General features: G+C 65.3%; 52 protein-coding genes, 1 tRNA gene and 3 pseudogenes (1 of these 56 running past the window's edge). 28 read left to right on the top strand and 28 right to left on the bottom strand.

All coding sequences use genetic code 11. The features are described from left to right. The 3 genes from M2432_RS25055 to M2432_RS25045 form a co-directional block, all read left to right on the top strand. Positions 1 to 1763: the 3' portion of a sensor histidine kinase KdpD gene (locus tag M2432_RS25055; protein ID WP_280829543.1), read on the top strand. Its footprint begins 760 nt before the window's first position; 1763 of the gene's 2523 nt are visible here — the last part of the coding sequence; its start codon lies beyond the left edge, outside the window; it ends in the stop codon at positions 1761 to 1763. Then, positions 1760 to 2440, top strand: a complete 681-nt coding sequence (locus M2432_RS25050) for a response regulator (protein ID WP_280829542.1) — start codon at positions 1760 to 1762, stop codon at positions 2438 to 2440. Before M2432_RS25055 ends, M2432_RS25050 begins: the two co-directional genes overlap by 4 nt. Positions 2441 to 2628: 188 nt before the next feature. Next, positions 2629 to 5595 carry a beta-eliminating lyase-related protein gene (locus M2432_RS25045; protein WP_280829541.1) on the top strand — a complete coding sequence of 989 codons (2967 nt, stop codon included), beginning with the start codon at positions 2629 to 2631 and terminating at the stop codon, positions 5593 to 5595. 371 nt (positions 5596 to 5966) lie between these two features. Here the strand turns inward: M2432_RS25045 and M2432_RS25040 are convergent, their stop codons facing one another. The 5 genes from M2432_RS25040 to M2432_RS25020 all read right to left on the bottom strand — a co-directional run bounded on the left by M2432_RS25040 (position 5967) and on the right by M2432_RS25020 (position 10235). Beyond that, positions 5967 to 6929, bottom strand: coding sequence for a Ppx/GppA phosphatase family protein (locus M2432_RS25040; protein WP_280829540.1), 963 nt, complete (start codon positions 6927 to 6929; stop codon positions 5967 to 5969). Then, the gene (locus M2432_RS25035) at positions 6920 to 7411 is read right to left on the bottom strand and encodes a DUF501 domain-containing protein (RefSeq protein ID WP_280829539.1); all 492 of its coding nucleotides are present in this window, start codon (positions 7409 to 7411) and stop codon (positions 6920 to 6922) included. Before M2432_RS25035 ends, M2432_RS25040 begins: the two co-directional genes overlap by 10 nt. Then, entirely contained in the window at positions 7404 to 8102 is a 699-nt protein-coding gene (locus tag M2432_RS25030; protein WP_280829538.1) for a septum formation initiator family protein, read from the bottom strand. The genes M2432_RS25035 and M2432_RS25030 overlap by 8 nt, the downstream gene beginning before the upstream one ends. A 24-nt stretch (positions 8103 to 8126) precedes the next feature. Further along, positions 8127 to 9416 carry a phosphopyruvate hydratase gene (eno, locus tag M2432_RS25025; RefSeq protein ID WP_280829537.1) on the bottom strand — a complete coding sequence of 430 codons (1290 nt, stop codon included), beginning with the start codon at positions 9414 to 9416 and terminating at the stop codon, positions 8127 to 8129. A 93-nt stretch (positions 9417 to 9509) separates the two neighbouring features. After that, positions 9510 to 10235: a lytic murein transglycosylase gene (locus M2432_RS25020; RefSeq protein ID WP_280829569.1), complete on the bottom strand. Its 726-nt coding sequence runs from the start codon at positions 10233 to 10235 to the stop codon at positions 9510 to 9512. A gap of 196 nt (positions 10236 to 10431) precedes the next feature. On the opposite strand from M2432_RS25020, the gene efeU reads away from it, so the two are divergent. Genes efeU through efeB form a run of 3 tightly spaced genes read left to right on the top strand, consistent with a single transcriptional unit; the run spans position 10432 to position 13842 of the window. Further along, complete coding sequence (gene efeU, locus M2432_RS25015; RefSeq protein WP_280829536.1) at positions 10432 to 11379, top strand: iron uptake transporter permease EfeU; 948 nt, start codon at positions 10432 to 10434, stop codon at positions 11377 to 11379. Beyond that, the gene (efeO, locus tag M2432_RS25010; protein ID WP_280829535.1) at positions 11376 to 12545 is read left to right on the top strand and encodes an iron uptake system protein EfeO; all 1170 of its coding nucleotides are present in this window, start codon (positions 11376 to 11378) and stop codon (positions 12543 to 12545) included. Before efeU ends, efeO begins: the two co-directional genes overlap by 4 nt. Next, a complete protein-coding gene (efeB, locus tag M2432_RS25005) occupies positions 12526 to 13842 on the top strand; it encodes an iron uptake transporter deferrochelatase/peroxidase subunit (RefSeq protein ID WP_280829534.1) in 1317 nt (438 codons plus the stop codon). Before efeO ends, efeB begins: the two co-directional genes overlap by 20 nt. A 105-nt stretch (positions 13843 to 13947) precedes the next feature. Here the strand turns inward: efeB and M2432_RS25000 are convergent, their stop codons facing one another. Both M2432_RS25000 and mfd read right to left on the bottom strand, forming a co-directional pair. After that, positions 13948 to 14895: a nucleoside triphosphate pyrophosphohydrolase gene (locus M2432_RS25000; protein WP_280829533.1), complete on the bottom strand. Its 948-nt coding sequence runs from the start codon at positions 14893 to 14895 to the stop codon at positions 13948 to 13950. Beyond that, entirely contained in the window at positions 14892 to 18536 is a 3645-nt protein-coding gene (gene mfd, locus M2432_RS24995; RefSeq protein WP_280829532.1) for a transcription-repair coupling factor, read from the bottom strand. Before mfd ends, M2432_RS25000 begins: the two co-directional genes overlap by 4 nt. Positions 18537 to 18901: 365 nt before the next feature. Here mfd and M2432_RS24990 point away from each other — a divergent pair, with 365 nt between their 5' ends. After that, complete coding sequence (locus M2432_RS24990; RefSeq protein WP_280829531.1) at positions 18902 to 20140, top strand: diaminopimelate decarboxylase; 1239 nt, start codon at positions 18902 to 18904, stop codon at positions 20138 to 20140. A gap of 11 nt (positions 20141 to 20151) precedes the next feature. Here the strand turns inward: M2432_RS24990 and M2432_RS24985 are convergent, their stop codons facing one another. Next, a complete protein-coding gene (locus M2432_RS24985) occupies positions 20152 to 20745 on the bottom strand; it encodes a TetR/AcrR family transcriptional regulator (RefSeq protein WP_280829568.1) in 594 nt (197 codons plus the stop codon). Between the two features lie 85 nt (positions 20746 to 20830). On the opposite strand from M2432_RS24985, the gene M2432_RS24980 reads away from it, so the two are divergent. The 8 genes from M2432_RS24980 (at position 20831) to pth (ending at position 26899) form a co-directional block, all read left to right on the top strand. Further along, positions 20831 to 20902, top strand: a tRNA-Gln gene (locus M2432_RS24980). Positions 20903 to 20995: 93 nt separating this feature from the next. Next, positions 20996 to 22510 (top strand): bifunctional UDP-N-acetylglucosamine diphosphorylase/glucosamine-1-phosphate N-acetyltransferase GlmU, encoded by a 1515-nt coding sequence (gene glmU, locus M2432_RS24975; protein WP_280829530.1) that lies wholly within the window; start codon positions 20996 to 20998, stop codon positions 22508 to 22510. A gap of 89 nt (positions 22511 to 22599) precedes the next feature. Further along, positions 22600 to 23580 (top strand): ribose-phosphate diphosphokinase, encoded by a 981-nt coding sequence (locus M2432_RS24970; protein ID WP_280829529.1) that lies wholly within the window; start codon positions 22600 to 22602, stop codon positions 23578 to 23580. Further along, the gene (gene arsC / locus M2432_RS24965) at positions 23577 to 23945 is read left to right on the top strand and encodes an arsenate reductase (glutaredoxin) (protein WP_280829567.1); all 369 of its coding nucleotides are present in this window, start codon (positions 23577 to 23579) and stop codon (positions 23943 to 23945) included. Before M2432_RS24970 ends, arsC begins: the two co-directional genes overlap by 4 nt. Positions 23946 to 23965: 20 nt before the next feature. Further along, positions 23966 to 24601, top strand: coding sequence for an LpqN/LpqT family lipoprotein (locus tag M2432_RS24960; protein ID WP_280829528.1), 636 nt, complete (start codon positions 23966 to 23968; stop codon positions 24599 to 24601). A 32-nt stretch (positions 24602 to 24633) separates the two neighbouring features. After that, positions 24634 to 25503 (top strand): oxidoreductase, encoded by an 870-nt coding sequence (locus tag M2432_RS24955; protein ID WP_280829527.1) that lies wholly within the window; start codon positions 24634 to 24636, stop codon positions 25501 to 25503. A 139-nt stretch (positions 25504 to 25642) separates the two neighbouring features. Next, entirely contained in the window at positions 25643 to 26293 is a 651-nt protein-coding gene (locus M2432_RS24950; protein ID WP_280829526.1) for a 50S ribosomal protein L25/general stress protein Ctc, read from the top strand. Positions 26294 to 26299: 6 nt separating this feature from the next. Beyond that, positions 26300 to 26899 (top strand): aminoacyl-tRNA hydrolase, encoded by a 600-nt coding sequence (pth, locus tag M2432_RS24945; RefSeq protein WP_280829525.1) that lies wholly within the window; start codon positions 26300 to 26302, stop codon positions 26897 to 26899. Positions 26900 to 26940: 41 nt separating this feature from the next. Here the strand turns inward: pth and M2432_RS24940 are convergent, their stop codons facing one another. From M2432_RS24940 to M2432_RS24910, 7 genes are all read right to left on the bottom strand, one after another. Beyond that, entirely contained in the window at positions 26941 to 27213 is a 273-nt protein-coding gene (locus tag M2432_RS24940) for a hypothetical protein (RefSeq protein ID WP_280829524.1), read from the bottom strand. A 235-nt stretch (positions 27214 to 27448) separates the two neighbouring features. Beyond that, positions 27449 to 27889 carry a hypothetical protein gene (locus tag M2432_RS24935; RefSeq protein WP_280829523.1) on the bottom strand — a complete coding sequence of 147 codons (441 nt, stop codon included), beginning with the start codon at positions 27887 to 27889 and terminating at the stop codon, positions 27449 to 27451. A gap of 85 nt (positions 27890 to 27974) precedes the next feature. Beyond that, a complete protein-coding gene (locus tag M2432_RS24930; RefSeq protein WP_280829522.1) occupies positions 27975 to 29612 on the bottom strand; it encodes a fatty acyl-AMP ligase in 1638 nt (545 codons plus the stop codon). Between the two features lie 298 nt (positions 29613 to 29910). Continuing rightward, positions 29911 to 30879 (bottom strand): 4-(cytidine 5'-diphospho)-2-C-methyl-D-erythritol kinase, encoded by a 969-nt coding sequence (locus M2432_RS24925; RefSeq protein ID WP_280829521.1) that lies wholly within the window; start codon positions 30877 to 30879, stop codon positions 29911 to 29913. 176 nt (positions 30880 to 31055) lie between these two features. Then, positions 31056 to 32000 (bottom strand): 16S rRNA (adenine(1518)-N(6)/adenine(1519)-N(6))-dimethyltransferase RsmA, encoded by a 945-nt coding sequence (rsmA, locus tag M2432_RS24920; protein ID WP_280829520.1) that lies wholly within the window; start codon positions 31998 to 32000, stop codon positions 31056 to 31058. Beyond that, positions 31997 to 33124, bottom strand: coding sequence for a resuscitation-promoting factor (locus M2432_RS24915; protein WP_280829566.1), 1128 nt, complete (start codon positions 33122 to 33124; stop codon positions 31997 to 31999). Before M2432_RS24915 ends, rsmA begins: the two co-directional genes overlap by 4 nt. A gap of 128 nt (positions 33125 to 33252) precedes the next feature. Next, positions 33253 to 34086 carry a TatD family hydrolase gene (locus M2432_RS24910; RefSeq protein WP_280829519.1) on the bottom strand — a complete coding sequence of 278 codons (834 nt, stop codon included), beginning with the start codon at positions 34084 to 34086 and terminating at the stop codon, positions 33253 to 33255. Positions 34087 to 34111: 25 nt separating this feature from the next. On the opposite strand from M2432_RS24910, the gene metG reads away from it, so the two are divergent. From metG to M2432_RS24885, 5 genes are all read left to right on the top strand, one after another. Beyond that, positions 34112 to 35695 (top strand): methionine--tRNA ligase, encoded by a 1584-nt coding sequence (metG, locus tag M2432_RS24905; RefSeq protein WP_280829518.1) that lies wholly within the window; start codon positions 34112 to 34114, stop codon positions 35693 to 35695. A gap of 15 nt (positions 35696 to 35710) precedes the next feature. Beyond that, positions 35711 to 37060: an NADP-specific glutamate dehydrogenase gene (gdhA, locus tag M2432_RS24900; RefSeq protein ID WP_280829565.1), complete on the top strand. Its 1350-nt coding sequence runs from the start codon at positions 35711 to 35713 to the stop codon at positions 37058 to 37060. Positions 37061 to 37155: 95 nt separating this feature from the next. Next, positions 37156 to 38325, top strand: coding sequence for an FAD-dependent oxidoreductase (locus M2432_RS24895; RefSeq protein ID WP_280829517.1), 1170 nt, complete (start codon positions 37156 to 37158; stop codon positions 38323 to 38325). Next, complete coding sequence (locus tag M2432_RS24890) at positions 38322 to 39239, top strand: RNA polymerase sigma-70 factor (RefSeq protein WP_280829516.1); 918 nt, start codon at positions 38322 to 38324, stop codon at positions 39237 to 39239. The genes M2432_RS24895 and M2432_RS24890 overlap by 4 nt, the downstream gene beginning before the upstream one ends. 13 nt (positions 39240 to 39252) lie before the next feature. After that, a complete protein-coding gene (locus M2432_RS24885) occupies positions 39253 to 40443 on the top strand; it encodes an aminodeoxychorismate synthase component I (RefSeq protein ID WP_280829515.1) in 1191 nt (396 codons plus the stop codon). A 137-nt stretch (positions 40444 to 40580) separates the two neighbouring features. Here M2432_RS24885 and rsmI read toward each other — a convergent pair whose 3' ends face one another. Continuing rightward, a complete protein-coding gene (gene rsmI, locus M2432_RS24880) occupies positions 40581 to 41459 on the bottom strand; it encodes a 16S rRNA (cytidine(1402)-2'-O)-methyltransferase (RefSeq protein ID WP_280829514.1) in 879 nt (292 codons plus the stop codon). Between the two features lie 23 nt (positions 41460 to 41482). On the opposite strand from rsmI, the gene M2432_RS24875 reads away from it, so the two are divergent. Then, entirely contained in the window at positions 41483 to 43021 is a 1539-nt protein-coding gene (locus M2432_RS24875) for a phospholipid carrier-dependent glycosyltransferase (RefSeq protein WP_280829513.1), read from the top strand. A 109-nt stretch (positions 43022 to 43130) separates the two neighbouring features. Next, positions 43131 to 43748, top strand: coding sequence for an alpha-ketoglutarate-dependent dioxygenase AlkB (locus M2432_RS24870; protein WP_280829512.1), 618 nt, complete (start codon positions 43131 to 43133; stop codon positions 43746 to 43748). 14 nt (positions 43749 to 43762) lie between these two features. Here the strand turns inward: M2432_RS24870 and M2432_RS24865 are convergent, their stop codons facing one another. The 6 genes from M2432_RS24865 to galT all read right to left on the bottom strand — a co-directional run bounded on the left by M2432_RS24865 (position 43763) and on the right by galT (position 49234). Further along, a complete protein-coding gene (locus tag M2432_RS24865) occupies positions 43763 to 44419 on the bottom strand; it encodes a DUF5642 family protein (protein WP_280829511.1) in 657 nt (218 codons plus the stop codon). Positions 44420 to 44447: 28 nt separating this feature from the next. Next, complete coding sequence (locus M2432_RS24860; RefSeq protein WP_280829510.1) at positions 44448 to 45047, bottom strand: DUF5642 family protein; 600 nt, start codon at positions 45045 to 45047, stop codon at positions 44448 to 44450. Positions 45048 to 45148: 101 nt separating this feature from the next. Then, complete coding sequence (locus M2432_RS24855; protein ID WP_280829509.1) at positions 45149 to 45994, bottom strand: shikimate 5-dehydrogenase; 846 nt, start codon at positions 45992 to 45994, stop codon at positions 45149 to 45151. Beyond that, on the bottom strand, positions 45994 to 47010 hold the full coding sequence (locus M2432_RS24850) for a GNAT family N-acetyltransferase (RefSeq protein WP_280829508.1): 1017 nt from the start codon (positions 47008 to 47010) through the stop codon (positions 45994 to 45996). The genes M2432_RS24855 and M2432_RS24850 overlap by 1 nt, the downstream gene beginning before the upstream one ends. Positions 47011 to 47060: 50 nt before the next feature. Further along, complete coding sequence (locus M2432_RS24845; protein ID WP_280829507.1) at positions 47061 to 48140, bottom strand: galactokinase; 1080 nt, start codon at positions 48138 to 48140, stop codon at positions 47061 to 47063. Then, entirely contained in the window at positions 48137 to 49234 is a 1098-nt protein-coding gene (galT, locus tag M2432_RS24840; protein WP_280829564.1) for a galactose-1-phosphate uridylyltransferase, read from the bottom strand. The genes M2432_RS24845 and galT overlap by 4 nt, the downstream gene beginning before the upstream one ends. Positions 49235 to 49327: 93 nt before the next feature. On the opposite strand from galT, the gene M2432_RS24835 reads away from it, so the two are divergent. Both M2432_RS24835 and M2432_RS24830 read left to right on the top strand, forming a co-directional pair. Continuing rightward, positions 49328 to 51046 (top strand): sodium:solute symporter family protein, encoded by a 1719-nt coding sequence (locus M2432_RS24835; protein ID WP_280829506.1) that lies wholly within the window; start codon positions 49328 to 49330, stop codon positions 51044 to 51046. Positions 51047 to 51052: 6 nt separating this feature from the next. Further along, a complete protein-coding gene (locus tag M2432_RS24830) occupies positions 51053 to 51349 on the top strand; it encodes a hypothetical protein (protein ID WP_280829505.1) in 297 nt (98 codons plus the stop codon). On the opposite strand, the gene M2432_RS24825 is transcribed toward M2432_RS24830, so the two are convergent. Next, positions 51330 to 52715 (bottom strand): glycoside hydrolase family 27 protein, encoded by a 1386-nt coding sequence (locus tag M2432_RS24825; protein ID WP_280829504.1) that lies wholly within the window; start codon positions 52713 to 52715, stop codon positions 51330 to 51332. The two genes, M2432_RS24830 and M2432_RS24825, sit on opposite strands and share 20 nt — an antisense overlap. 225 nt (positions 52716 to 52940) lie before the next feature. Here M2432_RS24825 and M2432_RS24820 point away from each other — a divergent pair, with 225 nt between their 5' ends. Continuing rightward, positions 52941 to 53246: a WhiB family transcriptional regulator gene (locus M2432_RS24820; protein ID WP_280829503.1), complete on the top strand. Its 306-nt coding sequence runs from the start codon at positions 52941 to 52943 to the stop codon at positions 53244 to 53246. 6 nt (positions 53247 to 53252) lie between these two features. On the opposite strand, the gene M2432_RS24815 is transcribed toward M2432_RS24820, so the two are convergent. Genes M2432_RS24815 through M2432_RS24800 form a run of 4 tightly spaced genes read right to left on the bottom strand, consistent with a single transcriptional unit; the run spans position 53253 to position 55569 of the window. Beyond that, the gene (locus M2432_RS24815; RefSeq protein WP_280829502.1) at positions 53253 to 53540 is read right to left on the bottom strand and encodes a cytochrome C oxidase subunit IV family protein; all 288 of its coding nucleotides are present in this window, start codon (positions 53538 to 53540) and stop codon (positions 53253 to 53255) included. Positions 53541 to 53543: 3 nt separating this feature from the next. Then, entirely contained in the window at positions 53544 to 54104 is a 561-nt protein-coding gene (locus M2432_RS24810; RefSeq protein WP_280829501.1) for a cytochrome c oxidase subunit 3, read from the bottom strand. After that, complete coding sequence (locus M2432_RS24805; RefSeq protein WP_280829563.1) at positions 54101 to 54853, bottom strand: hypothetical protein; 753 nt, start codon at positions 54851 to 54853, stop codon at positions 54101 to 54103. Before M2432_RS24805 ends, M2432_RS24810 begins: the two co-directional genes overlap by 4 nt. Positions 54854 to 54864: 11 nt before the next feature. Then, a complete protein-coding gene (locus M2432_RS24800) occupies positions 54865 to 55569 on the bottom strand; it encodes a hypothetical protein (protein WP_280829562.1) in 705 nt (234 codons plus the stop codon). A 117-nt stretch (positions 55570 to 55686) separates the two neighbouring features. Here M2432_RS24800 and M2432_RS24795 point away from each other — a divergent pair, with 117 nt between their 5' ends. From M2432_RS24795 to M2432_RS24785, 3 genes and pseudogenes are all read left to right on the top strand, one after another. Further along, positions 55687 to 56262 carry a TetR family transcriptional regulator gene (locus tag M2432_RS24795; RefSeq protein ID WP_280829500.1) on the top strand — a complete coding sequence of 192 codons (576 nt, stop codon included), beginning with the start codon at positions 55687 to 55689 and terminating at the stop codon, positions 56260 to 56262. Between the two features lie 126 nt (positions 56263 to 56388). After that, positions 56389 to 57282 (top strand): annotated as a pseudogene (locus tag M2432_RS24790) (lysophospholipid acyltransferase family protein); the annotation flags it as partial. Positions 57283 to 57294: 12 nt separating this feature from the next. Beyond that, a pseudogene (locus M2432_RS24785) lies at positions 57295 to 57416 on the top strand (low molecular weight phosphatase family protein); the annotation flags it as partial. 44 nt (positions 57417 to 57460) lie between these two features. Here the strand turns inward: M2432_RS24785 and M2432_RS24780 are convergent. Continuing rightward, positions 57461 to 57671, bottom strand: a pseudogene (locus tag M2432_RS24780) (acyl-CoA synthetase); the annotation flags it as partial.

The raw sequence follows: 57671 nt of genomic DNA, 5'->3' as shown, positions 1-57671 counted from the left end.
TGGTGCGCCGGGCGTCGCGCATCGCATCCAAGTCCAGTGCCGAGCTGATGGTGGTACACGTCGTCCGCGGCGACGGGCTGACCGGGGTGTCCGCGCCCCAGATGGGCAAGGTCCGCGAACTGACGGCCAGCCTCGAGGCCACCCTGCACACCGTCGTCGGCGATGACGTGCCCACGGCGCTACTGGATTTCGCCCGCGAGATGAACGCCACCCAGCTGGTGTTGGGCACCTCGCGACGCTCCCGCTGGGCCCGGCTGTTCGACGAGGGCATCGGCGCCAAGACGGTGCAGCACTCCGGCAAGATCGACGTGCACATGGTGACCCATGAGCAGGCCAAGGCGGGCTGGTCCTGGTCCACCGCGACCCGCGGGCAACGGCACCTGGCTTCGTGGCTGGCCGCCATCATCGTGCCGTTCGCCATCACCGCCATCACCGCAGTCCTGCTAGACCCGTTCCTGCATGTGGGTGGCGAGAGCGCGGTGTTCTTCATCGGCGTGCTGATCGTCGCGCTGCTCGGCGGTGTGGCGCCCGCCGCGCTGTCCGCTGTGCTCTCCGGGCTGCTGCTGAACTACTTCTTCGTCGAGCCACGCTACAGCTTCACCATCGCCGACCCGGACAGCGCGCTGACCATCGTGGTGCTGCTGGCCGTCGCAGTGGCGGTCGCCGCGCTTGTCGACGGCGCCGCCAAACGCGCCCGCGAGGCCCGGCACGCCTCGCAGGAGGCCGAGTTGCTGGCGCTGTTCGCCGGCAGCGTGCTGCGCGGGGCCGACCTGACCACCCTGCTGGAACGCGTGCGGGAGACGTACGCGCAGCGTGCGGTCAGCCTGCTACACGAGGGCGAGGGCATCGTCGCGTGCGTAGGTAAAGACCCGTGCGTGACCGTCGATGCCGCCGACACCGCGATCGAGGTCACCGACGACGACTACTGGCTGCTGATGGCCGGCCGCAAGACCGAGGCCCGGGACCGACGAGTGCTGGGCGCCGTTGCACGACAAGCCGCCGGCCTTGTGCGCCAACGTGAATTGACCGAGGAGGCCGGGCGCGCCGAGGCCATCGCCAAGGCCGACGAGCTACGCCGCCAACTGCTGAGCGCGGTCAGCCACGACCTGCGCACCCCGCTGGCCGCAGCCAAGGCCGCGGTATCCAGTCTGCGCAGCGAAGACGTCGGCTTCTCCCCCGAGGACACCGCCGAACTGCTGGCCACCATTGAGGAATCGGTGGACCAGCTCACGGCACTGGTGGGCAACCTGCTGGACTCCTCGCGGCTGGCCGCCGGGGTGGTCAAGCCCGAGCTGCACACGGTGTACCTGGAAGAGGTGGTACAGCGTGCACTGCTCGGAATCAGCCGGGGCGCAACCGGTTACGAGCATCGCTGGCCGGACCGGGTCAAGTCCGAAGTAGACGACGCGGTGGCACTGGCCGACGCTGGGCTACTGGAACGGGTACTGGTGAACCTGATCGACAACGCGCTGCGCTACGCGCCCGACAGCGTGGTGCGCGTCAATGCCGGCAACGTCGGAGACCGGGTACTGATCACCATCGTCGACGAGGGCCCCGGCATCCCACGCGGCACGGAAGAGAAGCTGTTCGCGCCGTTCCAGCGACTCGGCGATCACGACAACACAACCGGTGTGGGACTTGGCCTTTCGGTCGCCCGCGGCTTCGTCGAAGCCATGGGCGGCACCATCTCGGCCACCGACACCCCCGGCGGCGGACTGACCATCGTGGTCGATTTGGCCGCCCCGGCGAAGGAGAGGCCATGACCCGGGTCCTGGTCATCGATGACGAACCCCAGATCCTGCGCGCTTTGCGCATCAACCTGTCGGTCCGCGGATACGACGTCGCGGTGGCGGCCACCGGAGCCGACGCGTTACGGATGGCCGCCGAGCACAAGCCCGACGTGGTGATCCTGGATCTGGGCCTGCCCGATATGTCCGGCATCGACGTGCTGGCCGGCCTGCGGGGCTGGCTGACCGCGCCGGTGATCGTGCTGTCCGCGCGTACCGATTCGATGGACAAGGTCGAGGCTCTGGATGCCGGGGCGGACGACTACGTCACCAAGCCGTTTGGCATGGACGAGTTCCTGGCCCGGTTGCGGGCGGCGGTGCGACGCGGTGCAGCCGCCTCCGAGACCGACGAGCCGGTGATCGAAACATCCTCATTCACAGTCGATTTGGCCGCCAAGAAGGTCACCCGCAGCGGCGAAGAGGTGCACCTGACGCCCACCGAGTGGGGCATGCTGGAAATGCTGGTGCGCAACCGCGGCAAGTTGGTGGGCCGCGAAGAACTGCTCAAAGAGGTATGGGGCCCGGCCTATGCCAAAGAGACCCACTATCTGCGGGTGTACTTGGCCCAGCTGCGCCGCAAGCTGGAGGCCGACCCGTCGCGCCCCAAGCACCTGCTGACCGAGACCGGCATGGGCTACCGCTTCCAGGAGTAGCGCCCTCCCCGCCCACCCGCACAAACGAGCCGCAAAGTGCGAGTAAGAGCAGCCAGAACGTGCATCTCGGCGCGCCGGTGACGAGCAAGCACAGATGTTCGCCAGTTGTTCGACTGACACCCGCTGTCGACGGTGGAACGCTGGACTTCGATGCCTTCCCACCGAAAGCACCTGCGAAAGGGCTGGAAATGGTAGAGAACTCGCGCGCGTACAACAGCGTCTGGCAACTCCGGGGCGACTCCTGGTGCCGACTCGAGGAGGCCGCCGACCGGCTGACCCGGACCACCACCACGGGCGACCTCAAGGAGCGGTACATCGGCATCTGCCGAGAGTTGCTGGCCACGCTCACCCCGCTGGAGCCCTATTGGGCATATCCGGGTTCGCCGCAGTTCGCCAAGGTGCAGCGGCTGTTCAGCGCCGGCAGCTACGACAAGTTCGCGAAAGCGGTAGCCCGGATCAATCGGGCGCTGACCACCGAGTCGTACCGCACCGGCGATATCGACACCGCGGGCATGGACGACACCGACATGTTCCCCACCGACCCGCGCACACTGGAGCAGCAGCCGGTCACCCGCAAGGAGCAGCTGTACTTCGAGGTGCTGATCGTCGAGAAGATGACCGAGGCCCAGGAGCAGGCGTTGCGCGCCGAAGTCCGCAGCTGGCGCCGACCTGACGACGAATTCGTTTACGAGCTGGTGGTGGTCGCCAGCGGCGACGAGGCGTTGATCGCCGCCCGCCTCAACGTCAACCTGCAGTCGGTGGTGATCCGGCGACGGTTCAGCCACCAGTCTGAGCGGGACCTGTCGTCGCTGGCGCAGTTCGTCGACACCAAGGTGTCCGCCGATTTGGAGGACCACAAGTCGCCGGACGAGCGGGCCCAGATCCTGGCCAAGTCGCTGGAAGAGCTGCGACCCGAACTGGACTTGTACCTCATGACCGAAATCGAGGTCGAGGACATCGCGGGCCGACTGGGTCCGCATTTCCGCCGGGTGTTCCATGCCCGCGAGGGCGTGCTGGAACTGCACCTGTCGATCCTGCAGGGCGTCGCAGAGCGTTACCGCACACCGTTTTTCAGCGCGCTCAAGCAATACAGCCACCGTCCCACCGGGGTATTCCACGCGCTGCCGATCAGCCAGGGCAAGTCAATTGTCAACTCGCACTGGATCAAAGACATGGTCAGCTTCTACGGGCTGGACGTCTTCATGGCCGAGACCTCGGCGACCTGCGGCGGACTGGACTCACTGCTGGAACCGACCGGGCCGCTGCGCGAGGCCCAGCAATTGGCCGCCGAGGCGTACGGGTCCCGGCACACCTACTTCGTCACCAACGGCACGTCGACGGCCAACAAGATCGTCACCCAGTCGCTGGTGGCGCCCGGCGACATCGTGCTGCTGGACCGCAACTGCCACCAGTCACACCACTACGGGATGATGATGGCCGGGGCCAACGTCATCTATCTGGAGGCATACCCGCTACCGGACTACACCATGTACGGCGCGGTCCCGCTGCGGGAGATCAAGTCAAAGCTGTTGGCGCTCAAGGCCGCCGGTAAGCTGGACCGGGTCAAGATGATCTCGCTGACCAACTGCACCTTCGACGGCATCGTGTACGACACCGAGCGGGTGATGGAGGAATGCCTGGCCATCAAGCCGGATCTGGTGTTCCTCTGGGACGAAGCCTGGTTCGCGTTCGCCCGGTTCCACCCGGTGTACCGGCACCGCACCGCCATGGCGACGGCCCGTCGGTTGCGCGAGAAGCTGGCCGACCCGGAATACATCGCCGCGTACGAGAAGCAACTCAAGGCCGATACCGAAAACCCGCCCACTGAAGAGGAATTGCTGAGTCGTCGGCTGACGCCGGACCCTGCGAAGGCACGGGTTCGGGTATACGCGTCACAGTCGACGCACAAGACACTGACCTCGCTGCGCCAGGGTTCGATGATCCACGTCTTCGACCAGGACTTCGAGCAGAAGGTCTCTGAGGCCTTCCACGAGGCATACATGGCGCACACGTCGACCTCGCCCAACTACCAGATTCTGGCGTCGCTGGACCTGGGGCGGCGCCAGGTCGCGCTGGAAGGTGTGGAACTGGTACAGCGCCAGATCGAGAACGCGATGCAACTGCGCGACGCCATCGACAACCACCCGCTGCTCAGCAAATACATGCGATGCCTGCGCACCTCGGACCTGATCCCCGACCAGTACCGCGTCAGCCACATCGCACAACCGCTGCGCTCCGGCCTACGGAACATGATGACCGCCTGGGACAACGACGAATTCGTGCTGGACCCGTCGCGCATCACGTTGTCGATCGGGCGCACCGGCTACGACGGCGACACCTTTAAACGCGAACAGTTGATGGACCGGCACGGCGTGCAGATCAACAAGACGTCGCGAAACACCGTGTTGTTCATGACCAATATCGGCACCACCCGCAGTTCGGTGGCCTTCCTGGTCGAGGTGCTGGTGAAGATCGCCGGCGAGCTCGACGAGGCGGTCTCGGAGATGGGTCTGGGCGAGCGCGGCCGGTTCGAGCAGAACGTACGACGGCTGACCACCAGCTCCGCGTCGCTACCGAACTTCAGCGGCTTCCACCCCGTGTTCAGAGACATTTCCAGCGATGGAACCGATACTCCCGAAGGTGACGTCCGCCGCGCCTTCTACCTGTCCTACACCGACACCAACTGCGAATACCTTTCTACCGAAGAGGTTTTCGAGAAGATGGACAACGGGGTGGACGTGGTGTCGGCGACGTTCGTGACGCCCTACCCGCCGGGCTTCCCGGTGCTGGTACCCGGCCAGGTGTTCAGCCGGGAGATCCTGACGTTCCTGCGCGATCTGGACACTCCCGAAATCCATGGCTACAACCCTGATTTCGGCTACCGGGTGTACACCGAAAAGGCAATCGAGATGTGCGCTCCAGTCGTGACCGGCTTTTCGCCGATTCGGACAAATGGGCCGGAAAGTGCAAGCGAAAGCGGCCGGAACGTCGATCTGGGCGCGCAAGGGGTGCTGAACGCGCCGGGAACGGTAGGCACGGCGGGCGCAGTCGGCGCATCCAAGGCACGCGTCAAGAAGGACACCGGGGGTAAGCCGGCCGACGCCTCAGGCCAGGGCCGGCTCGGGCCCGCTGGTGGCCAAATCGTCGAACCGTGATGTCTGACGGCACCATCGCGCTGCGAGCGGTCAACTTATGTTGACATGGTCAATAAAAGTTGACAGCTGCGGATCGAGAACACCGTCCGACAGGCCCCCGGTCTGCTCGGTTAAGTCCAGTCCCGCATACGGTTCCCAACAAGTGGCGGTCGAACTATCGTGAAATGGTCATATAGAGATAGGCCCGACCTACCAGAGGTGAACACGATGAATAGCCAGCCCGGCTGTACCTGCCGTTGCCACGCATGCCAGAACGGTCACCACTGCAACAACCGCCCCAACTGCGGCGGATAGCACCACCAGACTGCACCAGGCCACGGCTCATGGCGGCGTCCCCGGATATCGCCACGGGCCGTGTGCTGGTGAATCCCTCAGACGATCGACAGCGCGATTCCGTCCAGGATGTCGTGCTCGCTGACCACCAGCTCAGAAATCCCGGCTCGTTGTCCCAGTTCGCGAGCCAATTCTTCGACCACGATGGCGCCGCCACCGATCACGTCGACTCGCCCCTCATGCATCGGGCCCAGCGCCGCACGCTTGCTTCGGGGCATCGCGATCAGGTCCTCGCACACCGTCAGCAATGACGGAAAATTCGTGTGGGACAGGTGAATTGCGTCCGAGTCATAGTCCGGCATGCCCGCCGCCAACGCCGCCAAGGTGGTGAAGGTGCCCGCCACCCCCACCCAGGTGTGGGCCCGCTCGACCGGCACCGCTTCAAGTGCCTGCGCCAACCGCTCCCGGACAAATTCGCGGGCCGCGGCCACCTGATCGGCGGTAGGCGGATCCGAATGCAGGCAGCGCTCGGTGATCCGGACACAGCCGATGTCCGCCGAGTAACTCGCCACCACCGTGTCGACGTCCGCGCCGGCACCACCGAGCACCACCTCGGTAGAGCCGCCACCGAGATCGACCACTACGAACGGCCCTGCGGCACTGCTTAATTCGCCGACCGCACCGCGAAAAGACAGCGCGGCCTCCTCGGTTCCGGTGATCACCTCGGCCACCGCGCCGGGCATCACGGTGCCCAGCAGCCGTGCGGTCATGGCGAAAAACTCGTCACGGTTGCCGGCATCGCGGGCCGCGGAGGTGGCCACCATCCGCACCTTCGACACATCGTGGGCCCGCATCAACGCAGCGTAATCGACCAGTGCCGCCTCGGTGCGAGCCAGCGCGGTCGGCGCGAACATCCCTGTGGCATCGACGCCTTCACCCAGTCGGACGATGCGCATCTCGCGGTGCACATCCCCTAGGTGACCACCGTGAACATCAGCGATCAGTAACCGGATGGAGTTCGTCCCGCAATCGACAGCAGCGACGCGACTCGTCACACCCACACCTTCGGATCCAGAATTCCGGCCATCGCCGGCTCGACCGCCAACAAGGCCAGCGCTTCGTCACCAAAAGGGTTGACGCCCGGGCCTTTTGCCAACGAGTGCGCCATCACGACGTGCAGGCACTTGACCCGGTCCGGCATGCCGCCGCCCGAGAAGGTGGTGCCCAACGGTTCGATGGCGTCTCGCTCAGCCAGAAACGATTCATGCGCGCGGCGGTAGGCCGCAGCCAATTCCGGGTCGGCTTCCAACCGCTCGGTCATCTCCCGCATCAACCCGGAGGATTCCAACCGGCTGGCGGCCGCGGTCAACACCGGATGCGTCAGGTAGTACAGGGTGGGAAACGGTGTGCCGTCAGGCAATCGGGGCGTTGTCTTTACGACGCCGGGCTCGCGGTTGGGGCAGCGATACGCGATCTCCAGGACACCCCGCGGCTCGCGTCCGAGTTGGGCCGCGACGGCATCCAGATCAGCTTGGTCAACCACCAGGGGGCACCTCAGGTGACGGAGCGGGCGCCGGCACATCGGTCGGGGCCATGTCGGTCGGTGGTGTACCAACCGCCGGCGCAGGCGAAACACCGTGTGGCTCATCGGCAATGGTGTGCCACAGGGACGTGTACCAGGGCTGGTTGCTCTTCGCAGTGGGAGGCGGTGCGGGGGCCGGCGGCGGTGTCAGCGCCCCGGCGGGCAGTTGCACCTGATAGGGAATGTCCCCCGGCATCACGAAGCCCAACCGCTCGCGGGCTTGCGCGGCGACGTACACCGGGTCCGCCAGCTTCACTTTCTGCTGCTCCAAATTCGATATCTGCGAACGCAATTGAGACTCAGCCGAGGACAACTGCTGCATCTCGGTGCGTTGCGCGAAGTAGGTTCGCACCGGGCCGGCGATGGTCAGCGTCAACACGCATACCACGACAGCCAGGATCACCGCCCGGCGCGCCGCCGACCCCAGTCGCTGCTCGGATTGGTACTCGACCGATTCCGTGTAGGCCTGCCGGATCGGTTCAGTGACCGGTACCGGCAGGTTGTCCGGGGTACGACGCGGCTCGGCCGCGTGTTCCTTGGGCCGGTTACCCGCAGCCTTCTTGGCGCCCGCCGCGGTACCGGCGCGCCCCCGCTTGGCCTCGCCGGGTTTGGCGGGCCGGGATGCGGGGGTGCGCCGCTTCGGATCGGGCATGTCGAAAGGTCAGAACCCGCGAAACTACTTGGATTCCACCGCAAAACGCGGGAAGGCCAGGTCGCCGGCGTAGCGCGCGGCGTCGCCCAGGGCCTCCTCGATGCGCAGCAGCTGGTTGTACTTGGCGACGCGCTCGCTGCGGGCCGGGGCACCGGTCTTGATCTGGCCGCAGCTGCAGGCCACAGCCAGATCAGCAATGGTGGTGTCCTCGGTCTCGCCACTGCGGTGGCTCATCATCGACTTGTAACCTGCGTTGTGCGCCAGCGCGACGGCGTCCAAAGTCTCGGTCAGCGTGCCGATCTGGTTGACCTTGACCAGCAGCGCGTTGGCCGCGCCACGCTCGATGCCGTCTTCCAGCCGCTCCGGGTTGGTGACGAACAGGTCGTCGCCGACGAGCTGCACGCGGTCACCGATGGCGGTGGTCAGCGCCACCCAGCCGTCCCAGTCGTCCTCAGACAGCGGGTCCTCGATGGACACCAGCGGGTAGGCGTCCAGCAGCGAGGCGTAGAACTCGGCCATCTGCTCGGCGGTGTGGGTCTGCTTCTCGAATGCGTAACCCGTTCCCTCCGTGTAGAACTCGGTGGCGGCCACATCCAGGGCCAGGGCCACGTCGCTGCCCAGCTTCAAGCCGGTCGCGTCGATGGCGGTGCTGATCAGATCGAGCGCGGCCTTGGTGCCGGCCACGTCCGGGGCGAAACCGCCCTCGTCACCCAGACCGGTGGCCAGGCCCTGCTTCTTGAGCACGCTCTTGAGCGAGTGGTAGACCTCGGCACCCCAGCGGAGCGATTCCTTGAAGGTGGGGGCACCGATCGGGGCGACCATGAACTCCTGGACGTCGACGCCGGTGTCCGCATGTGCGCCACCGTTGAGGATGTTCATCATCGGCACCGGCAGGATGTGCGCGTTGGGTCCGCCGATGTAGCGGAACAGCGGCAGGCCGGCCGAGTCGGCAGCGGCCTTGGCCACGGCCAGCGACACGCCGAGGATGGCGTTGGCGCCCAGGCGCGACTTGTCCGGAGTGCCATCCAGATCGAGCAGTGCCTGGTCGATGAGCCGCTGGTCGTCAGCGGCCTGGCCGATCACCGCGGGGGCGATCTCGTCGAGCACCGCCTCAACGGCCTTCTCCACACCCTTGCCGCCGTAACGGGTGCCGCCGTCGCGCAGCTCCACGGCCTCGTGCTCACCGGTGGAGGCGCCGGAAGGTACCGCAGCGCGGGCGAACGTTCCGTCCGTCAGCGCAATCTCGACCTCGACCGTCGGATTGCCCCGGGAATCGAGAATCTCGCGGGCTCCGACCTGTTCGATGATGGGCACTAGTGTCTCCCTTGCGTCACGTGCTCCTGCGGACGCCCATCAGCCTAAACGGTGCCGCCCGCCTTCGGCCTTGGGACGTCCGCGCGTGGCTTCTTATCGCTGGTGACCATTGGCGTATGCAGTCGCCCAGTCCCGGACGGCGCGCGCGTAGTCGTCGGACAGGTTGTAGGCGTGCAGCGCGTCCATCCAGCCGTGCGGGGTGGACAGGTCCTTACCGCGGTAACAGAGGTAGCCCGCCGCCGACAGCGCTGCGTCATCGATGTTGTCCGGGCTGGCGAAGCCGTTGTTATCGGCGTCGACCCCGTACAGCTTCCAGGTGTCGGGGATGAACTGCATGGGTCCCATGGCCCGGTCGACGGCGCCGTCGCTGTCCATCTCGCCGGCGTCGGAATCCGGAATCCGCATGTTGTTCATGGTTCCGTCGAGCGGCACTCCGCGAATCGGCGGCGTCACATCACCATTGGGCTGGATCTTGGCGCCCCGGTAGGTGCCGTGGTGGCTCTCGATCATCCCGATGCCGGCCAACGTGGTCCACGCGATGTGACACTTGGGGTTCTCGACCTCTGCGACTCGCGCTGCATAGCCGTACGCCTCCAACGCGCGCGGCGGAATGTTCAGCGGCGGCGCCAGTTGCTCGGCCCAGCCGCGGAGCTGGTCGGCGGGACGTCCCTTGATATGGGTGTCGATCTTGGGCACCGGCGGACCCGCCGGTGGCGGGACGCCACGGAGATAGCCGGGCTGAAACGAGCAGCTAGAAGCCATGAGTAGAGCCGTACCGGCGATCACGGCGAGCACCCGCAGCCAACGCACTCGCACCACCCAGACTCCCTCAGCACCGTAGTTCCCGACCGACATGTTCTCCGGCAATCGTCGCATGCCCGAACCGATCCACGTCGACAGCGACGCCTTCCTGGCACAGACCTGCACAGCCTCTGGACCCCCACTGTTAAGGTGGGCTTACCTTGCTTTGGCAAGGCAACCCTGTGTGGGAAACCGACCTACCTAAGGACCGCGGATGAGCACAACCTTCGAGGTGCCGTTGTCGCTGGTCGCCGCAGGACCCAGTGTCACCTCACAGCTGTTCGGCAGTTTGCTGATCGGCCTGCGAGAAGGACTCGAGACTGCGATCGTCGCCACGATTCTTATCGCATTCCTGGTGAAATCCGACCGCCGCGACGCCCTCAAGTGGGTGTGGCTCGGGGTGGGCGGTGCCATCGCGATGACCATCGGTGTGTTCATGACCATCCAATTCAGTGAGAACACCATCTCCGGCCTGGCCGCCGAGGCCATCGCCGGCGTCGCGTCGCTGGTGGCGGTGGCCATCGTGACCACCATGGTGTTGTGGATGAAGAAGGTCGCGGCGTCCATGTCCGGTGAGCTGCGCGGCGATATGGCCCGCGCGCTGCAGACCGGCGGTTGGGCCGTCGCCAGCCTGGCTTTCCTGGCTGTCGGTCGTGAGGGCGTCGAGACGGCGCTGTTCATGGTCGGCTATGCCGAAGCCGAGACCGCATGGCCGCTGACCGGGCTGCTGATCGGCGTCCTGATCGCCTGCGTCATCGCCTACGGGATGTATGCCGGCGCCGTGCGGATCAACCTGGCCAAGTTCTTCAAGTACACCGGGGTGTTCCTGGTCGTGGTCGCGGCCGGCATCCTGTCTTACGGAATTGGCGGGCTGCAGACCGTCGGCTGGCTGCCCGGCTTGGGCGCCAAGGCCTTTGATCTCACGGGCGCGCTCGACTGGTCGTCCTGGTACGGCCAGGTCATCGAAGGCGTCTTCAATGTCACCCCGACCCCGACCGTGCTTCAGTTCACGGCTTGGTCGGTATATCTGCTGGTGGTGCTGACGCTGTTCCTGCGCCCCATCCCCCGCACCGCGCCCGCCGCTGCATCCGCCGCGCCGGCCGTATCCCCCGAGTCAGAGGTCGCCGAAGGCGAACCCGCCCAGGAAAGGTCCACCACGTGAGTCTTGTTGTGCTGAACGCCAAAGCAGGCCAGGCCGCTGCCGCGGCGCTGCTTGCCGGCGTAGCCGGAGTTTCGATCTCGGCGTGCACCCCGAAACAATCCGACGCCGGCAAGCAGTCCCCCGGCGACATCACGGTGGCCGCCTCGGACACCGAGTGCAAGCTGTCCAAGACCGAAACCGGCACCGGCCCCAGCACATTCGTGATCACCAACAACGGCACCAAGGTCACCGAGTTCTACGTCTACGGCGCCGGTGACCGGGTGATGGGTGAGATCGAGAACATCTCTCCCGGCCTGCAGCGCAAGCTGATCGTGCAGCTCGCCGAGCCCGGTGGCTACACCACTGCGTGCAAGCCCGGCATGGTCGGTGACGGCATCCGCGGGAACTTCAACGTCACCGGCAACGCCGTCCAGGTCGACACCCAAGGCAAGTTCAAGGAAGCCGCGGACAGCTACAAGAACTACGTCACCAACCAGACCACTGAGCTGATCACCGCCAGTGAGGCATTCGTTGCCGCCATCAAGAAGGGTGACGTCGCCGGCGCCAAGGACCTGTACCCCAAGGCCCGCACCTACTACGAGCGCATCGAACCCGTGGCCGAGTCGTTCCCCAACGACCTCGACCCGAGGCTCGACCTGCGCGAGGCGGACCTGCGCCCCGGCGACAAGTGGACCGGCTTTCACCGATTGGAGAAGGAACTGTGGGTCAGCGGCCTGCAGCCGGACACCAATGCGGTCGCCGACCAGCTGATGGCTGACGTCAAGGAGCTGGACGCCGGCGTCAAGGACCCCAAGTGGACCATCGACTCGACCAAGATCGCCGGTGGCGCGCAGGGCCTGCTCGATGAGATCGCCAAGAGCAAGATCACCGGCGAAGAGGACACTTTCAGCCACACGGACCTGTGGGACTTCCAGGCCAACATCGACGGGTCCCGCACCGCAGTGGGTTCGGTCCGCCCGATCCTCGATGAGCGCGACGCGGCGCTGGGCAAGCGCGTCGATGCCGCATTCGCCACTGTCCAGGGGCTGCTTGACAAGTACCGTGCGGGCGACGGCTTCATCACCTACGACAAGGTCACTGAGCCACAGCGACAAGAACTTTCGCGTGCCATCGACGCGCTGAGCGCCGAAGTCAGCCAGGTGCAGGGTGTCATCGCCAAGCAGTGAGGCCCGGGCCACGACCCCGGAAGACGAGCCCCGCAAGGCCGGGTTCTCCCGCCGTAAGCTGTTCGGCGCGGCCGGCGTGACTGCCGCAGTGGTCGGCGCGGCGACTGCGGGGACCCTGGCGGGCCGGTCGTCGGCCGCCGCCGTCGACAACGGCCTGCACCAACCGGTTCCGTTCCGCGGGGCCCACCAGGCCGGCATCGTCACTGCCGCGCAGGACCGCATGCACTTCGCCACCTTTGACGTCACGACCGACCGGCGCGAAGACGTGGTGGCCATGCTGAAGGAGTGGACCAAGATGGCCGAGCGGATGACGCTCGGCCAGGAAGCTGTGCCGGGTGGCGCAATCGGCCAGAACGAGTACGCGCCGCCGTCGGATACCGGTGAGGCACTGGGTCTTTCGCCCTCGGCATTGACGCTCACCATCGGTTTCGGACCGGGGTTCTTCCGTAAGGACGGCAAGGACCGGTTCGGCATCGATGCCCTGCGACCGCCCCACTTGGCGGACCTGCCCAAGTTCCGTAAGGAGAAACTGGACCCGGCGCGCTGTGGCGGCGACATCGTGGTGCAGGCCTGCGCCAACGACCCGCAGGTCGCGGTTCATGCGATCCGTAACCTGGCCCGAGTCGGCTTCGGCACCGTCGCGGTTCGGTACTCCCAGCTCGGGTTCGGGCGTACCTCCTCGACGACCCGCAATCAGGCCACACCGCGAAACCTGTTCGGGTTCAAGGACGGTACCAACAACCTCAAGGCCGAGGACACCTCCGCGATCGACCAGCATGTATGGGTCGGCCACGGCGATGGCCCAGACTGGATGACGGGCGGCAGCTACCTGATCAGCCGGCGCATCCGGATGCTTATCGAATCCTGGGACCGCACAACGCTTATCGAGCAGGAGCGGGTCATCGGTCGGCAGAAGGGCACTGGCGCACCCAACGGGTACAGCGACGAGTTCACCCCGCTGGACTTCGACAGCAAGGGCGCCGACGGGGCGCCGATGATCGACGTCGACGCACACGTGCGACTGGCCGCGCCGGAGCACAACAACGGGGCACAGATCCTGCGCCGCGGGTACAACTTCACCGATGGCTCAGACGGTTTCGGCCACCTGGACGCCGGGTTGTTCTTCATCGCCTACGTGCGAAACCCCGAAACGTCGTTCATCCCGATGCAGACGCAACTGTCGATGCAGGATGCACTGAACGAGTACATCACCCACACCGGCAGCGGCATCTTCGCGTGCCCGCCCGGTGTGCGCGAAGGCTCGTCGGACTTCTGGGGTTCGACCCTCTTCAGCTGAGTTCCTTCGCGCTCCCTTGCGCCCAAACGGACATTTGGGCCGGAAAGCGCCAGTGCGGGTGGCCTTTTCGTCAATTTCGACGAAAAGGCGCCCGCGAGCCGCCGCTCAGTCGCTCGGCGCCGCCCAGTGTTCCCGCCACTCGTCCTCGGACACCACACCCAGCGGGGCGTCATCCAACTCGATCGCAACGTCATCACCCCGGCGCGCCGCGGCGACCCGGTGTTCCGCCGCCCGCACGGTGTCGATGAATTCCAAAGCAACTGTGCGCAGGGTACTTTCCGCGTCGATGTCCGGCGTCAGCGTCACCGACGTCAACCCGGGCGGCAATAGGTCTGCGGGCAACCCGGCTGCACCCACCCGCTCGATGAGCTTCTGCGCCAACGCCAACGCCGGCAGCGCGGTCGGCACCTCGTCCATGCAGGACGTCCGCGCAGCTTTTTCCATCGCCTTGCGCTCATCCCACTGGGCGATCTGCTCTTCCAGCGAAATCTCTTGTCCGGCAAGCACAGCGGGCACCCGATTGCCCAATTTACGAATCAGGGTATCGGCGACGGCATCGATATCGAACGGATGCACCGGCGCGTCCTCGGCGATCCGGGCGTGAAACAACACCTGCAGCAACACATCTCCAAGTTCTTCGCGGACATCGTCGGCATTGCCGCCACGCACCGCGTCGAACAGCTCGTAGGTTTCCTCCAGCAGGTACCGCCGCAACGAGTCGTGGGTCTGCTCGCTTTCCCACGGGCCATTGGTGCGCAGCTTGTCCATCATCGCGACCGCGTCGATCAGCCGCTCCCCTGGTTGCGCAGCGGCAACCGCAATCAGCTGCTCCCCGGCCGACAGCCGGGCACGCACCTCGGGATGCTCCGGGTCCGAGGACAGCAGCACCGGAGCCGGGCTCTCTCCGTCGCCGTAGGTCGGCCGGCCCGACGGCAGCGACCACGGCACCTTGACCGGGAGCTCCTCGGTGTACTGCACATCACCGGCCAGCAGGCCCAGCGCGTCGATCGGGACCAGCGAGGGCCGACGCGGATCGACTAGGACCACGGTCATCGCGACTGCTCACCCACTGCTTTACCTCCCAGGTCGGTTATATCAACTGCGCCGGCCGGTTTCCCGTCAAGCTCAAGCAGCAGTCCAGCGACCGCGCGGGCAAGTTCCAAATCCCGGATGCGCGGCGCACCGACCCCAGCCCCGGCACGCGGAATCGGGATCTGCACGGTAGACGTGGTGGCCCGGTACGTCGCCCCGGGGTGGATCCGCTTGAGCCGCAACTGCCCGGAATCCATCAACGTCAACGGCGACAACCGGATTGTCGAATCCGAGATCGCGCTGACCTCGGTGACACCGTACTGGCGGCACAGCAGCCGCAGTCGGGCCACCGCCACCAGCCTTTGCGCCGGCTCGGGCAGCGGGCCGTAGCGGTCCACCAGTTCATCCACCACCGCGGCGACGGCGGCGCTATCGGTCGCCGCGGCCAGCCGCCGATAGGCCTCCAGGCGTAGTCGGTCGCTGCCGATGTAGTCCGGCGGCAGGTGCGCGTCGATGGGAAGGTCGACCCGCACCTCCTTCGGTTCCTCAACGGACACAACTGTTTTCCCGTCCACCGCAGCCCGGTAGGCCTCCACGGCCTCGCCCACCAGCCGGACGTACAGGTCGAAGCCCACCCCGGCGACGTGGCCGGACTGCTCGACACCCAGCACATTGCCCGCGCCGCGAATCTCCAGGTCCTTCATGGCCACAGCCATGCCGGCGCCCAGATCGTTGTTCTGCGCGATAGTGGCCAGCCTGTCGTAGGCGGTCTCGGTGAGAGGAACCTCTGGTGGATAGAGGAAATACGCGTACCCGCGTTCACGGCTACGGCCGACTCGGCCGCGCAGCTGATGCAGCTGGGACAGGCCGAAGGTGTCGGCCCGCTCGACGATCAACGTGTTGGCGTTCGAAATATCAAGGCCAGTCTCAACAATCGTGGTACAGACCAGGATGTCGAACTCACGGTTCCAGAATCCCTCGACGGTCTTCTCAAGGTTTTCCTCGTTCATCTGACCGTGCGCGACGACGACACGGGCCTCCGGCACCATCTGCCGCACGCGCGCAGCCGCGGCGTCGATCGACTTCACCCGGTTGTGGATGTAGAACGCCTGCCCGTCGCGCAACAGCTCGCGGCGCAATGCCGCAGCTATCTGCTTATCGTCATGCGGCCCAACGTAAGTCAGCACCGGGAAACGTTCCTCGGGAGGCGTCAGGATGGTCGACATCTCCCGGATGCCGGCCAGGCTCATCTCCAGCGTTCGGGGAATCGGGGTGGCGCTCATGGTCAGCACGTCTACGTGGGTGCGCATCGACTTGATGTGCTCCTTGTGCTCGACGCCGAACCGCTGCTCCTCGTCGACGATCACCAGACCGAGGTCCTTCCAGGTGACCCCGGTCTGCAACAGCCGGTGTGTGCCAATCACCACGTCGACCGAGCCGTCCTTCAAACCCTCTATCACCAAACGGGATTCGACCGGATCGGTGAAGCGGGACAGCCCCTTGACCGTCACCGGGAACCCGGCCATCCGAGCGGTGAAGGTCTGCAGGTGCTGGTCAGCCAGCAGCGTGGTAGGCACCAGCACGGCCACCTGCTTTCCGTCCTGCACTGCCTTGAACGCCGCTCGCACCGCGATCTCGGTCTTGCCGTAGCCGACGTCACCGCAGACCACCCGGTCCATCGGAACCGGCTTCTCCATGTCGGCCTTGACCTCGGTGATGGCGGTCAACTGGTCCATGGTCTCGGTGAAGCCGAAGGCGTCCTCCATTTCGGCCTGCCACGGGGTGTCCGGCGCGAAGGCGTGTCCGGGTGCGGACTGCCGCTTGGCGTACAACGACACCAGCTCGCCGGCGATCTCTCGAACAGCCTTGCGCGCCTTGGTTTTAGTGTTGGTCCAGTCGCTGCCGCCGAGCCGGCTGAGGGTGGGTTCCTGACCACCGACATAGCGGGACAGTTGGTCCAGCGAGTCCATCGGCACGTACAACCGGTCCGATCCGCCGCCGCGCTTGGACGACGCATATTCGAGCACCAGGTATTCGCGGCGGGCACCGCCGACCACCCGCTCGGTCATCTCGACGAACTTGCCGATGCCGTGCTGATCGTGCACCACAAGGTCGCCCGCGGTCAGGGCCAACGGATCGACGACGTTACGTCGTTTGGCAGCAAGCTTTTTGCCCTCGGTTCCCGTCGTGCGGTTTCCGGTCAGGTCGGTCTCGGTGATGACCACCAGGTTGATCGCCGGCAACACCACACCGTCGTGCAGCGGACCCTTGAGTACGCCGACCACACCGACCTTGGGCTGCGCACCGGGCTCCAACATGGTTGCCGGAACATCTGATTCAGCGAGTTGTTCGACCACGCGGTGCGCGGTACCGGTGCCCGGGGTGACCACGGCGGCCAGCCCGCCGGTGGCGATGTGGGCGCGCAGCATGGCGAAAATCTCGTCCAGGCTCTGTTGGCTGCGGGCCGACGGCGCCGGGCGCACGTCGACCTCAAGCGCCGATTCGCTGGCCAACTGGCTCAGGGTCCACCACGGATGGCCGGCTGCCAGTGCCCCGTTGTGTACATCCGAGAACTCCCGGAAGCCAGAACCACCAAGTGCTTCAAGATCAATCGGGGCGTCTCCGCCGATAGCCGCCACCGACCAAGATGCTTCCAGGAACTCACGGCCGGTCTTGATCAGGTCGGCCGCCCGGGTGCGGACCTTCTCCGGATCGCAGATCAACAACGGAGCACCGGTCGGCAATTTGTCAGTCAGCAGGCTCAGCTCACCGGGGCTGAGCACCGGCAGCAGTGCCTCCATGCCGTCCACCGCGATGCCCTCGGCAAGCTTGGCCAGCATGTCGCCGACGCTGCCGGTGACACGGTTCTCCGCGCTGGGCACAGCCTCGGCCAGCGCGGCAGCACGCTCGCGAACATCGTTGGTGAGCAACAACTCTCGACATGGCACCGCAATCACGGTGTTGACGTCGATCTCCGGGATTGAGCGCTGGTCGGCCACCGAGAACATCCGCATTTCGGACACCTCGTCGCCCCAGAACTCGACGCGCACCGGATGCTCGGCAGTGGGAGAGAAGAGGTCGAGAATGCCACCACGAACCGCAAACTCGCCGCGCTTGCCCACCATGTCGACCCGGGTGTAGGCCAGCTCGACCAACCGGGCCACGGTGTCGTCAAAATCGGCGTCCGCGCCGACGGTCAGAGTCACCGGTTCGACGCTGGCAACATCGGTCAGCGGCTGCAGCAGAGAGCGCGTGGTGGTCACCACCACGCGCAAAGGCGGACCGAGCCGAGCATCGTTGGGTGAGGCCAATCGGCGCAACACGGTCAGCCGGGCACCAACGGTATCGACGCCGGGTGACAACCGCTCATGCGGCAGCGTCTCCCAGGACGGGAACAGCGCCACCGCGTCACCGTGGACGGCCCGCAGTTCAGCGGTCAGGTCGTCGGCTTCTCGACCGGTAGCCGCGACCACCAGCACCGGACCCGCGGCGGCCAGCGCGGCCGCCACCGGCAATCTGGCGTTGGACGGCCCGACCAGCGCCTGCCCGGCATCGCCGTCAGCGGCGCGCCTGGTCAGTTCCTGCAGGCCAGGATCGGCGAGCGCGAGTTCAATGAGCCCGGCCAGCGGGGTCTGGATTGGTTGGTGCCCCGCGGTCGTCATAGTGGACCAAATTCTAGTGAAGCCCCGAATGGGCTTTCGAGGCGCTCTGGGCCCCGTGCACTACCCGAGGACCGGGCCCGCTCCCTACTCGAAGATCAGCCGCACGTCTTGGCGATCTGAGTGTTGGCCTGTTCAGCGCTGCGCAAGTGGGCCGCTTGGTCGGGATCGGCGGCAACGGAGGCAAGGGGGGCTCACCCAATGGCGCAGGCGGCGCCGCCGGGGCGGGCTCCCACGCCAGCGGCTCGGCGGGTAGCAAAGGCTGAAGTCCGCTCTAGGGAGCAGAACTTCGTCAAGAAAAGCGACGGCCCTGTCAAGGGATCGTCAACGAACCCCTGACGGGGAAGTTCCACGCGCAGGGTGGAGTCATGACATTGCTTGACATACTGCCGTCCCTGCGGGCCACCACGCACCCGCGCATCGACCCGGCGATCTGGCCTCTGACCACACACGTCGACGAAATGGGACGCCTCTGCGTGGGATCGGTGGCATTGAGCGACATCGCCGACGAATTCGGCACGCCCGCATACGTTCTCGACGAAACCGACTTCCGCCACCGGGCACAGCACTACCGCAGCGCCTTACCTGGCGTCGAAATCGCCTACGCCGCACAATCTTTACTGACCAGGACCGTGGCCAACTGGGTACACGAAGCAGGCCTGGGCATAGCGGTGTGCTCGACGGCCGAACTGGCCACCGCCCTGGCGGGCGGGATGGACCCGGCGCGCATCGTGCTGCACGGCAGCGGAAAGTCCGCCGGCGAATTAAGTACGGCCATCCGGGCCGGGGTCGGTCGCATCGTGGTGGATTCGCCGCTGGAGCTGGCCTACCTGGTCGGAACGGTGAGGTGCCCGCAGGCACTTCTGGTGCAGATGACACCCGGCGTCGACGTGCTGCCGATCGTCGAGCGCGCACTCACCACCGGCCTGGTCGGTCTGTACCGCCACACCGGCTCGCAGGTAGCCGAACCCGAGGTCTACGTGGATGCGGTGCGCGAGATGGTGGCGACCATGGCCGACATCCGGACCAGGCACGGCGTGGTGCTCACCGAGCTGAACATCGGTGGCGGGCATGCCATCGCGTACCGGTCCGGCGAACCTCAGCTTGATCTGGACGAGCTGGCAGATTTCCTGGAGGACGCCCTGGACGCGGCGTGTACCGCCAACCGGTTCCCGCGCCCACGGCTGGTCATCGAACCGGGCCGGGCCATCAGCGGGCCGGCCGGCGTGACGCTGCACCGCGTACAGGCCGTGGCCAGCCGGACCGACGGCCGCGCCATGGTGTCCGTCGACGGCTGCCATCCACAGTTCGCACCCGTCGCGAATTACACTGTCGCTCTTGCCAATCGACACCCGCTGGGACAGACCCGCCCGACCCTTGTCATCGGCCGCAACGACGACCCGATCGCCCATGACATCGACATGCCCGCCGACATCCACCCCGGCGACCTGCTGGCCGTGGCCTGCACCGGCGCGTACCACCACTCCACGGCGTCCAACTTCACCATGACGGCCCGGCCACCGGTGATCGCAGTGGCCGACCAGAAGGTGCGGGTACTGGTGCGCCGGGAGACCATGGCGGACTTGTTGTTGCGGGACTGCGGGTAGTGCGGCGCCGACTAGCCTTCGTGCAACTCCGGGTCCGACTCGAGGTGAGTCAGCCCGTTCCAACACAGGTTCACCAGATGCGCGGCCACCACTTCCTTCTTGGGTTCGCGCACATCCAGCCACCACTGCGCGGCCATGGACACCGAGCCGACCAGCGCCTGGGCGTACAGCGGCGCCAGCTCGGGATCCAGGCCGCGCCGGGAGAAATCACCGGCCAGGATCGAGGCCACCTGGCTGACCGCGTCGTTGAGCAGGCTGGAATAGGTGCCCGAGGCGATCGAGGCCGGAGAGTCGCGGATCAGGATGCGGAAGCCGTCTGTGCGTTCCTCGACATAGGTCAGCAGCGCCAGCGCCACCCGCTCGACCCGAACCCGGGATCGGTTGTGGGTCAGCGACGAAGTGATGCCGTCCAACAGCGCCGACATCTCCCGGTCGACGACGACGGCGTACAGCCCTTCCTTACCGCCGAAGTGTTCGTACACAACGGGTTTCGAGACATTGGCCCGCTGGGCGATCTCTTCGATCGAGGTGGCCTCATAGCCGCGTTCGGCGAACAGCGACTTGGCGATCTCGATGAGCTGCTGCCGGCGTTCACTGCCGGTCATGCGGGCCCGCGGCGCGCGAGCCTGGTCTTCGGACGCTGCCACGCATACCAGCGTATCGGCTTGCACTAGAGTCTCTGGCGAGCATTCCGTCGTGGTGTAATCGGCAGCACCTCTGATTTTGGTTCAGATAGTTCAGGTTCGAGTCCTGGCGACGGAGCGAGGCTTGCCGAGCGACCATCGGCACAGCGCAACTTCCTTGAAGGAACCCCGGTCGTTCGAAGCGCGGCGCTCCGCGTAGAGAGAGGGTCATGTGACGACACGAGGCGACGCCGCGGTCATCATCCTGGCGGCCGGGTCAGGTACCCGGATGCGCTCAGCCACCCCGAAGGTCCTGCATACGCTGGCCGGGCGCAGCATGCTCGCGCACGCCCTGCATGCGGTCGCTGAGGTCAACCCAGCACACCTTGTGGTGGTGGTCGGCAAAGACCGGGAACGGGTCGCCGATGCGATCGGGAGCATCGCCGAACGCCTCGGACGCAGCGTCACCGTCGCCATTCAGGACGAACAGCTGGGCACCGGGCACGCCGTCGGAGTCGGACTGTCCGCGCTACCCGACGACTTCTCCGGCACCGTCGTCGTCACCGCAGGTGACGTGCCACTGCTGGACGCCAACACCCTGGCCAATCTGGTCGACACGCACAGCGCTGCGACCGCCGCAGCCACGGTGCTGACCACCACGCTGGAAAACCCGACCGGGTACGGCCGCATCCTGCGCACCCAGGACCACCAGGTGATCGGCATCGTCGAGCAGGCCGACGCCACCGAATCCCAGCACGCCATCCGCGAGGTCAATGCCGGTGTGTACGCCTTCGACACAGGCGCCCTGCGGGCCGCGCTGAGCCGACTGAGCTCGGACAACGCCCAGCAGGAGCTCTATCTCACCGACGCCATTTCGATCGTCCGCGGCGACGGCCACATTGTGCGGGCCCAGCATGTCGACGACAGTGCGCTGGTCGCCGGCGTCAACGACCGAGTGCAGCTGTCCGATCTGGCCGCCGTGCTCAATCGCCGCATCATCGCCGGCCATCAGCGCGCCGGCGTCACCGTGATCGACCCGGCCACCACCTGGATCGACGTCGACGTCAGCATCGGCAGCGACACCGTCATCAAGCCGGGCACCCAACTGCTCGGCGCCACCGACATCGGCGCGAACTGCACCATCGGGCCGGACACCACGCTGGAGGACACCGAGGTGGGTGACGCGGCCACGGTGATCCGGACCCACAGCCAGCTGGCGGTGATCGGCGCAGGCGCGACCGTCGGCCCGTTCACCTACCTGCGCCCCGGCACCGAGCTGGGCGCCGACGGCAAGCTCGGCGCATTTGTCGAGGTCAAGAACTCAAAGATCGGCGTCGACACCAAGGTGCCGCACCTGACCTACGTGGGCGACGCCGAGATCGGCGACCACAGCAACATCGGCGCGTCCAGCGTCTTCGTCAACTACGACGGCGAGAAGAAGTACCGCACGAAGATCGGTTCGCACGTGCGAACCGGTTCGGACACCATGTTCGTCGCACCGGTCACCATCGGCGACGGCGCGTACACCGGCGCCGGGACCGTGGTGCGCCACGATGTGCCGCCGGGTGCGCTGGCGGTCTCGGCCGGAAATCAGCGGATCATCGAGGGCTGGGTGGAGCGAAAGCGACCGGATTCCGCGGCCGCGGCCGCCGCTAGAGCCGCCAATGAAGCGGCCGGTGCCGCGAATCACACCGACGCTAAGCGGGCCGCTCAGGACGGCGAGGAATCCCCCAGTTCCGACGCTTAATGTTGGTTTCCGCGTAACCCGGCAACACGAGTCAGCTACTGATAAGTACGATTAGGCCGCAAGGATCCCCACCGCGAAAGCAGCACACAGTGGCCACGGACTGGACCGACAACCGCAAAAATCTGATGCTCTTCTCCGGGCGCGCGCACCCGGAACTGGCCGAACAAGTGGCCAAAGAGCTCGGCATCGAGGTCACCCCACAGACCTCCCGGGACTTCGCCAACGGCGAGATCTTCGTCCGGTTCGATGAATCGGTACGTGGCTGCGACGCCTTCGTACTGCAAAGCCACCCGGCACCGCTGAACCAGTGGCTGATGGAACAGCTGATAATGATCGACGCGCTCAAGCGCGGGTCGGCCAAACGCATCACCGCGATCCTGCCGTTCTACCCGTACGCCCGGCAGGACAAGAAACACCGTGGCCGCGAGCCCATCTCGGCGCGTCTGGTGGCCGACCTGCTCAAGACCGCCGGCGCCGACCGCATCGTGTCGGTCGACCTGCACACCGACCAGATCCAGGGCTTCTTCGACGGCCCGGTGGACCACATGCGCGGCCAGTCGCTGCTGTGCGGCTACATCGCCGACAAGTACGCCGGTACCGACATGGTGGTCGTCTCCCCCGACTCGGGCCGCGTGCGTGTTGCGGAGAAGTGGGCCGACTCGCTCGGTGGCGTGCCGCTTGCGTTCATCCACAAGACCCGTGATCCGCTGGTCCCCAACCAGGTCAAGGCCAACCGAGTCGTCGGTGACGTCAAGGGCAAGACCTGCATCCTGACCGACGACATGATCGACACCGGTGGCACCATCGCCGGCGCGGTCAAGCTGCTGCGCGAGGACGGCGCCAAGGACGTCGTGATCGCCGCGTCCCACGGTGTGCTCTCCGACCCGGCCGCCCAGCGGCTGGCCGACTGCGGTGCCCGCGAAGTGATCGTCACCAACACACTGCCCATCACCGAGGACAAGCAGTTCCCGACGCTGACCGTGCTGTCCATCGCTCCGCTGCTGGCCTCGACCATCCGGGCCGTGTTCGAAAATGGTTCCGTCACCGGGCTTTTCGACGGATCCGCATAGTGACGTCCGAGTCTGATGGGCGGCCCGCCGCCGTCATTTTCCACAACCCCAAATGCTCGACCTCCCGCAGGACGCTGGATCTGTTGCGGGAAAACGGCATTGAGCCTGAGGTTGTCCTGTACCTCAAGACCCCGCCGACCCGGGCCGAACTGGTCAAGATGATCTCGGCGGCCGGCATCGACGTGCGCACCGCGGTACGCAAACGCGAATCGCTCTATACCGAGCTGGGTTTGGCCGATGCCACTGACGAGCAGTTGCTCGACGCGATGGCGCAGCACCCGATCCTGATCGAGCGGCCGTTCGTGGTCACCGACAAGGGCACCCGGTTGGCCCGCCCCATTGACGCGGTCCGCGAGATTCTGTGATCCTGCGCCGGGTTGGTGCCGTGGCTGCGGCTGTGCTGACCTCGACCGCGCCGAACCTGGTCGCCTGCGCGCCGAAAACGCCTGACTACCAGTCGATCTGGTCAACCACGCCGACCACCACCCCGGTGGACACGGCCACGCTGGTGCCGTTCCCGGAGTACGTGAGCAGGCTTGGGGTGGGCAGCAAGCAGGTCGCGCCCGACTCACTCAGCGACCTCAAGGTGTCGCTGCCCAGACCGGCCGGCTGGACGTCGTACAAAAACCTGAACTACTCGCCCGGCACCGTGGTGATCGCCAAGAACGACACCTACCCGTTGGCGATGTTGATGGTGTTCCAACTGTCCGGCGACTTCGATGCCAAAGAGGTGGTCAAGCACGCCGATGCCGACGCCGAGTTATCGCAGAACTTCAAGCGACTGGACTCGTCCAACGACGATTTCCAGGGCTACCCGTCGTCGATGATCGAGGGCAGCTACGACCTCAGCGGCCGCCGGATGCAGACCTACAGCCGCGTCGTCATCGCCACCAGCACGCCGCCCAAACCCGGCATCCACTACCTGATCCAGCTGACCGTCACCGCCTACGCCGAGAACGCCAAGGAACAGGCCGGCGACATCGAGGCAATCATCAAGGGATTTTCGGTCAGCGCCAAGTAATCCGCCCAATAATCTCAGTAAGCTCAACCGCCATGAGCCAATGGACCGCAACGGACCTGCCGTCATTCGCGGGGCGCACCGTCGTCGTCACGGGAGCCAACAGCGGACTGGGCGAGATCACCGCTCGCGAGCTCGCCAGAGTCGGCGCCACGGTGATACTGGCCTGCCGCAACACCGCAAAGGGTGACGCCGCCGCCGCGAACATGTCCGGTGATGTCGAGGTCAGGCCGCTGGATCTGCAGAACCTGGCCTCGGTGCGAGAGTTCGCTTCCGGTGTTGAAACCATCGACATCCTGGTCAACAACGCCGGCATCATGGCGGTGCCCTATGCGCAGACAGTGGACGGCTTCGAGAGCCAGATCGGCACAAACCATCTCGGGCATTTCGCTCTGACCAACCTGCTGCTGCCGAAGGTCACCGACCGGGTGGTCACGGTGTCGTCGATGATGCACCTGCTGGGCCACATCAGCCTCAAAGACCTGAATTGGAAGTCCCGGCCGTACTCGGCGTGGTTGGCCTACGGCCAGTCCAAACTCGCCAATCTGCTGTTCACCAAGGACCTGCAACGTCGGCTGACGCAGACCGGCTCAACGGTGCGGGCGCTGACCGCCCACCCGGGCTACTCAGCGACCAATCTGCAGGGGCAGACCGGCAACCAGCTCGGTGACCAGTTCTGGACCGCCGCCAACAGGATTGCCACCACGGCCGATTTCGGTGCCCGCCAGACGCTGTATGCGGTGTCTCAGGACCTACCCGGCAACACTTTCGTCGGCCCCAAGTTCGGCATGCGCGGACCGACCGGGCCCACTCAGATGATCTCGCCGGCGGCCCGCTCGGCGCGTACCGCAGCCGCTCTATGGGACCTGTCCGCCCAGCTCACAGGCACTGAATTTCCGCTGTAAGGGGCCCTCGGCTAAGCTGGCCAACGATCACGGCGAGGGTAGGCCCGCTCGGGCCACCGTTATCGACGGGAATTTCAGCACACACGTGCTCAGCCCTGGCCGTGCCACCCAGTTAGTAACGGCATCAGGAGTGATTCATATGGCCAAGAATGCGGCCTCTACCACCAACAACCTGCCCGCGACTGTCCGCGATAAGACCGGCAAGGGCGCATCACGCCAGGCCCGTCGCGAGGGCAAGGTGCCCGTCGTGCTGTACGGCCACGGCACCGAGCCGCAGCACCTCGAGATCAACGCCCACGACTTCGCCGCCGTGCTGCGTAACTCGGGTACCAACGCGGTGCTGACCCTGGACATCGCCGGCAAGGAGCAGCTGGCGCTGACCAAGTCCGTCGTGGTGCACCCGATCAAGCGCAACATCGAGCACGCGGACCTGCTGGTCGTCAACCGTGGCGAGAAGGTGACCGTCGACGTCTCCGTCGTCGTTGAGGGCGACGCCGAGTCCGGCACCCTGGTCACCCAGGACGCCAACACCGTCCAGATCCAGGCCGAGGCGCTGTCGATCCCCGAGCACCTGACCGTGTCGGTTGAGGGCGCCGAGGCCGGCACCCAGATCCTGGCCGGCCAGATCGAGCTGCCCGCGGGCGTCTCGCTGATCGCTGATCCCGAGACCCTGGTGGTCAACGTGGTCGCCGCCCCGACCGCCGAGGACCTGGACGCCGAAGGTGCGGGCGCTGAGGGCGAGGCTGCTGCCGAGCCTGAGGCCGCCGAAGCTGCGGCTGAGTCGGAGTAATTCGCTTTGGCCGAACCGTCCCCCGCAAGCGGGAGGGGCCCCCAACTGGTGGTCGGCCTGGGCAATCCCGGGCCGCGCTACGAAACCACGCGGCACAACATCGGGTTTCTGGTTGCCGACATCCTGGCCGATCGCATCGGCGCGGGGTTCAAGGTGCACAAGAAATCCGGAGCTGAGGTCACCACGGGCCGGCTGGGAGGCCGGCCCGTGGTCCTTGCCAAGCCGCGCACCTACATGAACGAATCCGGTAGGCACGTAGGGCTTTTGGCGAAGTTCTATTCAGTGGAGCCCGCGGACGTCATTGTGATTCACGACGAGCTGGACATTGACTTCGGTCGTATCCGGCTCAAGTTCGGTGGCGGCGAAGGTGGCCACAACGGCCTGCGCTCTATCGCTTCAGCGTTGGGCACCAAGGACTTTCAACGGGTCCGCATCGGTGTCGGGCGTCCGCCGGGCCGCCAGGATCCGGCGGCATTCGTGCTGGAGAATTTCAATTCCAGGGAACGGCCCGAATTGGGCACCATCTGCGAACAAGCCGCGGATGCAACAGAATTGCTGATCGCACAGGGCCTGGAAACCGCGCAGAACACCGTCCACGCCTGGTAGCGGCGCACTTCCGTTATCCGGCCTGCCGCGCCGGGCTGGCGTCACTGGCAGATGTGAGCGCGGTCAGGCTGCTCCAGGTAGCACGACCGCCGGCCTTGTGAACCCACCCGTTGACTCGGATCGGGGTTCCCTGAGCCTCTCGCCTCTGGCACCGCCTTGACCGACACACTGCCGTTGGTCTCGCAGACGGCATACGTGCCCTCGTCTTCGCATGTCGGACGCACGCCGGCGCCGGCGACCGGTATCCAGATTGCCCCGGCCGCCGCCACACTCATCACCAACACTGCTGCCTGGTACCTGCTGCGTTTGGTCATGCGGCCTTCTCACTCGCCGGGGGCGAACCCACAATCATGTTGAGCCCACTATATATGCACAGGCGGTATCCGCGATATTAATTTGGCGCTAATTGATGCCGCATTTCAATTTTATGATTGAGCAGCACCTTTGACATAAACACTCGCCCCTGACCAGATTCAATGCTATTGCATGCCGCTTTCATAGAACATGCAAAAGTGTGGAATTCAGCCGAGACCGATGTACCGCGCTATGTCAGGGGCAGGACGATGCAAGCGTTGGGTCGGTCGAATCAAGCGGCGTGTTATTGGCCGCAGCCCGGTTGAGCGCATCGGCTCGAGCAGCCTCTATGGTCAGCCCAGCGCCACCGGCGACCACTCCGGTCTCCCCGTGGTCGACGTTGACGATGCACAGGCGGTCGTCGGTGTCCTCGTCACTGGTGCACTGCTGGGCGCCGACACGCTGACATGCCGCGATGACGTTGGCCTTGGCCGCCTGATTATCTATGCCCGTTGCCGTGAACCCGACGATGGCGCCGTTGATGACGCCAGAACCGACTGCGGCGGCAATATCGGTGGAGTTCTCGACGACGCCACTTTCACCACCCGCTGATGCCGGGATAGTTGACAGCATGGCGGCGATAACGCTCGCAGCGACTGTTGCCGAAACGACTGAAGCTAAACGGGCAACAGCCATGCCGTTCCTCTCGCCGAAACCAATTCAGCGCGAGTATATCCAGCTACGACAGATTATTTCGGGCAAAAGCCCCGAGTACGGCAACTCAGCCGGTGACCAATTCGACCGAATTCGCCCGACGCAGCTTGCCCGACGGGGTCTTCGGAATGGTGCCCGGCCCCAGCACGACCACGTTACGTGGCCGCACGTCGACCTCGGTGACCACCTCGTGTGCCACCTGATGCTCGATCCGACGCACCTCTGCCGGGTCCTGCCAGGCGTTGGATTCCACTGCGACAGCGAACGTTTCGCGCGAATGCCCGGCATCAAGGCGCACTGCGACGGCACAACCCGGACGCACGCCGACCACGCGGCCCGCCGCACGCTCGATGTCCGTCGGGTAGATGTTGCGGCCCGCCATGATGATGACGTCCTTCACGCGGCCACACACCACGACATTGCCCTCATCGGTGACGTAGCCAAGGTCGCCCGTGTCGTACCAACCGTTTTCGTCCTGGGTGGGCAGGAAGCCGGCCATGGTGATGTAACCCGGCGTCACCGACTCACCGCGCAACTGGATAACTCCGACGCCGCGCTCGGGCAGCACATTGCCGTCCTCATCGACGATGCGGACCTCCAGGTCCTGCAGCAGCGGGCCCAGCGAGGCCAGCCGGCGGGTGTTGCCCTTCGAGGAGGGCACGGCGCGCCGCAGCGCGGCCAGCAGATCCGCGTCGACCTCGTCGACCACCAGACCGGCGTTGCACGGCGAGAACGACACCGCCAGGCAGGTCTCGGCCATCCCGTAGGCAGGCAGGATCGCCGAAGAGTTGAGGCCGAACGGTTTGCCGGCATCCAGCAAGTCCTCGACGTCGGCGGGCTCGACCGGCTCAGCACCGGACAGCGCAAAGCGCAGCGTGGACAGATCGAAGTCGCCGGCCTTGGCCTGCCGGCGCAACCGTTTGGCCAGCAGCGCGTAGGCGAAGTTGGGCGCCGCGGTCATGGTGCCCTTGTACTTGTCGATGAGCTTGGCCCACAGCAACGTGTCGCGCAGGAAGTCCATCGGGGTGACCTTGACCAGCTCGGCACCGAAGTACATCGGGATGGTCAGGAAGCCGACCATGCCCATGTCGTGGAAGCAGGGCAGCCAGCTGACCATGACGTCCTTGTCGACGTCGTACTCGGCGCCGATGAACATGGCCTCGGCGTTGGAGTGGATGTTGCGGTGCGTGATCTGGACGGCTTTAGGAGACCCCGTCGAACCGGACGTTAATTGCATCAGCGCCAGGTCGTCTTCGTCGGTCTCGACGGGATCGATGGGGTCGCCGGCCAGCAGATCGCTGACCCTGAGGACCTGCAGGCCCTTCTCCTCCAGCACCGGGATGGCGACCAGGAACGGCTCGGAGACAACGACCGCTTTGGCCTCGATCATCGCGATGACGTTCATGGTGTCTTCGGCCCAGACCGCCAGATCGGTACGCGGGGTCGGCTGGTGCAGCATGGTCAGCGAACCGCCACGCATCCAGATGCCCTGCACGGTCGGAGCGATCTCCACCGGGAAGCCGGCCAGCACGCCGATCTTGTCGCCGTGCCCGATGCCTGCGGCGGCTAGGCCACCTGCGACGCGACGGGCCCGCTCATGTACTTCTCCCCAGGTGCGGCGCACCGGCTCGTGCGGCTCCCCGGTAACCATGCCCCGGTTGGACGTCCGGGCGTTGTAGTACATCTTCTCGGTAAAACGGCTCACGACAACCTCCTGCAGTCAGGCGCCAATGCCCGTAGTTCCATAGTCCGTCTGGTGGTGGGCGCACTCGAGTAGGCACGCACGAACAATTCGGGAGCGGTTAAGTCTCGAATCGGTGATGCCTCGAATTCGCCGCCCTTAACGTCGAGCGCTCGCTCGCCGGCAATGCCGGTGAGCGAAACTGCTGCGTTCCACGCCTGGTCGCCAGCGATCACCGCAGACCATCTTAAGAGACTCTTAAGTAGCTAACAAACCGTGCAGGGAATTGAGGCCTGGGTCACACCCTCGGTGTCAGCTGACGTCAGGCAGTGCCACCGACGGGCGGCACCACCCTGGCTCCATGGACCGGGCCGCTCGCCACACGCACCGTCCGGCAGACCCCGGCACCGGCGAGCTGCGCGCCAACATCGACGGCTTCGGCCTGGGACCCGCACAGGAACGCGCATGTTGGACCGGAGCCCGAAACAATGCCTGCCAGCGCCCCTGCTTCGACGCCGGCCCGCAGCGTACGACGCAAGCCGGAGTCCAGACTGACGGCCGCTGCTTGTAGGTCGTTGCCCAGCAGCGGCGCCAGTTGGGCCGCCTCACCGGAGGCCAATGCGGTCAGCAGCGGACCCGGATCATCCAAGGCCGGTGGGCCGCCACGTTTGGCATCGGCCCGCAATCGATCCAGTTCGGCAAACACCTTTGGCGTCGATAGCCCACCCGCGGCAAAGGCCAGCACCCAATGAAAGGTGCTGCGAGCCAATACGGTCGCCAACTGCTCACCTCGGCCGGTGCCCAGGGCAGTACCGCCGTGCAACGCGAACGGGACATCGCTGCCCAACTTTGCGGCCAGCGCGTGCAAGTCCCGGCGGGGCAGCCCGAGTTCCCACAGGCTGTTCATGGCGACCAGCACTGCTGCGGCGTCCGCGCTGCCACCTGCCATTCCCCCGGCCACAGGAATCGATTTCTGAATGGAGATCGCGACATCAGGCGACCGGCCCACGTGGTCGGCCAACAACTCGGCCGCCTGCCACCCCAGATTGCGCCGATCGGTGGGCAGTCCGGCCGCACCGTCACCGGACATCTCGAGTGCGAGCAGATCGGCTGTCTTGACAGTGACCTCGTCGAATAAAGAGACAGCGTGGAAGACAGTGGTCAGCTCGTGGTATCCGTCGTCACGGCAATCGTCGACGCCAAGGTAGAGGTTCACCTTGCCCGGTACCCGAACTGTCACAGAACCTGTCGGAACCCACTCGGAGGCGGTACTTCCATCGGATGCGGGCACGCCACGACATTAACGCCCGTGGCGGATATGACAGCACGAAGTGGTGAGATACCCCTCGTTGATCCCGCCGCTCGATACCGCTTACGCGGGTGCCGAGTGCCCCACAGGCTAGTCACAGCTCAAAACGTGTGTCAAGGATCACACGCCGTGTGGGGCAATCGGCTCGCAGCAGTCCGCTAGTGGGCAGCTTCCTGGGGTTGGGCTTCGAGGGGCGCTTCAGGCTGCAGGACGGCCGGCTGTTCGGGGTGCTGCTCCCGATCGAGTTCTCCCGAGCGCTGCAGCAGCCGGACGAAGTCGGCGATGGCGAGCGTCTCGCCGCGCCGTGCGGGATCGATGCTGGCCGCCAGCAGTCGCTCGGCGGAGGCATTACCGGAGCCCGCCCACTCGGCGAACGCATTGCGAGAGGTCTTGCGCCGCTGCGAGAATGCGATGTCGACCAGGTCGAAAACCTGCGACCGGAAGTCGTCGTCGGTGGGCCACGGTGAAGTTTCGTGGCGGTCGATGCGCACCAGACCGGAATACACCCGCGGGATGGGCCAGAACACCGTCGGCGACACCATGCCGTAGCGGCGCACGTTGCCGAAGAACCGAACCTTGGCACTGGGCACGCCGTAGTCCTTGCCACCGGGGTCGGCGGCGAGCCGCTCGGCGACCTCGGCCTGCACCATGACCATGACTGTGCGAATGGTCGGGAACTCCGAGAGCATGTGCAGGATGGCCGGTACTGCGACGTTGTACGGCAGGTTGGCCACCAGAGCCGTGGGCTGGTCGTTGACGTCCGACGGCATCAGGTCGAGGACATCGCGATTGAGCACTGTCAGCCGGCTGATCTCGCTGTGCGAATGCTCGGCGACGGTGGTTGGCAGCTGCCGGGCCAGCACCGGGTCGAGCTCGACGGCAGTCACCCTGGCGCCGCGATCGAGCAGGGCCAACGTCAGAGAGCCCAGACCAGGGCCTACCTCCAAGACGTGCGACTGCCGGTTGACGCCCGAAGCCGACACAATGCGCCGGACAGTGTTTGCGTCATGTACGAAGTTCTGACCAAAGGCCTTACGCGGCCTGAAATCAAGTTCTTTGGCCAGATGTCGAATCTCTGTTCGACCTAGCAACCGTATTGTCACGAAGCCCCAATCCTCCCACTACACACCGGCCATGCCCCCCAGCCTTGACGGGCCCGTGTTACATCAGCAATCGCAATCTGTTCTTCACGGGTGGCCAAGTCGGCTCTCGCAGCATACCTCAGACCACCGTTTCGCTCCCAGGTATTTTGGTCAAATTGGACGCCACCGTAAAAACCGTTCCCGGAGTTGATCGCCCAGTTCCCACCGGCCTCGCAGTGCGAAAGCGCATCCCAGGTCGCCCCGTTGGTAACCGGAGGCACCTCGGTACCCGGCTTGGCACCGACCCGGATGACCCCATCGCGAGCCGGGGTGAGGACCTCGTTGGCAACCGGAAGCCGTCCGGTTTCCACGCCGTTGACTGTCGCTACGGCAAACGTCACGTTCTGAGTCCCGGGCTGGCCCGGGTCGTCCACGTGTCGGCGGCTCATGTTCATGGTGAGGTCGGGAACCTCGTTGATCGCGGGCGGCAGCGGTGCCTGCTGGGTCACCTGCTGCACCCGGATGCGGGTCACGTCGATCTCCATGTCATCTGTCACCGGCGATGCCGCCGCGGGTACGACGGTGTCGCGCTGTTCCAGCGGGACGCCGGCAGCGGCCAGCAGGCCGGCCACATTCGCCGCGGCCAGGTGCACCTGACGCATGGCACCCGCGTCGTTGATGGTTACGTTGCGGGCGCTTACCACCGGCAGCGACATGCCGGCCAGCGGGACGCGGGCAGCGCGGTCGGCGGCCACCGGCGCGGCATCGGTCATGGACAGCTGCGCCAGCGCGTCCTGCACAGTCGACGCCGTGGTCCATACCTGGCGACTGTTCTGGCCGTCCATCGAAATCTGCAACGGGCGACTGCGCCGCAGGACGATGTTCTCGGACTCGTGCAGCGGCCGGTCAGCAGCCGGGTAGACGTCGTCACGCGGCCCGACGGAGAAGCCGTTCTCCTCCAGCACGCCGCCGACGCTGGTCTTCATGGTCTGCACCGTCATGGGCGCCCCGTCGATGGTGATCGTCACCGTCTTGTGCTGAGAGACCGCGAAACCTCCCGCTGTCGCCAGGGTCGCAAGCATGAGACCGGTTACACCTCGCAGCATGGGCGAGCGCGATTCATCCAATTTGTGCAGCACGTTCAAAGTCGTCATCCCGTGTAATTCCGGACCCCGAGCGGGTCCCGAGGATTGGCCAAGGTAGCCACACCGCCCACCTCGACCGGGTTGATCACAGAAAGGTAACGAACACACCCGGGTGGCGGCAACCTGGGCTAATGGTACAGTCCATAGATTTTCGAAGCATTTTCCGAGGTCACCGCGGCGATTTCGGCCGCTGAATTATTTCGGATTTGAGCCAACGCGCGGACCGTGTACGGCAGGCAATACGACTCGTTTGACGCGCCCCGGAACGGATGCGGCGTCAAGAATGGCGCATCGGTTTCGACCAACAGCAGCCCGGATGGAATGACGGCGGCGGCCTCCCGCAGGGCATGTGCATTCCGGAAACTCACTGTTCCCGACAGGCTCATCAGCCAGCCGTTATCGGCACAGGTTCGGGCCATCGCGGCGTCCGACGAGAAGCAGTGGAATATGACGCTCTCGGGGGCACCCTCGGCCTTTAGCACGTCGAGCACCTCGGCGTCGCCATCGCGGTTGTGGATCATCAACGGCTTGCCGCTGCGCTTGGCCAGATCGATGTGCCAGGCGAACGCCTCGCGCTGGGTGGCTTCGTCAGCACAGCCGTCGAGCTTGCCGGGCCAGTACATGTCGATGCCGGTCTCCCCGACGGCCACCACCCGGTCATCCCTGGCCAGCGTTTCCAGGGTCTGTTTCGCGTGGTCATCGAGGGCATTCGCGCGGGTCGGGTGCAGGGCGACGGCCGCATAGACGCGGGGGTCGGCGTGCGCGGCCTGCACCGCCCACTGCGCAGCTTCCAGGTCATCGGCGATGGTGACGACCTGGTGCACGCCGACGGACTCGGCTCGGTCCAGGATTGCCCGGATGCTGTCGGCGTCGGTCGCGCCGCAGGCGTCCAGATGGGTGTGGGCGTCGACCAATGGGGCCAACGGCTCCGGTAGGGGCGGCTTCTCGCGTTTGGAGCTCACCTCGACACTTTAAAGTTGAGGACAAATGAGCAATGAGATTTCCCCCAGCGCGGGCGCCCCAGAGCCGTTCTACATCACCACGGCCATTGCCTACCCCAACGGTGCGCCGCACATCGGGCACGCCTACGAGTACATCGCGACCGACGCGATCGCCCGGTTCAAACGGCTGGACGGGTACGACGTCCGCTACCTGACCGGCACCGACGTGCACGGTCAGAAGATGGCCGAGGCCGCAGCAGCCGAAGGCTTTACGGCAGCGGAGCTGGCCAAACGCAACTCTGACGTGTTCCAGGAGCTGCAGGAGAAGCTGGGCATCTCCTTCGACCGCTTCATCCGTACCTCCGACGCCGATCACTATGAGGCCTCCAAGGAAATCTGGCGGCGGATGAACGAGGCCGGGGACATCTATCTCGGCACTTACTCGGGCTGGTACTCCGTGCGCGACGAGCGGTTCTTCGCCGAGGACGAGACCGAGGTCCGCGACGGCGCGCGCTTCGCCATCGAAACGGGAACCCCGGTCACCTGGACCGAGGAGCAGACCTACTTCTTCCGGTTGTCGGCCTACGCCGAGCCGCTGTTGGCGCACTACGAGGCGCACCCCGAGTTCATCGGACCCGACGTGCGCCGAAATGAGATCGTCAGCTTCGTCTCCGGCGGGCTGAAAGACCTGTCGATCTCGCGGACCACGTTCGATTGGGGCGTTCCGGTCCCCGACCATCCCGATCACGTCATGTACGTGTGGGTGGACGCGCTGACCAACTACCTGACCGGCGTGGGGTTCCCGGACACCTCAGCCGAGTCGTTCACCAAGTACTGGCCGGCCAAGCTGCACATGATCGGCAAGGACATCATCCGGTTCCACGCCGTGTACTGGCCGGCGTTCCTGATGTCGGCCCGAATCGCTTTGCCGGAAAGGGTTTTCGCGCACGGGTTCATCAACGTCAAGGGCGAGAAGATGAGCAAGTCCGTCGGCAACGTCGTCGACCCGATCGCGCTGATCGAGGCCTTCGGTCTGGACCAGGTGCGCTACTTCTTCCTGCGCGAGGTGTCCTTCGGCCAGGACGGCAGCTACAGCGAGGAAGCCATCATCGGCCGCATCAACGCCGACCTGGCCAACGAACTGGGCAACCTGGCGCAGCGCTCGCTGTCAATGGTCAACAAGAATCTGGCCGGAATCGTCCCAACCCCAGGCGAATTCACCGCCGCCGACCTTGAGCTGCTCAAGCAGGCCGACGGTCTGATGGAGACCGTGCGCGGCCACTATGACGTGCCCGCAATGCATCTGGCGCTCGAGGCGGTCTGGCTGATGCTGGGTGCGGCCAACCGGTACTTCTCCGCAGAGGAGCCCTGGGTGCTGCGGAAGTCTGCAGAGGCCGCTGATCAGGAGCGGTTCGGCACAGTGCTCTACACCACGCTCGAGGCGGTGCGCATCGCCGCGCTGCTGGTGCAACCGGTCATGCCGACCTCCGCGGCCAAGCTCCTGGACCTGCTGGGCCAGTCCGCCACCGAACGTGACTTCACCGCCATCGGAACGCGATTGCAGCCCGGCACGTCCCTGCCGACCCCGGAAGGGGTATTTCCCCGCTATCAAGCGGAAACCAAGGAGTAACGAAAACACATGGCACTGAACGGGTTACACGACCGCTTGCACGATGTCTACGAAGAGGTCACCCGCCGCAATGCCGGTGAGACCGAGTTTCACCAAGCGGTCCACGAGGTCTTGACCAGCCTGGGCCCGGTTGTCGAAAGGCACCCGGAGTTCGCCGATACCGCCATCATTCGCCGGCTGTGCGAGCCGGAACGGCAGATCATCTTCCGGGTGCCATGGGTCGACGACGCCGGCACCGTGCAGATCAACCGCGGCTTCCGCGTCGAGTTCAACTCCGCTCTGGGCCCGTTCAAGGGCGGGTTGCGGTTCCATCCGTCGGTGTACCTGGGCATCGTGAAATTCCTTGGCTTCGAACAGATTTTCAAGAACTCGCTGACGGGCATGCCGATCGGCGGCGGCAAGGGCGGGTCTGATTTCGACCCCAAGGGCCGCTCCGACAACGAGGTGATGCGGTTCTGTCAGTCGTTCATGACCGAGTTGTACCGGCACATCGGTGAATACACCGACGTGCCCGCCGGCGACATCGGCGTCGGAAGCCGCGAGATCGGCTACATGTTCGGCCAATACAAGCGCATCACCAATCGCTATGAGTCCGGTGTACTGACCGGCAAAGGCCTTACCTGGGGCGGGTCGCAGGTGCGCACCGAAGCCACCGGCTACGGGGCCGTGTTTTTCGTCAACGAAATCCTCAGCAGCTCCCGGCAGTCGTTCGAGGGCAAGCAGGTCGTGGTGTCCGGGTCCGGCAATGTCGCTATCTACGCCATCGAGAAGGTCCACGAGCTCGGCGGCGTCGTCATCGGCTGTTCGGATTCCAGCGGTTACATCGTCGACGAGAAGGGCGTCGAGGTGGAACTGCTCAAGGAGGTCAAGGAAGTACGCCGCGGCCGTATTCCTGATTACGTCGAGATGCGCGCCGGCGCTTCGCAATTCGTCGAGAACAGCTCGATCTGGCAGGTGCCCTGCGATATCGCGCTGCCGTGCGCGACCCAGAACGAATTGGACGCCGACGATGCGCTGGCGCTGATCAAGAACGGATGTCGGGTCGTCGCCGAGGGCGCCAACATGCCGTGCACCCCCGCGGCGGTGAAGCTGTTCGGCGAAGCACCCGTCGCCTTCGCCCCCGGCAAGGCCGCCAACGCCGGCGGCGTGGCCACCAGCGCTCTGGAGATGCAACAGAACGCCTCTCGGGACTCGTGGACGTTCGAGGAAACCGAGCAGCGCCTGGCCGAGATCATGGGCCGCATCCACGACCGATGCCTGGGAACCGCCGAAGAGTACGGCCACCCGGGCAACTATGCGGTCGGCGCGAACATCGCCGGGTTCATCCGGGTTGCCGACGCGATGGCAGCGCTCGGGGTGGTGTAGCGAGTTGTGAGCTGCGCCACATTCGGCTCGGGCCTGTCACAGAACGGGCCCGGCCGGTGTCTTGAGGGCATACCAACCCTCAAAGGAGAGCAGCGATGACCGGAAACCAGAAGCCTCACCGCATCGTCGTCATCGGCGGCGGCTACGCCGGCGCACTGGCCGCCAACCATGTGCGGATGCGCGACGACGTCGACGTGACACTGGTGAACCCGCGGCCGAAGTTCGTCGAGCGAATCCGCCTGCACCAGCACACGGTCGGTAACTATGACGCGACCGTCGACTACGGCTCACTGCTCGGCGACGACGTCCGACTGGTGGTCGACACTGCCACCCGGATCGACGGCGCAGCCCGCACGGTGACACTCGCCTCCGGCGACATCTTGGATTACGACTACCTGATTTACGCGGTTGGCAGTACCGGGAATGTGCCGACGTCGGTGCCGGGAGCCGCCGAATTCGCTTATCCGCTGGCCGAATTGGAACAAGCTGAGCGGCTCCGTGCCCACCTGCAAGACATTCCGCTATCCGCGCCGCTAGTGGTGGTGGGCGCCGGGCTCACCGGCATTGAGGCCGCTGCCGAGTTCGCCGAGGCCGGCCGCAATGTGACGCTGATCGGCTCCAAGTTGGGCCCCTCCCTGAGCGCGCCCGGCCGCCGCTCGGTGGCCAAGCGCCTGGCAGAGCTGGGCGTGACGGTGATCGAAGCCAACGTCTCCGGCGTCACTGCCGACCGGGTCCTACTGCCCAACCAGCCAGCCGTGCCCAGCGCCGTGACGGTGTGGACAGCAGGTTTCGGCACCCCCGAACTGGCCACGGCCAGCGGGCTCCGCACCGACGGCATCGGCCGGCTGCTCACCGACGAAACCCTTACCAGCATTGACGATTCGCGGATCGTGGCGACTGGCGACGCCGCCGCGCCGTCGGGCCAACCGCTACGCATGAGCTGCCAGGCCACCGGCGCGCTCACCTTGACCGCGGTGGGCACCGTGCTGAGCCGGATCGCCGGCACCGAGCCCGCGGTACTGGACCCGGTGTTCGTCGGATCGTGCATCAGCCTGGGCCGCCGCACAGCGACGATCCAGATCGCCCGCAAGGACGACATTCCGACCAACTACTACATCGGAGGACGAGTGGCCGCCAAGCTCAAAGAGGCGATCTGCAAGGGCACGCTGTGGGGCATCCGGCGCGCCGCCGGCAAGCCGAGCGCGGTGCTCGTGATGACGGGTGGCAAGCGTGCCGAACGTCTCGCCGAGGCCGTCACCGCATGACCGGATCAGCCAGCGCTGCAGGAGGTGAACACGCCGAGCGGTTCACCCACCTGCGCCCGCTGCTGTTCACCATCGCCTACGAAATCCTTGGCTCGGCAACCGAATCCGATGATGTGTTGCAGGACAGCTACCTGCGCTGGGCCGAGGTGGACCTGGACACCGTCCGGGACACTAAGTCCTACCTGGCGCAATTGGTTACGCGGCAGGCACTCAATGCCCTGCGCGCCGACGCGCGCCGACGCGAGGACTACATCGGCCCGTGGTTGCCGGAGCCGCTGTTGCTCGACGACAACGACGCATCATCGGATATCGTTTTGGCCGAATCGGTTTCGATGGCCATGCTGGTGGTTTTGGAAACCCTGGGACCGGACGAACGGGCAGTGTTCGTGCTGCGCGAGGTCTTCGGCTTCGAGTACGACGAAATCGCCGGGGCGGTAGGCAAATCCGCGGGTGCGGTACGTCAGATATCGCATCGCGCCCGCGAACACGTGCACGCCCGACGAAAGCGTTTCGCACCGGACAGCGCCACGTCTACACAAGTCACCGCGCAGTTCATGGCCGCGGCCGCCACGGGCGACCTGAACGGACTGATGACGCTGCTGGCACCCGACGTGACGTGGACCGCTGACAGTGCGGGCAAGGTCAGCGCCGCCCGCCGCCCCGTGTACGGCGCGAACAAGGTCGCGCGCCTGGTGTTGGGCCTCATGCGCGGTGCGGGCGAATACCCGGACGCGCGTATCGACCTCGCGGTTTACAACAACGCGCCCGCGCTGGTGCTCTACCTGGGCGATCACTTGGAGGGCGTCATCTCGATCGAGATCACCGACGGAAAGATCAGCCATTTCTACGCCATGCGCAATCCCGACAAGTTGAGCGGAGTGCTGGTCGAGCGGGAGATCCGACGTACCGTCTGACAAGCTGTGGGGCGTGCGAGTCGAGCGGTTGGCAGACCTGGGCAGTTCTCCCGGGGTCGTGAAGGCTGTCGCCGACGCCGCCGCCCGCCGCGGGTTACCACCGCCGGCCGCGTTGCTGGGCGACTGGTTCGGCTCGCGTGCGGTGATCGCCCCGAGCGTGTTGATCGAACCGGTGGCTGCGGCCGAGGTCTTCGACGCCGCACCGGGATTCGGTGAGCATGTCGGCGGCGGGTGGTTCGGCTACCTGTCCTACCCGGACGGCGCCGGCCGGATTCCGGGCGCCGCCGGCGGCTGGTCGGACTGTGTGTTGCGCCAAGACGCGGAGGGGCACTGGTGGTACGAAAGCCTCTCCGGCGCAACACTTCCCGAATGGCTTACCGACATCAAGCCGTCCACGCCCGGGCCGTACACGGTCGACTGGCGGGCACCCGATCGCGACAGTCACCGCGCCGGCGTGCTGTCCTGTCTGGACGCGATCGCAGCCGGCGAGGTCTACCAGGCCTGCGTGTGCACGAGGTTCACCGGCCGGATATCCGGTGCGCCCGTTGACTTTTTCGTCGACGCGGCGGCTCGCACCGCACCGGCTCGCGCCGCTTACGTCGCCGGCGATTGGGGGGCGGTGGCGTCCCTGTCGCCGGAACTGTTCCTCAGCCGGCGTGGCGAGACGGTCGCTTCCAGTCCGATCAAAGGCACTCTGCCCCTTGATCATTTGCCGTCAGAACTGGCGTCGTCGGTCAAGGATGTTGCGGAGAACATCATGATCGTCGACCTGGTGCGCAACGATCTGAGCCGGGTGGCGACCACCGGGTCGGTCCGCGTTCCCGAACTGCTGGCCATCAAACCCGCCCCGGGGGTCTGGCATTTGGTCTCGACGGTCACCGCACAGGTCCCGTCCGTGACCCCGATGGCGGTGGTGCTGGACGCCACCTTCCCTCCAGCTTCGGTCACCGGCACCCCGAAACTGCGTGCCCGCCAACTGCTTACCACATGGGAACCACATTCCCGCGGAATCTATTGCGGCACAGTTGGTTTGGCCTCACCTCTCGCCGGAACCGAACTGAACGTCGCGATCCGCACCGTTGAGTTCGACGCTGGCGGCGCTGCGGTTCTGGGGGTTGGCGGCGGCATCACCGCCGACTCCGACCCGGACCGCGAGTGGGAGGAATGCCTGCACAAGGCCGCCACGATCGTCGGACTTGGTTGAGGTCTGTTCGCTTAGGCTGCAGCCCTCGGCGTGCCAGCTCTGTTGTGGCACTTGCGATTTGACCTGGTCAACTTGGGTTGACCAGGTCAAAGAGGTTGACGGCTCGGGACTAGATGTGCTTCCCGTGAGTGCCGACGTCAGCCCCGAGCGCGCACGACTGCGTCGTACAGCTCGCGCCTCGACGGCGCACCCGGGTTGGCACCGATCACCTCAGCGCAGGCGTCCTTGACCCGCGCCCCGTCATCGACCAACTCCAGCACCTGCTCCACCAGAGTCTCCAGATCCGCGACCGGGGTCGCGCCGGCCAGCACTACCGTGATCTCGCCCAGCACCCCGTCGGCGGCCCACTCCGCCAGCTCCCCGAGTGTCCCCCGCCGAATCTCTTCGTGGGTCTTGGTCAGCTCGCGGCACACCACCGCTCGCCGCTGCGGGCCCAGTGCCGTGACCGCGTCGTCGAGACACTCGGCGAGCCGACGCGGCGACTCGAAGAACACGCACGTGCGCCGCTCGGCAGCCAACCCGGCGAGCCAGGCCAACCGGCCCTTGCGCGGCGCGAACCCCTCGAAGCAGAACCGGTCCGAGGCCAACCCGGACACCGCCAGCGCCGTCGTCACCGCCGACGGACCGGGCAGGCACGACACCGGCAGGCCCGCCTCGGCGCACGCCGCCACCAACCGGTACCCCGGATCACTGATCAGCGGCATGCCCGCATCGCTGACCACCAGCACCGTCTCCCCCGCCTTGACCGCATCCAGCAGCAACGGCACCCGCGAAGCCTCGTTCTGATCGAAGAAACTGACCACCCGGCCGGCCGGTCGCACGTTCAAGGACTGGGCCAACGAACGCACCCGCCGGGTGTCCTCGGCGGCCACCACATCCGCAGTAGCCAACGCCTCGATCAGCCGCGCGGAGGCGTCGCCGGGCTGGCCCAGCGGGGTCGCCGCGAGTAGCAGTCGGCCGACGTCCGCGGGCGGACCAAAAACTGGTGTCGCAGGCGGACCAGACAGTGCTGTCACGCCCACAGCCTACGATCGCTTGCGTGACCGCCCCCGCCCTCGACGCGCCCGACGCGCAGCCTGCGGCCCCGGTGATCAGTCCGGCGCCGCTGACCCCGGTCCCGGATTTCGGTCCCACCGACAGGCTGAACGGCTGGACCATGACCGCGGTGATCACGGCGCTGGCCACCGTCACCCGGTTCCTGAACCTGGGTTCGCCCACCGACGGCGGCACCCCGATCTTCGACGAGAAGCACTACGCACCGCAGGCCTGGCAGGTCCTGCACAACCACGGCGTCGAGGACAATCCTGGCTACGGGCTGGTGGTGCACCCTCCGCTGGCCAAGCAGTTGATGGCCATCGGTGAGTGGCTGTTCGGCTACAACGGCGTCGGCTGGCGGTTCTCCGGCGCGGTATGCGGGGTCATCCTGGTGCTGCTGGTGGCTCGGATTGTCCGGCGCATCACTCGCTCGACGCTGCTCGGCGGCATCGCCGGGCTGTTGATCATCGCCGACGGGGTCAGTTTCGTCTCGGCCCGCACCGCGCTGTTGGACGGGTATCAAACCGTATTCGTGGTTGCGGCGTTCGGCGCGCTGATGGTCGACCGCGACCAGGTACGGGCCCGAATGCACGTCGCGATGACCGAGAGCCGGATCGCCGACACCTTATGGGGTCCGCGCCTGGGCGTGCGGTGGTGGCGTTTCGGTGCCGGGGTGCTGCTGGGGTTGGCATTAGCGGTCAAGTGGTCCGGTCTGTACTACATGGTGTTCTTCGGCTTGATGACGGTTGCGTTCGACGTCGCCGCGCGCCGTGCGTACCGAGTGCCGCGGCCTTGGCTTGGTACGTTGCGTCGGGACGTGCTGCCGGGCATGTGGGCGCTGGCGGTCGTTCCGTTCGGGGTATACCTGGCGGCGTATGCGCCGTGGTTCGCCTCCGAGACCGCCATCGACCGACACATGGAAGGCCGGACCATCGGCGACGGGCGGTTCGCAACGCTGCGCTCGCTCTGGTACTACACGCACGACGTCTACCGGTTCCATGCCGGGCTGACCAACGCCGCGGGCAATCACCACCCGTGGGAATCGAAGCCATGGACCTGGCCGATGTCGCTGCGCCCGGTGCTGTACGCCATCGACAACAACAATGTGCCGGGCTGTGGCGCGGCGTCCTGCGTCAAGGCGGTCATGCTGGCCGGGACCCCGGCGATGTGGTTCATCGCGGTGCCCGTACTGGCCTGGACGGTGTGGCGCAGCTTCGTCAAACGCGACTGGCGCTACGCGGCGGTGCTGTGCGGTTACGCCGCGGGGTATCTGCCGTGGTTCGCAGACATCGACCGGCAGATGTACTTCTTCTATGCGACGCCGATGGCACCGTTCCTGGTGATGATGGTCGCGCTGATCCTCGGCGATATCCTCTATACGCCATCGCCTAACCCGGAGCGCCGGACGCTGGGACTGATGGTGGTGTGTTTCTACGTGGCCCTGGTGATCACGAACTTCGCCTGGATGTATCCGATCCTGACCGGTCTGCCGATTTCGTCGTCGTTCTGGAACCTGGAGATCATCCTGCCGTCCTGGCGGTAGTCGTTCGCGCGCTCGAGGTGCCGAGATCGACGAAAAGGCCGGAATACCTTTGCAGCCGAAACGGACGTTTGGGCGAGAGCATCGAACGCCTGTGCGATACGATTCCGATGTGTCCTTGGCGGTTCAGGGTTCCCTGTTCGACCACGCCGAGCGGCGGTGGCTGGGCGACGGCGCCTGGATCGACGTCCGCGCCGGCTGGCTGGTCGACGCCGACAACCTCTACGACGAGTTGCTGACCGCCATTCCGTGGCGGGCCGAGCAACGCCAAATGTACGACCGGGTGCTCGACGTCCCCCGTCTGGTCAGCTTCCACGATCTGGCCAAGGACCGCGCCCCTCATCCCGGCCTCGCACGACTTCGCGTGCGGCTCAACGACACTTACGCCGGGGAGCTGGGTGAGCCGTTCACCACCGCCGGCCTGTGCCTGTACCGCGACGGCGCCGACAGCGTGGCCTGGCACGGTGACACCATCGGCCGCAGCAACACCGAGGACACCATGGTGGCGGTGCTAAGCCTCGGGGCGACAAGGGTTTTCGCCTTACGACCGCGCGCCGCCGACGGCGGAGGTGGGTCACGGCGGGCCAGCCTGCGGCTGCCACAGGTACACGGCGACCTGCTGGTCATGGGCGGGTCGTGCCAACGCACCTGGGAGCACGCCGTCCCCAAGACCTCACGGCCCACCGGACCACGGATCAGCATCCAGTTCCGGCCACGCGACGTACGCTGACGCCGGCCGGGTGACTATTTGCCGCGTACCGCAGCGACCGCTTTGGTGAGGAGCTCCGTCGCCTTCTGCGTATTGACCGGCACCACAGGCTGATTGGGCTCCGTCAGCGGGTTGGCCGTGATGATCACCAGGAAGTTGCCGAAGTTGGCGACGTAGTTGTACAGCTGGCCGGCACTGGGCTTACCTTGCACCATCGCCTCGACCACGCGATGTGTGCCGAGCGTGGTCGCGCCGTCGATGTCGGGCGCGGGCACCTTCTCGACCAGGCCGCGCAGTCCCGGCCCGGCGAAGGCGATCTTCCTGCAGTTCTGGCCGGGGTCTGCGGGGGTGATGTGATCGGATGTCTCGACCGCCATCACGATGAAACGGTTGCCCTGCCCCTCGGCAGTCACGGCCGCCACATTGCCTTGAACGCCAGGCTCGACGATCAATCCGGTGGCGAACTTCGAGCAGGCGGGCGGCTCGTACCGCAAGCCGGGCGGCAAAGCCTGGCGGGCGAACAACCGCGGATCGATCCCGGCGGGTGCCACCGTTTTGACCTTGTACTCAGGCCCGAATTCGGACTTCAGATCCAGGACCTTCGAAATATCACCGGTGGTGGGCGCGGGCTTCGAGGACGAACATGCGGCCACCAGCCCAACGCAGGCCACCACGAGCACCGTTTTAAGCATCTCCGTCAATGTACCGGTCGTCGCCCGATCAGCTCCGCACTGCCCGCACCGCCGCGGCCAGCAACGTCGTGGCGAATTCTGGCGGGAGCGCAGGCCCACTTACTCCCGGATCGGTCACCACTGTCACCGACACCGCCAGAATGTCCAGGTAGGCCACGAGTGTCACTGCCTGCGATTGGGTTTTCGCGCCGTTCTCGACCCTGCTGCTAACCCCGACAGCCAGCGCCAACGTTTGCGCGTCTGGTATCAGTGGTGGTTTCGCGTGAGAGATCGCGGCAACCGACTGATCGGCCGTCAGAATCCACTGGGGGCAGGCGTCCAGCATGGCAGCCGACGGAGCGACCGCCGGCCCAGCGGTGGCGTAGACGATGCCACCGGGTCCCGACGCCGACCAGCCACGGATTTCATCGTCGTCCGGCGTCGGTAGCACACCGCATCGCGCGGGGTCTGACGTCCAATGGGGTGGCAGACCCCAGAATGTCGTCGGCACCGCAGGCTTGGGTAGCGGCGCAATCTCGTACCCCTTGGGCAGCTGGGTCCTGATCTTGTCGATGCCCGCCGAATTGGCGACGACAACCCGTGATTGGGTGCTGGGATGCGGCGGCGGGGCTGACTCCCCGCACGCCACACTGGTCAGAAGAATTATTTGAGTACCGAAAACGGCTGTGAGCGCCCTTTTCAGTGCCCAAATCCTCTGGGGCCAGATCTTGTGCACACAAATCACAGCGATCATGCGCGGGAAAACGCGGATGCGGCGGCCACTTGTTCGGTGGTCGGGCGTACCCCGGTGTACCGCTCGAACTGTTCAGCGGCCTGTAGGGCGATGACCTGTGCCCCGGTGATCACGCCCACACCTGCGGCCCGCGCCGCCAACACCAACGGCGTCTCCGACGGCAGCGCCACGACGTCAAACACGGTGTGCGCCTTGGCAATTATCTCGGGTTCGAAAGCCAGGTCGGCGGCCTCTGCCCCACCGGCCATGCCGATCGGGGTCACGTTGACGACGATGTCGGCCGCCTCGGCCGCCGGGGCGTAGCGGTACCCCAGCCGGTCGGCCAGCCGGGTTCCGGTCTCGGCGTTGCGTGCCACGATGGTGGCGGCGGCAAATCCCTTGTCCCGGAACGCTGCAGCGACGGCGCTGGCCATTCCGCCGCTGCCGCGGATGGTCAGCGAGGCCGCAGGATCCAGTCCGTGCTCATCGATCAGCCGGGCGACAGCCAGGTAGTCGGTGTTGCATGCGGTGAGATGGCCACCCGGCACATCCAGGTCGTTGACGATGGTGTTGACCGAATTGATAACCCGCGCAGACTCTTCCATCACATCGACCAACGCGATCACGTCCTTCTTGAACGGCATGGATACCGAGCAACCACGGATGCCCAGTGCCCGCACCCCGCCGATCGCGGCTCCGATATCGGTTGTGGTGAAGGCCTTGTAGACGAAGTCCAGACCGAACTCGTCATACAGATAGTTGTGGAACCGGGTGCCGATGTTGCTCGGTCGGGCCGCCAGCGATATGCAGAGCGTGGTGTCCTTGTTCAGTGCTGGCCGCCGCGTGTAGAGCGACTCACCCATTACCCAACCACCTTGATGACATACCTTGCCAGCGAATAGATTTCGCGATACTGGTGCTGTGACAGCGAAAGTTCGCGTGGGGCCGGTACCTCGAACTCGGTGACGATCACATTCCGATCATCACGAGTCCAGGTGGCACCGTAGTGCTCCAGAATCTTGCGCATCGGAAGGTTGTCGCTCAACACCCGGGCGGTGAACCTTTGAACCCCTGCGCTGCGTGCAGCCGCCACGAGCGCGTCCATGAGGAAGGTCCCGATGCCCCGCCCCTGATAATCGTCGCCGACCGTGAACGCGATCTCGGCAATATTCGAATTATGGCCTAATCGAACGAATCTCGCGTCTGCCACCACTGGGCCGTCAGTCACGGGCACAGCATTGCCGCCCGCAGTCATCACCCAGACGAAGTGGTCCACGTAGTCGACCTCGGACAGATAGGCCATCAACGCGGGACTGGGGGTGTTGGCCGTCTGGAATCTGCGGTAGAGGGTGTCTCTCGAGAAACCGACGGGACCGTGCAGCACCCGCTCGTTGTCACCGGGTAACACTGGGCGCAGGAACATCTCGGCACCGTCGCGCAAGCGCACCGGCAGCGGGACGATGTACTCGACCAACCGCTGACGCGCTATGCGAACCAGCCGCTCGGCCATCCGCTCGACATCGAGAACGGCCGTCAAAGCCTCACGTCCACCGACCCATCCGGCCAGAGGTTCGGTGACCGTCACAGTGGCGTTGCGGGTGGCGCCGCGCAGCAGGGCGATCTCACCGATGATCACACCGCGACCGACCTGGTGGACATGCTGCTCGTCGTCGGCATCGGTGTGTGTCACTCGGACACAGCCCCGGCGGATCACCATGAAGGTCGACGCGGGTTCGCCCTGCGTCATCAGCACCTCGCCGGGAGCCGCCGTCACGGGGTGCAACTGTGCCGCAATCCGGTCGAGTTCATCAGATTCGCAACCGGAGAAGAACTCCAGCGACCTTAGCTCGTCCGCACTCACCGCGGTGGATTCCGGCACGCCCTGAGGTTACCGGCGGATGCCGTGCCGTGGGGTGCGGTTCGACGGCGTCAGTTGCTTCCGGCACCCGCCGCGGCACCACTACGAGTGATCACCGGCTCGATGAATCCACCATTGCGCATCGCATCACGCACCCCGACCACAACCGCACCCAGGCGGTCCTCGGGCACCAGCGCAATGACGCAGCCGCCGAAACCGCCGCCGGTCATCCGGGCGCCCAGAGCACCGGCGCGGATAGCGGTGTCGGCGATCAGGTCGATGTGCTCTGTAGTGATCTGAAAGTCATCGCGCATCGACTGCTGCGACGCATTGAACAGCCGCCCTGCTTCGCCATAATCGTCGGCTTCAACAGCCCGGGCGAAGTCCAGCACCCGCTGGTTCTCGGTCAGTACGTGACGGGCGCGTCGCACGTCGGTCGGATCGCTTACCCCCGCCAGAGCCGCGACGTCGTGCACTTCACGCAGCGAGGTGACCCCCAACTCAGCAGCGGCTCGTTCGCATGATGACCGCCGGGCGGCATAGTCACCGCCGGTATTGCGGTGCCTGGACTGCGAATTAATCAGCAACAGCACCACACCCGAGGCGTCGGGGTCGAAATCCACTGGGCGCACCGAGGTGTCGAGAAAGTCGATCAGCACCGCCTTGCCCGGCTCGCCGTACAGTGACGCCAGTTGATCGAGCAAACCCGTTGGTGCTCCGACATATTCGTTCTCGGCACGCTGGGCGATGCGGGCTTGTTCGGTGCGGCCGATCTGCAGGTTCCCGGCCTGGTCCAGCGCCCCCAGCACGGCGCATTCGAGGGCCGCGCTCGATGACAGACCCGAGCCGACAGGCACGTCGCTGGTTATCGTCATCTCACCACCGGGCACCTTGTAACCGGCCTGCCGCAACGCCCAGATGACCCCGGCGACATAGCCGGCCCAGCCCGGGACGTCACCGGGTTTGGTACCCAAGGCAATTCGCACCGGTTCGTCTCCGATCTCGCTGCAGGCGGTCACCGCTGCCGAATCATCGGGAGCGAACGTGACGACGGTTCGCTGCGGCAGCGCAATCGGCATCGCGTAGCCCAGGTTGTAGTCGGTGTGTTCGCCGATCAGGTTGACGCGACCGGGAGCCGAGTAGCTGATCACGCGCCGACCTCCCGCAACCGCTGAGCAATATCTTCGGGTAGCACATCGCCGATGAACGCATCCATGGCCGACTCCGAGGCCGCCAGATACTTGAGCTTGGTGGCGCTGCGCCGCACAGACATCAGCTCGATGTGGAAATAGCCCTCTGCCTGGGGGCCGCGGCCGTGGTACTGGTGCAGCGCCGAGATATACGGCAGTTCAACGTCATACAGCCGATCGAACCGCTGTAACACGTCCAGGTACACCGAGGTCAACGCATCGGACTCGGCATCGTCTAAGGCAATAATGTTGGGCACCAGACGATTTGGATAGAAGTGCACCTCCACCGGCCATCGGGCCGCAAACGGAACGAAGGCGGTGAAATGCTCATTGGCTGCGACGATCCGGCCGCCGTCAGCGCGTTCAGCGGCCAACAGGTCAGCGAACAGGTTGGTCCCGTGGGCGCTGCGGTGCTCACGAGCCTGCGCGAGCATGGTCGCGGTGCGCGGGGTCAGGTACGGGTAACCATAGATCTGGCCGTGCGGGTGAGTCAGCGTGACGCCGATGTCCTCGCCGCGATTCTCGAAACAGAACACCTGCTCGATGCCGGGCCGTTCAATCAGATCGGCCGTCCGGTGGCGCCACGCTCCGACCACCAGCCGGGCGTGGGTGTGCGACAGCCGCGCGAACGATCCGGTGTGATCGCTGGAGAAGCACACCACCTCGCACCGGCCGTGCCCCGGTGCGGACACGAATTGTCCACCGGTGTCCGGCAGTTCGGTAACCGCTCCCAGCGACAGGCTTGGGAACCTGTTCTCGAACACCACGACGTCGTAATCCGCCGCCGGTATCTCGCTGGTACTCCCGGACGGGCCCGGACACAGCGGGCATTGATCTGGGGGCGGCTTGTAGGTGCGGTCCTGGCGCAGCGCGGCGATGATCACCCACTGCCCCGTGGTCTGGTCGAACCGCAACTGCGACTGGTCACCAGAGCGCGGTGGCAGCAGACGACGATCCGGCACCGGCTCCGGGTGGTGTCCGGGCAACGCAAAGAACCAGATGTCCCGCTCGTCGGCTAACTGACCGTGGATCGGCGCCGTCACGATTTCGAACAGTAGCCGGAATTCCCGGACTGTCCCACCGACTCCGCTGTTACGGTCGGATCACCCTCTGCGAGGACGTGCCGATGAGGAGGCTCGAGGTACCCAATGACGACCACCACCCTGGCCGCGATGAGTGCCGGCGGGCTACGCCTGAATGTCGGTGCGCTCGATTACGCCCTAGTCGCCATCTATTTCGTCTTCGTGCTCGGCATCGGGTATGTAGCCCGGCGCCAAATCTCCTCGAGCCTGGACTTTTTCCTGTCCGGCCGCCGGTTGCCGGCTTGGGTCACCGGAATCGCCTTCGTGTCAGCCAATCTCGGCGCCGTCGAGATCATGGGCATGTCGGCCAACGGCGCCCAGATCGGCCTGGCCACCATGCACTACTACTGGATCGGCGCCGTCCCGGCGATGCTGTTCCTGGGCGTGGTGATGATGCCGTTCTACTATGGCTCGAAAGTCCGCAGCGTGCCCGAGTTCATGCGGCGCCGCTTCGGACCCGGCGCACATCTGGTGAATGCCATCAGCTTTGCGGTGGCGCAGGTGCTGATCGCTGGAGTCAACCTCTTCCTACTGGCCACCGTGATCAATGCCCTGCTTGGTTGGTCGTACTGGGTCTCGCTGTTGGTCGCAGCCGCAATCGTGTTGACGTACACCGCACTCGGTGGACTGTCCGCGGCCATCTACAACGAGGTGCTGCAGTTCTTCGTCATCCTGGCCGCGCTGGTGCCGCTGACAGTCTTCGCACTGATCAAGGTCGGCGGCTGGAATGGCTTGAAAGAGAAGGTGATCGACACCGTCAGGGCCGACGGCACGGTGACCGCAACGGTCCACCAACAGTTGAACACGTGGCCCGGACAGGCTCTGAGCGGCTTTTCCAGCCCGGTGTGGTCGGTTATCGGTATCGTCTTCGGGCTCGGGTTCGTGCTGTCGTTCGGCTACTGGACAACCAATTTCGTCGAGGTACAGCGGGCAATGGCGTCCAGCTCCATGTCCGCCGCGCGGCGCTCTCCGATCATCGGGGCATTCCCGAAGATGCTGATCCCGTTCGTTGTGGTGATTCCGGGCATGATCAGCGCGGCCGTCATCGGCGACATGATCCACCTGAAATCCACCGGTAGCGGCCAGGTCACCTATAACGACGCAATCCTGCTGCTGGTCCGGGACGTTCTGCCGAACGGCCTGCTGGGGGTGGCGGTCACCGGGTTGATCGCCTCGTTCATGGCCGGCATGGCGGCCAACATCTCGGCGTTCAACACCGTGTTCAGCTACGACATTTGGCAGCAGTACGTGGTGCGCGACAAGCCCGACGGCTACTACATCAAGGTGGGTCGCTACGCGACGGTCGCGGCCACTGTGCTGGCGGTGTTCACCGCGGTGATCGCATCGGGCTATTCGAACCTGATGGATTACCTGCAGACCTTGTTCGGCTTCTTCAACGCGCCGCTGTTCGCGACGTTCATCCTTGGCATGTTCTGGCGGCGGATGACCTCGACCGCGGGCTGGACCGGCCTGGTTGCCGGAACCCTATCTGCAGTAACGATTTTCGTGCTGTCCAAGGTGGGGGTTATCGACCTTCCCGGCCAAGGCATGCCATTCCTGGCAGCCACCGCGGCATTCATCGTGGACATCGCGGTGAGCGTCGCGGTCAGCCTGGTCACTGCGCCCAAACCGCGTGAGGAGCTGACCGGGCTGGTGTACTCGGAGACGCCCGTATCCATCCTGTCCGGCTCCGACGATGCCGGGCAACCCTGGTATCTACGGCCGGTTCCGCTGGCCGGCGTCATGCTGCTGCTGGCCATCGTGCTCGACATCGTGGTCCGTTAGGAGGTAATGGTGCTCAAGTATCTGTTCGACGTCCGCACCATCATCGGTGCACTGCTCGGCATTTACGGCGTTCTGCTGACGGTGGCCGGGTTCTTTCCGGCGGTGCTGGCTCCGCACGACGAGACGGTGGCCGGCGGAGATCGCCTCGACCTCTACGTGGGTACGGAGGCGAATTGGTGGGTCGGGCTGGTGCTGCTGGCGGTCGCTGCGGTGTTCATCGGGTGGGCGGTGCTACGCCCCGCGGGCCGCGACTCGTCCGATCGACGCCCGTCCGATCGCGACCCTAGTGGCAGCCCGGAGTGACGCGCAGCAAGGTAATCGCATGTGGTGCAACAGTATCGCCGCCGAGCGGACCACTGGTGGTGCTATCGGTGTGTGACCACAGGTCCCGCACGCGGTAGCAGTCCCGCTGCGCCAACCCGACGTCGGTGGCGGTGGCTTTGATTCCGGCTTCCTTGTCACCGGCGTTGTAGAACGCGACGGCAACTGCCCCGTCGGACAGCGACTTCACCAGTACTTGAGATGCGGCCGGCAGCGGATGCACGGGCGCCGCAAGCGAATCCTGGTCAATGGCAATGACATCGCGGTCGGTCAGCAACTCGCGGGTCTGCGGGCTCATGGACCGCACGTCATTGCCCGCGAGCAGTGGAGCCGAGAGCATGGCCCACAGCGACAGGTGGATGCGTTGTTCATCAACAGTGAGATTGGGCTGATTGTCGGTGAGCAGGTGCAGGAGTTGGGCATCAGAAGCCGTCGCGAACTGTCGGACCTCATCGGGCGGCGCCCCCAGGGTCAGCGTATTGCGAATTGACTTGAGGTGCATGGTGACCCACTCGTCCCAGCCGATGCCTGCGACCAGCATGTCGGCGTCCACCGCGTAGCCCGGCTTGCTGCGCACCGACGCCCGCGCGGCAATGCTGAATTCCTCTGGGACGCCCAGGTAGGTGTGCCACCCGAATGGGTCCAGCGGCCCCAATCTCGGCAAGCGGTCCTGCCAGACCGGGACCAGATCTGTTGTGGCGCGGGCCATATCGGCGATACCTGACCAGTCGTAACGGATGCCTGCGGTCACGTCGTCGGAGCTGTTCGGGTTGATGCTGTAGACGATGCGCCGGCCGCTCGCGCGCAGGGCATCGCGCATCGCGCTGAACACCTGAACCTGGTGTTGATGATCGGCCTCGCGCCGGCACCAGTCGTACTTGAGCATGTCGACGCCCCAGGCTGCATAGTTCTTCGCGTCGGCGGTCTCATGGCCGACGGCGGCCAACGCGGGCTGAGCGCTGCAGCCCTCGTCGTATGGGCTGGCGTACAGCCCCAGCAGCATGCCGCGGTCGTGGGCGTACTTGGCCAGATCGGCCATGCCGTCCGGGAAACGTGTTGGGTCAGCCTGTAATTCACCGTCGGCGGTTCGGTGTGGGGCGGCCCAGCCGGCGTCGAGGTTGACGTAGCGGTACCCGGCGTCGCGCATGCCGGAAGCCACCATGGCGTCGATGACCGCCTTGATGTTGACCTCGGTGAGCGCGACGCCCGAGTTCCACGAGTTCCAGCCCATCGGCGGGCTCGCCGGTTGAGCCGTCGCGCTGGGTGGCTGGTTCGGCCGGGTCGAACAACCGGACTGCAGGGCCACCAGACACAACAGAACCGCAACCATGGACCAGAGCCGCGTCATCTGTGTCCTTACCGTCGGGGGCCCGGGCCTATCGACACTAACGGCACCGACTGGGAAGGACCTGCCAGATTTAATGAAATTCATTTTCGACAAGCCGCGATCAGTACGGTAACATCGGCGACACCTTAATGGCAATCATTTTCAATAAAGGACGGGGCCTCTCATGAATGTCGGCATCATCCCGACTACCACCCGGTCGTCGTCCAGGACGCCACCACCGGGCGCATGTTGCTGACCCGCTCGGCCCGGCACCGGCCGCGACCCGGCAGCCATGCGTACGGCAAGGCCACCACCCAAGCGTGGGACTGGCAACTGCGCGCCCGGTGTCGCGGACTGCCGGCCGAAGTCTTCTACCCGACCGACGACGACCGCGGCGCCCGGCGGGTCACCCATGAGGAGAACGCCAAAAAGATCTGCCGCAGCTGCCCGGTACTACTGGAATGCCTGAGTCACGCGATGGAATCCGGCGAGCTCTACGGCATCTGGGGCGCCACAACGCCGAAAGAAAGGGTGGCGTTGCGACAGCGCTGATCACGTCTAGCGCAACGCCACCCCTGCGAAATAGCTGACCAGCAGAGCCACGCCGACGAACAGCACCCAGGCGTCGGTCAGGCGGCACAGCAGCACCGGCGCGTGCCGGACCTCCATGAATTCCCGGAAGATGACCCGCACCTTGATCACCGCGACAAGGATTGCAGCCACGGTCACGGCCGTACTGGCACGCAACCCGCCGCCATGGTCTGCCGCGTGGTCAATCCACAAGTAGGACAAGGTCAGTAAGGTAAGAATCCCCCACACGACCAACAACCGTTTGTTGAACCGCATCGGTCACCTCACCACATAGACGAGTGCGAAAATCAGCACCCACAGGAAGTCCACTGTGTGCCAATAGGTTGCGCCTGTCTCGATCAGTTGTTGTGACCGACGCGCCGGACTGCGCAACTGATAGAGCACCACTGCGAGCACCACAAAGCCGATGAGCAGGTGCAGGCAGTGAATTCCGGTGAGGAAGAAGTAGTACATGAAGAGCTCACCGCTGCTGAACCCGTGCCCCCCACCGACGTAGTGCACCCACTCCACCACTTTCGAGCACAGAAACATCAGCCCGAAACCCGCTGTGACCCAAGCATTCACCGTCGCAGTGCGGTAGGACCCGGCCCGCGCAGCCTCAACGCAACGGGCTATCGACCACGAGCTGAGCAGCAGCACAACGGTATTGAGCACGCCGACGTGCATGTCGAGGTAGGCCTGATTGGGCAGGAAGTCGACCGGTCGCTGCGCCCGGTTGAACAGGTAAACACCGAAATACCCGGTGAAGACCATTGTCTCAAACAGCACGAAGGCCCACATGTCGGGCTGACCCGGGACAAACCTCGCCGCAGGTTTCATCGGGCCACCGCCGGTAGCGGTCCGGTGCCGAAGTCCTCACGCAGGATGACCTGCCGCAGCAGCATGATGAACGCGCCAGTGTAGATACCGAACACCACCATGTTGATCCACCAGGCGATCAGGCCGTTCCAGGCGAACACTCCGCGGTGGAAGATCCAGGCCGGCGACACGACCACCTCGGTCAACGCGTTGCACAGGTTCAGATAGCCAAACCATTTGGGTAACACATTGTTTCGGTCGATCAGAATGGCCGTCAGCCAGACCAGCGAACCGGCCAGGAACACGCCCATGGTGCCGACGAACGACAAGAAGGCGAAATCATAGAGCCAGCTGATCAATTCGGGACTGCGATCAGGCCGGTAAGCACCAACGGTCAACACGATGCACAGCAGCAGCATGCCGGGTATTGCACTGAGCGAGTACAGGATGATGTAGGAGTAGGCGAATACCGGGCTGATCGACATGCGCCGCATCGAGTAGGCGATCAGTGCGTTGATCGGCGCCGTCATGCCCAACACCAGGAAGATTACGGCGAACCCGATGAGCAGGCTGTAGTGGAGATCGTGAAACCACTGCACTCGGCGGAACGTATCCAGCGCCGGGTTGGGCGGTGGCTGGGTACGGGTGACGATGAAGAAGATGACTCCGAAGAACTGGTAGAAGACGACCATGGCCCACCAGGCCAACCAGAGCTCGCGTTTCGGGTTGTGCCGCAGCTGCTGAGCGAGCCCGCCTAGTCCACCGGGCATCGCGGTCGTCGTCACGCCAGAACCTGTTCAGTGACAACCACTTCCCTGCGTTCTCGGTAGATGGCCCGCCCGAGCGCCACGCCCATGACCGCGATCCACAACGCGATGGCGATGTTCTTTCCCCAGAAGGACAAGGCTCCGTCCCAAGCCACCGGGCCGCGAAAAACCAACGCCGCGAATGCCGCTGGGACCATGGCCGCGGCGATGAGCAGGTTGAAGTGACCGACCCAGCGTGGCAATACAGGCCGGGGCTGATCGTCGAAATAGATGGCCATGGCGATCAGCACGCTTTGGGCGATCAGGAACGGCACCTGGGTGGTGAACGTGATCCACGCCAGATCGTTGAACATCTGGGTTAATTCAGGTGCCCGTTCCGGCCGGTAGGCGGCCAGCAGCCAACACACATTGGCGATCAGAAACAGCGTGGGACCGCCTGCAATACAACCCAATACGGCGTAGCTGAAGATCGGGGTGCGATGCGCCATCCGGCGAATCTGCATCACGATCAGGATCAGCACGGGTACGAGCGCAGCACAGAACCAGTTGAACAGGATCATGCTGTACCGGATGCGCGGCAGGTTGTCCGGGTCGCGGTAGAACGCCGCGACCTGGTAGGCCGACATGGTCGGCGACATCGGCGGAGCGAAGCCCGGGAACAGCAGGAACGCCGAAAGCCAGATCAACGCAACGAACGGCAGCGTCCACAACAGGATCAGTTCACCATCAATTCGCCTGTCCACACGTACTCCCTCGCGCTCTAGCTAGCCAATCGGCTAGTCGGGCAGGCTAGCCGATTAGCTAGCCTGCGGTCAACGCTCACTTATGCTCGATTGGTGCGCCCCGACGACGACCTCAAGTACGTGCAGCACAGCGCGCCTCGCCAGCGGGTGCTGGACGCCGCGCTGACGCTGTTCGCCGACCACGGCGTCAGCGGCACCTCGTTACAGATGATCGCCGATTGCGTCGGTGTCACGAAAGCCGCTGTGTACCATCAATTCCGGACCAAAGAAGACATCGTCATCACGGTGACCGAACGAGAGTTGGCCCGCCTCATTCCGGCACTGGAACACGCCGAGGCGCAGGACGACGCCCCACAGGCCCGCGACGAACTGCTGGTCGAGGTGCTGGCAATGGCGGTGCACGACCGGCGTCTGGTGCGGACACTCCAGTTCGATCCGGTCGTCGTGCGGCTGCTGGCCGAGCATCCGGCGTTCCAACGGTTCATGGACCGGCTGTATCGCGTGCTCTTGCACGGGCTAGGCGATGACGTGCGGGTCGAGGCGGCCATGCTGTCCGGCGCCATCAGCACAGCGGTCATGCATCCGTTGGTCGCCGATCTCGATGACGCCACCCTGCTGGCCAAGCTGACCGAGGTCACCCGGCGACTGCTGCGTTTGAGGGAGCAGTAACCCCCGCCCAGAACTCACCCGCACCCCCTCGCCCACTGCGGCGCAGATCTCACCCTAAGTTGCTAGCCAAACTAATCAGTTCGTCGGTACGTTGGTGACAACACCACCAGATCGAATGGGGCAACGATGGGATTCGGACCGCCACAGGGTCGGCCGACCGTCACCGATGACGAGATCGCCGCCGTCATGGACCCGTCCCGTCGTGTGCGGGCACTGCGGAACATGTTGGGCGCCACCGGCAATACTCTCGATCCACTGATCGACTTGTGCCGGCCCTACATCACGGGACTGGACCGACTGCCCCGCGATGGCCGGTTCCTGATGGTGGGCAACCACACCGCATTCGGCTTCGCCGAGATTTTGCTGATCCCCTACTTCGCCCGACGCGAACTCGGCGTGCAGGTTCGCCCGCTTGCCGAGCGCGCTTTGGCACAGGCGAAGGGCCTGGCCGGAGACCTCGTCGCGGCCTACGGTGGTGTGGTCGGCCACCCCGACACCGCACGAGAACTGATGCGGCACAACGAAACCGTGCTTGTCTTTCCCGGCGGCGGCCGAGAGATGCCCAAATTCAAGGGCGAGGAATACAAGCTGCAGTGGCAGGGCCGCGCCGGATTCGCGCGCGTGGCCATCGAGAGCCACTACCCGATCGTGCCGGTCGGCCTGGTCGGCAGTGACGACATCTACCAAGCACTCATCGAGCGCGACAGCACCCTCGGCCGGCTGACCCAATCCATTGGTGAGCGACTCAGCGGCCGCGGCGACATGGCCATGCCGCCAGTGCGCGGACTCGGCCCGACTCTGATCCCCCGGCCCCAGCGTATGTATCTGGAATTCGGCGAGCCGATCAGCACCACTGCGCCCACCGGGACCGAATACAGCGCCTGGGTGAACACCGTCAAGACCACGACGCAGCAGTCGCTGGAACAGATCCTGGCCGATTTGCAGGACATCCGGGCCGGCGATCCATACCGCAACCTGAATCCCTTGACCTGGACCCGCGCGACTCAGCCATCCGAAGCCCTCAGCCGGCCCCTGGCCGAGGTTGGTGTCGACATCACAGCAAACACCCCCCACTCATCGATCCGCAGCACGTTCGTGATGTCGACCTCGTCGTCACACTCGGACGTGAGGCCCGCATCGACCCGGTGTCCGGCATGGGCCACCAATTGGCCGGAAATCACCCAACCAAGGATTCTGGCTAAGGGTCCATGCGGGCGAACTGACCGTTCCGGTACTGCTCGACACACGCCGATCGCCTGACCTTGCCGCTCGTGGTGATCGGGATCGAACCGGGTTGCACCAGAACCAGATCCGCGACACGAAGACCGTGCGAGTTGAAGATCGCCGAGGCAACGTCACTCTTAACAGCGGTGAACTTGTCCGCTACCTCCTTGTCGAACTCGCCCCGC

This window comes from Mycobacterium sp. OTB74 (assembly GCF_029892685.1).
In the GTDB taxonomy this organism is placed as follows: domain Bacteria; phylum Actinomycetota; class Actinomycetes; order Mycobacteriales; family Mycobacteriaceae; genus Mycobacterium.
This window is presented reverse-complemented; position numbering and strand designations above follow the sequence as displayed.

What these genes read in the sequence shown, in the direction of transcription:
- M2432_RS25050 (WP_280829542.1), top strand. Translation starts at nt 1,760, where the DNA reads ATGACCCGGGTCCTGGTCATCGATGACGAACCCCAGATCCTGCGCGCT.
- M2432_RS25045 (WP_280829541.1), top strand. Translation starts at nt 2,629, where the DNA reads ATGGTAGAGAACTCGCGCGCGTACAACAGCGTCTGGCAACTCCGGGGC.
- M2432_RS25030 (WP_280829538.1), bottom strand. Translation starts at nt 8,102, where the DNA reads ATGCCCGATCCGAAGCGGCGCACCCCCGCATCCCGGCCCGCCAAACCC.
- efeU (WP_280829536.1), top strand. Translation starts at nt 10,432, where the DNA reads ATGAGCACAACCTTCGAGGTGCCGTTGTCGCTGGTCGCCGCAGGACCC.
- M2432_RS25000 (WP_280829533.1), bottom strand. Translation starts at nt 14,895, where the DNA reads ATGACCGTGGTCCTAGTCGATCCGCGTCGGCCCTCGCTGGTCCCGATC.
- mfd (WP_280829532.1), bottom strand. Translation starts at nt 18,536, where the DNA reads ATGACGACCGCGGGGCACCAACCAATCCAGACCCCGCTGGCCGGGCTC.
- M2432_RS24990 (WP_280829531.1), top strand. Translation starts at nt 18,902, where the DNA reads ATGACATTGCTTGACATACTGCCGTCCCTGCGGGCCACCACGCACCCG.
- M2432_RS24985 (WP_280829568.1), bottom strand. Translation starts at nt 20,745, where the DNA reads ATGACCGGCAGTGAACGCCGGCAGCAGCTCATCGAGATCGCCAAGTCG.
- M2432_RS24955 (WP_280829527.1), top strand. Translation starts at nt 24,634, where the DNA reads ATGAGCCAATGGACCGCAACGGACCTGCCGTCATTCGCGGGGCGCACC.
- M2432_RS24950 (WP_280829526.1), top strand. Translation starts at nt 25,643, where the DNA reads ATGGCCAAGAATGCGGCCTCTACCACCAACAACCTGCCCGCGACTGTC.
- M2432_RS24940 (WP_280829524.1), bottom strand. Translation starts at nt 27,213, where the DNA reads ATGACCAAACGCAGCAGGTACCAGGCAGCAGTGTTGGTGATGAGTGTG.
- M2432_RS24935 (WP_280829523.1), bottom strand. Translation starts at nt 27,889, where the DNA reads ATGGCTGTTGCCCGTTTAGCTTCAGTCGTTTCGGCAACAGTCGCTGCG.
- metG (WP_280829518.1), top strand. Translation starts at nt 34,112, where the DNA reads ATGAGCAATGAGATTTCCCCCAGCGCGGGCGCCCCAGAGCCGTTCTAC.
- M2432_RS24895 (WP_280829517.1), top strand. Translation starts at nt 37,156, where the DNA reads ATGACCGGAAACCAGAAGCCTCACCGCATCGTCGTCATCGGCGGCGGC.
- M2432_RS24890 (WP_280829516.1), top strand. Translation starts at nt 38,322, where the DNA reads ATGACCGGATCAGCCAGCGCTGCAGGAGGTGAACACGCCGAGCGGTTC.
- M2432_RS24865 (WP_280829511.1), bottom strand. Translation starts at nt 44,419, where the DNA reads ATGCTTAAAACGGTGCTCGTGGTGGCCTGCGTTGGGCTGGTGGCCGCA.
- M2432_RS24855 (WP_280829509.1), bottom strand. Translation starts at nt 45,994, where the DNA reads ATGGGTGAGTCGCTCTACACGCGGCGGCCAGCACTGAACAAGGACACC.
- M2432_RS24835 (WP_280829506.1), top strand. Translation starts at nt 49,328, where the DNA reads ATGACGACCACCACCCTGGCCGCGATGAGTGCCGGCGGGCTACGCCTG.
- M2432_RS24830 (WP_280829505.1), top strand. Translation starts at nt 51,053, where the DNA reads ATGGTGCTCAAGTATCTGTTCGACGTCCGCACCATCATCGGTGCACTG.
- M2432_RS24825 (WP_280829504.1), bottom strand. Translation starts at nt 52,715, where the DNA reads ATGACGCGGCTCTGGTCCATGGTTGCGGTTCTGTTGTGTCTGGTGGCC.
- M2432_RS24820 (WP_280829503.1), top strand. Translation starts at nt 52,941, where the DNA reads ATGTTGCTGACCCGCTCGGCCCGGCACCGGCCGCGACCCGGCAGCCAT.
- M2432_RS24815 (WP_280829502.1), bottom strand. Translation starts at nt 53,540, where the DNA reads ATGCGGTTCAACAAACGGTTGTTGGTCGTGTGGGGGATTCTTACCTTA.
- M2432_RS24810 (WP_280829501.1), bottom strand. Translation starts at nt 54,104, where the DNA reads ATGAAACCTGCGGCGAGGTTTGTCCCGGGTCAGCCCGACATGTGGGCC.
- M2432_RS24805 (WP_280829563.1), bottom strand. Translation starts at nt 54,853, where the DNA reads ATGCCCGGTGGACTAGGCGGGCTCGCTCAGCAGCTGCGGCACAACCCG.